Below are 57671 nucleotides of genomic sequence, written 5' to 3' on the forward strand. Positions count from 1 at the left end.
TCAAAAGTCACATCTGTTGTTGCTGCTTGGTCTAAACTAACAGTAAAGGTTGCAGTTTCTCCTTCCGTAACTGTTGCAGCATCAGCAATAGAAATGTTGGGAAGAGGTGCTTCATCATTATCCTGAATTGTACCTACGGCAGTGCCATCCGCAATAGTTGCTCCATTAGCATTAGAAAGGGTGACATTGAAGGTCTCGTCTGCTTCGGCAATTTCTGAATCATCAGTAGTTTCAACGGAGATTGTAGTTTGAGTTTCTCCTGCGGGAATTGTTGCTGTAGCTGAATTAGGAGTGTAATCTGCGTCTGCAGTTGCCTCCTCATCGCTGGTAGCAAATTCAAAAGTCACATCTGTTGTTGCTGCTTGGTCTAAACTAACAGTAAAGGTTGCAGTTTCTCCTTCCGTAACTGTTGCAGCATCAGCAATAGAAATGTTGGGAAGAGGTGCTTCATCATTATCCTGAATTGTACCTACGGCAGTGCCATCCGCAATAGTTGCTCCATTAGCATTAGAAAGGGTGACATTGAAGGTCTCGTCTGCTTCGGCAATTTCTGAATCATCAGTAGTTTCAACGGAGATTGTAGTTTGAGTTTCTCCTGCGGGAATTGTTGCTGTAGAAGAATTAGGAGTGTAATCTTCCTCCGCAGTTGCCTCCTCATCGCTGGTAGCAAATTCAAAAGTCACATCTTCTGTTGCAGGTTGGTCTAAACTAACAGTAAAGGTTGCAGTATTTCCTTCCGTAACAGTTGCAGCATCAGCAATAGAAATATTGGGAAGAGGTGCAGTATCATTGTCCTGAATTGTACCGACTCCAGTTCCGTCCCCAATAACTATATCAGAAGTAGGATTAGAAAGGGTGACATTAAAAGTTTCGTCCCCTTCAATCTCTGAATCATCAGTTGTTTGAACGGAAATTGTAGCTTGAGTCTCTCCTGCGGGAATAGTTGCAGTTCCAGAAATTGCCGTGTAATCCTCATCCTGGATTGCCGAGTTATCGCTAGTTGTGAAATCAACCGTAACATCGCTGTCAGTTGGAATATTCAGAGAAACAGTAAACTCTGCGGTTTGTCCTTCTGTAACTGTTACGTTATTAATAGAGAAGGTAGGGGTAAGTTCATCATCAACAATGGTTAACGTTACTGGACTACCACCTATAGTAGCTGTTCCAGGAGCAGTTGGGTTGCTGAGAGTGACAATTACCTGTTCGTTTGGTTCATCCACTTCATCGCCCAACACATCTAAGCTAACAGTAGCTTCACTTGCTCCAGGGGCAAAAGTAATCGTATTACCTGTAAGAGAAATACCCTCACCACTGAGGACTACATTATTAAAATCAGTACCTAATGTGGCATTACCAGAGGTAGCGAAATTTACACTTCCTGTAACTGAACTATCTCCGAATCGAGTGATGGTAAATTCAACTGGGGTAATTTCTGGGTTGCCGTCTTCATCTAGATCGCCTTCCGAGACGCTTCTGGACTGAGGAGCGATAACAAAATTTGTCACCGACTCACCCGCAACCACGATATCCCCTCCATTTTCCTCTAGAGGTATAAAGTTATCATCGGGAGTATCATTTATGCCAGGAAGCGAAATCGTGCTATTTTCACCATTAGCTATAGCATTGAGAGTGCCATCTAAAATTGTGGTGAAATTGACCAGGTTAAGTGTACCGTCGTTGAGAGCTTGGAATTGGTTATCGCCAATAGCAGTAGTTAAACCTGGTAAGTTAAGGTCGCTAGCGTCTACAGTAATATCGACTTCGGTAATATTAGTGAGGTTGCCAATATTAATAATACCTTCACCAGTTGATTCAATCAAAGAATCATCAAAAGCATCATCAATGAACTCATTGAGGTTCGACAAATTAACCAAACTATCACTGCCATTAGCTCGAATCTCAGTTGCTCCACTGGGAATAGAAGTTACTCCACTTAGGTCAACTTCTCCACCATTCAAAGAATTTATATTGCGATGAACAAAACTACTGCCACCAGGCAAACTTGTCAGGGATGATAGGTCAATTTTACTGCCTGTTCCATCCGCTTCAATAAATGTATCACTTTCATCTCCGCTCTGATAGTTAGTCAAACCAGGCAAACTAATTGACCCACCATTAGTCGCATACAAACTGCCTCCAATTATCTCAGTGATGTTGCCAAGATTAATCATACTTCCATCAACAGCGGACAAACTGCCGTTGGTAATATTAGTGAGGTTGCCAATATTAATAATACCTTCACCAGTTGATTCAATCAAAGAATCATCAAAAGCATCATCAATGAACTCATTGAGGTTCGACAAATTAACCAAACTATCACTGCCATTAGCTCGAATCTCAGTTGCTCCACTGGGAATAGAAGTTACTCCACTTAGGTCAACTTCTCCACCATTCAAAGAATTTATATTGCGATGAACAAAACTACTGCCACCAGGCAAACTTGTCAGGGATGATAGGTCAATTTTACTTCCTGTTCCATCCGCTTCAATAAATGTATCACTTTCATCTCCGCTCTGATAGTTAGTCAAACCAGGCAAACTAATTGACCCACCATTAGCAGCAAACAAACTTGCCCCATCAATATTACTCGCACCATTTACCAAAACTGACGCCGTAGCTCCATCCGCTGTCAAACTCACACCTGAACCTAAAGTCAAACCATTAGTAATATTCAGCGCACCGTCAATTACTCTCAAATTCTCGGAACTATTGATGCTATTAACATTAACTGAACCATCAACTTGAATCGTCCGGTTCCCTTCGACATTAATTACTACATCATCCGTAGAACCTGGAATTGTATTATTTTCCCAGTTGGTCTCGTCAAACCAGGAACTTCCGTCACCATTTCCTGTCCAGTTAATTACAGCCATTTCGTTTCCTCACAATTAACTTGATTGAAAAAAAATATTGCTTGTTGGTATGAAGAAAACTCAAAGCACGAGCGCTTTATTAAACGCCTAAAAAGCTATCAAAAAAGTATTGCAAACCGATTCGCCTAAAAATTTAATTCTCTGTCTCTTGGCTTTCCTTATCTTGACCCACCATTCCTAAAACTTTGGCCTTGAGAAATTTATAGTTTCTAGCTTCCACATATTAATTCCACATATTAAAACGATAATATTTCTCCTTTGATGAAGTAAATACTTTCTTTAGAATTAGAAGTTGTTTGTAAATAATTATAAAGTTTAAGGGGAATTTGATACTGAATTTAGCCCCCCAATTTTGGGGGATTTAGGGGGCTTGGATGTAGCAAATAGGACTTCTCAGACAACCTCTCAACTAAGCCAAAAAATTTGTCACTCTTTGTAAGTAATTTTCCCGGTCTTCTAACATAGGAAAATGAGCTGTATTTGGCATAATAGTTAACTCTATTTTTTCATTTAATTCTGCTGCTTGCTTACCCATTTCTGCGGGAATAATTTGGTCATATTCGCCAGCTACTAATAAAGTAGGTACTGTAAATTTTTTAAATTGTTCTGGCAACCATTCTGTGGCTTCTTTACTTACGGAAGTTAAAACTGTGCCATAGGCAGCATCAAAATCTGCTAATAAGAAGTCTTCTAAAAATGTACGACTAATACTATCTGGCAGAGACTTATATAAAAATCTTGCCATAAATATGCGGCTCATAAATGGAATTTGTACTAGCCATTTGGGGCGAAACATGACTACATAACGACTAAATTTATGAAAGGTTGTAAATGTTTTTTCATCATATTCAAAAATACCGCTACAAGTTAAGATTGCTTTTTCTATTCTCTCTGGATACATATTCAAAAATAAGGCAGCAATAGAACCTCCCATAGAATGAGCATTAATATAAACTTTCTCTAAATTTAAAGCATCAAGTAACATTGCTAAATCTTCTGCATAACCGACTAATTCATATTTTTCTGTAGGATTTTTTGATGATTTTAAAAGAGTTTTTTCCTCAGTAGTAGAAGGTTGAGGTAAACATGAACGTCCAAATCCTCGTAAGTCATAAATTAAACAATCAAACTGACTAGAAAGTTCCTTAGCAGTACTTTCCCAATATCTACCAGAACCTCCCCATCCATGGAGAAATACCATTACTGGTTTGGATTTTTCTGTGGAATTTGATGTCTTTATCCATTCATAGTAATGTTCAACGCCATTGATATTTATATAAGATGTTTTTTCTGTTGTTTTCACCCTAAATTGCTCCTATAAAAAATACTTTATTCTTATAAGCATTCAGCCGTCAGCTATCAGCCATCAGCTATTAACTTAATTGTCCTTGAGGGAGGAATCAGAGTTGAAAGATGTAACAGAATTAAAAGTACGAAATAAATTATCTACTTGCTCGCAACTCAATATTACTCGAATCCTCAAACTACTAATTCAGGAAAGCTGACCACTCATGTCTGAATGCTTACTTATTCTTTGCCTTGATTAGGCGATCGTTAAATACTTTACAGCAGTTTTCATTTCAGTAGACCACAGTAAGGGCGAATGGCCATTCGCCCCTACAGGTTTTTAATGATGAAAGAGATATCTATTATTTATTACTTGGAAAATTCTTGATACTGTTCCAAAATTTGACTAATAAATTCCTTAACTGTTGCTGGTGAAGCTGTTTCTAATTGGTCACTGTTTTGATGCAACCACCAACCTCTAGTAGTTTGGGGCGATCGCCAGATTTCCAAATGTTCTACAGATGGATGGGCATAAAAACTTTCATCCACAGTCCCCAAGAGTCCCCAACTCCAATGTGTAAAATAGTCGTGACTCACCTTATATATAGGAAAGTTTCCTTCTACAGGCATTCCCCACCCATCAATAGCAACAAAGGCTTTGACTTGTCCACCCCGCAGTTGCCAACCCCAAGCTGCTCCCACTGCTCCTACTACTCCGGCACTAAAGGCAATGAATATTAATGGCACATTTTTAGTTAATTGTTTTTTTATACATAAAAAGTTCAAAATGTCAATAGCAGAATAGGGAGAATAATCTTGAGTGGGACAAATTAACAACTCTCCAGATTGAGAGAGACTTTGCCAATGGATAAATAATCCCTCCAAGAATTGCTCAGTTAATTTTGGGTCGTGCATTCCAGGGCAAATTACTATAGTCATCTTGAAGAAGGAAGAAGGAAGAAGGAAGAATTGAAGAAGGAGACAGGAGACAGGAGACAGGAGACAGGAGACAGAAGGGAAATTATATGGGGATTCTAACCCCAAGTAATTTTGAACACCGCGGGTGACGGTGGGGTATTAAACCCATAAAGAAAACGATAAGAAGGTTCAAAAATAACTTCTGATATCATGTTCGGGCGGGTCAGTTATAAAAAAACATTACCCTTTTAACCTTTTCTTCCCTCCTGCCTCCTGCCTCCTGCCTCCTGCCTTCAAACCTCGCGCATTGTAAGTATTTAACCGGACATGATATGACTTCTGACTTCGTTAAATGTCCCAAGCAAACCTTCAATATTTTATATAATCTCAAGATTGTAGTACCCATCCCCCCGGAGGGGAGTGTTAAACTAACACCAGAGTGAAATTACTTACTACTACTGTTGCACAGAAACCAATAGTTGTAGGGGCGGGTTCGAGAAAAATGTTGGTTTTTTTCAATCATATTTCAATCAAACCTATTCTCAAAAAAAGGATTTTTATACTTGTTTTTTTGACAGGGTATAAACCAATAAATTGTTTCTGTTGTACATTCTTGTATCAAGTTAATTAATATTTCTAAAATCAAGGGAAAAAACGTGGTTACTACTCCAGAAAAAATTCAACAATCAACAGTTACTCCATCGGATAAAAAAGACAGAGTAGCAGTTTTATTAATGGGATATGGTGAAGTAGAAAGTTATGAAGATTTTGCTAATTATAATGAACAAGCTTTAAATTTACTTACTGCTAAATTTGCTCCTGTTCCTACCTGGATATACCCTCCCATTGCCAAATTATTAGCTATTTTTGACTTGCATGAATGGAGTCATCAACATGGCAATTTTATCTCTCCTCATAATGCTATTTTTGAAAGTCAAAGAGCTGGAATTGAAAAAAATCTCCAAGCAAAATGGGGCGATCGTATCAAAGTTTTCAAAGCTTTTAACTTCTGCGCTCCCCATTTACCAGGACAAGTATTAACACAAATTAAAGCTGAAGGATTTGATAAATTATTGATTTATCCTTTGCTGGTAGTTGATTCTATTTTTACCAGTGGAATTGCTGTTGAACAAGTTAATAAAGCCCTAGTAAAATTAGCAGATAAGACCGAACATTGGATTAAAGGTCAACGTTATATTCCTTCCTTTTATAACGAACCTGATTATATTGATTTAATGGCAAAAATGGTAGAAGAAGAAATTGCTAATGACTTAGCAGTTGCTCATTTACCATCTCAAATTGGCATTGTTTTAACTAATCATGGTTGTCCTCACGAAGCTAAAGGTTTTACTTCTGGAATTGATGAAAGTCAGGCACTTTATGAATTAGTGCGGGAACGTTTAATTAATCGTTTTCCTTTAATTTCTGTAGGTTGGTTAAACCACGATACTCCACTAATTGAATGGACTCAACCAGATGCGAAAACTGCTGCGAAAAACCTCATAGAATTAGGTGCAACAGCTATTATATTTATGCCTATTGGTTTTGCCACAGAAAATCACGAAACATTATTAGATGTTGAGCATATTATTGAAGCAATACGTCGCAAATATCCAGAAGTAACTTATCGTCAAATGCGTTGTGTCAATGATCGCCCAGAATTTTTGAAGATGGCTGCTGATTGGGCTAACCTTTATATTGAGGAGTTGTTGAGTGAAAATGCTTTAGCTGTTAATCCTTCTTTAGCAGTGGCACAAGCGAAGAAAACTCATAGTCATAGTCACGGTGGGGAACATGGACATTCCCACGGTCATCATCACCATCACGACCACGATCATGGTCACCATCATCATCATTAGGAAGAATTTTAGGAGTCAGAATTCAGGAGTCAGAATTCAACAGGAAAATTCTGTATGAGCTAAGATTAATAAATTGGTTTAATATCAATTACAAATTATCAGATTAGTTGATTTTCAATTAGTGGCAGGTTTGAACTTCTGACTTCTTCTTCAAATAATTAATTTTCTAATATTCAACTTTTTAAAACCTCTCTTTTTTAAAGGGGGGTTTGCTTTCTCTGCAAAACTTTCATTTCAAAACTTTTTAGACCATTCTTTAGCTTCAATCCTATTAAACAATTCTCCCACCTGTTTTAAATCCACATTTCCTCCACTAATAATTACTCCAACTCTCACACCAGAAACTTTAACAATACCTTCTAATAAAGCTGCTGCTGCCAATGTTCCAGTGGGTTCTATTACTAATTTCATTCTCTCCCATATCAAATACATTGTTCTTAAAATTTCTTCCTCTGAAACTGTCACCATATCATCAACATAATTCAAAATTAATGGGAAATTTAACTTGCCTAAATAAGGTGTTCTAGCACCATCAGCAATAGTATTAGGATTAGATACAGTTTGTAGAATTTTAGAATAAAAAGACCGAGTTGCATCATCCGCATTTTTCGGTTCCACGCCAATAACTCGACAGTTTTTTAAGAGATTTTTAGTGGCGATCGCGCAACCAGAAAGTAAACCACCTCCACCACAACATACTAATAGTAAATCTAAACTTCCTACTTCTTCAATTAATTCTAAAGCAGTTGTACCTTGTCCTGCAATAATATCACAATGATCATAAGGAGGAATAATTATAAAACCTTTTTCTTGAGCAATTTTTTGAGCTAGTTTTTCTCTATTTATTTCATTTACATCATAGAAAATTATCTCTGCTCCATAACCACGAGTAGCCGTTTTTTTTACTTGTGGAGCGTTGTCGGGCATAACTATAGTTGTGGGAATATTTAATAATTTTCCTGCTAAGGCGATCGCTTGAGCATGATTTCCTGAAGAGTAGGTTAAGACTCCCGATTGTTTTTGAGTTTCTGATAGTTGAGATAGAGCATTGTAAGCTCCTCTAAACTTAAATGAACCTGTACGTTGAAAATTTTCACACTTGAAAAATACTTGACAGTTAGTTAGTTGATTTACAGTTTTTGAAGTTATTACAGGCGTGCGATTAGCCACCGACAATAAACGATTAGCTGCGGCGGTAATATTATTGTAATTAACTACAAAATGATCGGCAGATTTTGAGGAATAAATAGACATATTTTCAGAAAATATTCAACAATTATAGCAGAATGAAGAATAAAGAAGGAAGAAGGAAAAATCTGGCGTTATCTAAGTTTTAAGCTTTTTATCTGTCAAATATAGTAATGGCAATTCCTATAACAATTATCATTCATAATTATATCATGTCCGGTTGAATAGTTATAAATAAAAATGGAGGAGTAATGAGTAATGAGTTATGAGTTATGAGTTATGAGTTATGAGTTATGAGTTATGAGTTATGAGGAGGGAATTTTAAGCTATAAATGAAGAGAAAGTTTTTTTATCACGCTCTTATCCGGACATGATATTACTTCTCCTTAAAATTAGAGGATTGACTAAAATGATTTTTTTATTCTTGATGCGTAGAAGCTTTCAAGCTTAATTATTTGGTAAAAAGAAAAAACAAACAAATAAATTTTAGGTTGGGGAGAGGAATAGGGGATTCTCACAAAGCCTATAATATCAAATTATTTAACCATTCATTACACTATAAACAATTCACTATCTCCAGACCTCAGAGCTGATTTATAAAGTAAATCTTGAGAGGATAAATGCTTTACAGTGTAAGGGTTTGACACTATCTAAGCCCCTAGGGCATAATTTTCCACAAACCCATGCTAGAAAGGAATTTCAACTCAGTCTATAAATCAGCTCTCATACCAAACTAATTAATCATAATTTGAAGTAATTTTATATTAAGAGTTTGAAGTTTTATTCTTCAACCAAACTTCAACAATTAAGATTATTTGGCAGTCCTGCAACGGTAATGATATTAGACATCTCCTCCACCCATAGGCAGTAGGCAGCTTTGCTGTAGGCAGTAGGGAACCCACCCCTCGCCCCTCCTGGGAGGGGGAGGGGGAAAGAATTGATAATTTATGTGTGAGAATTGATTTGATTTTCGATTTTTACCGAATTATTAATTATTAATTATTAATTATTAAATAATTCAGGTTTAAAGCCTCCCCTTTTAAGGGGAAAAAAGCGGTCGATCTTCGCAGCTTCCCGAAGGGTGGGATGGCGAGGTCTCCTCGCCATATCCAATCGACCAAGAGAAGAAATAATATCTCCTTATATTCAATCAAGAACGGTTTTAACCAGAGGTAATTATCAATTATCAATTATCCATTATCCATTAATGAACAGATGTCTATTGATAAAACTTGGGACAAATTACCTAATGATGTCAACTGTTATTACCTCAGTTCCAATTAAAAGAAAGCGGTTGATCTTCGGAGCTTCCCGTAGAGTGGGATGGCGAGGAGACTTCCCCATATCCAATCGACCAAGAGAGAGGATGTATTTCGGTTTCTTTCCTACTCACAGTTTTTTCCGCTCCCCATCTCCCCATCTCCCCATTTCCCCATCTCCCCATTTCCCCATCTCCCCATTTCCCCATCTCCCCATTTCCCTCTACCATGAGTATGCAGCACTACCCATTATTTTTGGTCTCCCAGACATTGAACTCGTGCTTGAGATAAAATGGGTCTAGGCTGAAATGACTCTAAACCACGGCCATCATAAATAGTTGCTCCATCAGGCATTTTTGCTCCTTCTAATATTACCCCTTCTGTTAAAGCACCCTCGAAAATAGCACCACTTAAATCAGTCTTGCTGAGGTCAGCACCTCTGAGGTCAACTCCACGGAGATTAGCATCTACTAAATTAGACCATTGGAGGTTAGTATTTTGCAGGTTAGCATCAGCTAAGTCAGCACAAGTAAAGTAAGAACCACTAAAATTGCTTTTGCTTAAGTCGGCATTTGTTAAGTTAGCTTGTCTAAGTTTTGCACCTCGTCGTCTGATATTACTAAGGTCAGCTCCACTAAGGTCACATCCTTGACAAACTGCTGATGGATTATCTAAAAATCTTCGGATATCATTGGCATTTTCTGCTAGAATTGGCGTAGTTAATCCGGCAATTGTTAAAAGGGTAATAGTAATAATTTTTGGCAGTTTCATAGTCTTTAATTTTTATCGATATTTATATCTATTATATATTATATAGTGATGTGGCATTGGCTCAGACCTTACTAATGCAAACTTTAAAAAAGCTTCTCTCAAAGAAGTAAATTTAGAAAGGGCAAATTTACAAGGAGCAAATTTGATCGGAGCTGACTTAGAAGGAGCTAATCTGATTAAAGCCAATTTATCTGGTGCTAAAACTTATGGGTGGAAAGTATAAAGATGCAGACTTTACTGATACCATAATGCCGAATGATGAAGAATTTACCAAAGCAGAAACACCAAGCGATAACCAACAAAAAATAGAAACAATAACACCTAACCTAGTAGAAAGGCAAAATAATCAAAACCGACAAAGCACCCGAAGCAGTTATATCATGTCCGGATAAGAGCGTGATAAAAAAACTTTCTCTTCAATTTATAGCTTAAAATTCCCTCCTCATAACTCATTACTCATAACTCATAACTCATTACTCATTACTCCTCCATTTTTATTTATAACTATTCAACCGGACATGATATTAGTCCATATAATCAAGCGATCGCTACCACAGGTCAAATGATTTTTGTATCAGGTCAAATAGCGATCGACACTAGAATCAATCAAATAGTCTATACCGACGATGTAAGTAAACAAACAGAACAAGTAATATCAAATCCGGTTAATTGGACATAAAAAAAATCTTCAATGTTTATCTTTGTAATTCTTTCTCCTCCTGACTCGGTCCTCCTGACTCGGTCCTCCTGACTCCTCCTAACTTAACCATTCTATGGCTGTTTAACCGGATTTGATATGACTGCTGAGAAAGGTCAAATGTAGGAGCTATATAGTATAAATACTTACCAAGTTACGGATTTTTCTACTACTTTTAATGTTACAAATTGAAGTGCGGAATGTGAGTTTTAATTAGGGTTTGCTGATTAAATATCAAAGTATTGACTGGTATTAGTTTGAGCAATTTTAGGTCTGGAGGGGGTGCGAGGTTTTAGGTGGTAATGGTTCAAAAATTCAGGATTTTGGTCAAGAGTTGGGCAGAACAATCTTGGGGCAAAACTTAGCTCCTACCTCCTCCAAATTCCCATTTCTCCTGTCTCCTGTCTCCTGTCTCCTGTCTCCTACCCTCACCCATAAGACTTATGAGCGCAAACCCTAATTAGCGATCAAAAACTTTCTTCTCGTCTTCCTTCTTGACTCCTGATATCATGTCCGGTAGCATAGTTTGTGTATAAAATTAAATCAAAATTGCCAGAAATCCTTCTGCCTTCCCTTCACCAAGGTGTAAGTATTCAAGCGGACATGATATTACTCCTGAGTGCAAACAACCTATCGCCAAACCCTAATACAACCATCACCGTCCCCACTCACCAAAAAATCTCCTTCAGGAGAAATTGCTACAGCTAAAACACCCAAAGCATGACCAGTCAAAGTACCCATTTCCAGACCCGTACTCAACTGCCATATTTTAATCATATTATCCGCACCCCCACTCAGCAAAGTATCATCTGGCGAAACTGCTAAACACCAAATACTTTTGGAATGCCCAGTCAAAGTAGCTACTTCCAGACCCGTACTCAACTGCCATAACTTAATAGTGTTGTCATCACTGCCACTCACCAATATTTCACCGTCAGTACTAAACGCAACTGCGCTCACATAACCAGAATGCCCCCTGAGAGTTTTAATTTCTTGCCCTGTAGCTAAATGCCAAATCTTAATAGTATTGTCACCACTGCCACTTGCCAACATCTGCCCATCATTGCTAAACGCCACAGACCAAACCCTCTGAGAATGACCAGTGAGAGTATGAAGTTCGTTACCCGTACTCACCTGCCACAACTTAATTTGGTTATCGTCGCCACCACTAGCTAATATCTGCCCATTGGGACTAAATGCTAAGGACTCAATATCATTGGAATGCCCGCGCAAAGTACGAATTTTTTTGCCTGTACTCAACTGCCATAGTTTGATAGTGCGGTCGTAACTGCCACTAGCTAATATTTTGCCATTAGAGTTAAATGCCACTGACTCCACATCGTCGGAATGTTCTGTAAAAGTAGAAATTTCTTCTCCAGTACTCAACTGCCACAACTTAACAGTATCATCATAACTACCACTAGCTAATATTTGCCCGTCTGGACTGATGGCAAGACAACTTACTCCTTCTGAATGTGCCTGAAATTCATTAGTTACAACAAAATTTTCTAGTTTATTTTCCCGTTGTTTTGGTGTTTGTTGAACAGGAGGAGATACTGGTTTTGTTTCTTCTTGTTTTTGGCGTTTTATTTCTGCAACAACTCCCTGGACAATGCCTAAATTTCGCCGAGCATCTTTACAGTCTGGTCGTAGTTTTAATGCTTGTTGATAGTCAGCGATCGCCTGTTCATATTGCCCTAATTGATTAAAGGCATCACCTCGTTTATTATAGGCATCTACCCAATTTTCATTTATCTGTAATGCCTGGGTAAAATCATTAATTGCTGCTTGTTCTTGACCGATTTCTGCATAAACAAAACCACGATTATAATAGGCTTCAACCCAATTTTTATTCAGTTTTATTGCTTGATCAAAATCACTAATAGCCCCTAAATAATCTTCATCTTTAAAATTACTTACTGCTCGTTTGTAGCAAATTTTCATTATATTTAACTGCCTAGTTTCACCAATGGCTGCTAAACATTGATTTAATTTATTTACATATTCCAAATCTTCTGCTTTTACTACAGATTCTATTGCCTCCAATAGCAAAATTAATTCTTCTGGAACTGACGACAAACCCCGTGACTTTAACCAATATTTCAAGGAATTTACAATCTGTGTCATTGCCCAAACTTTATTTTGTAAATTTGCCAAACTTTGAGCTAAATCTAAAGTCAATTCTGGTATCCAAGCAGAACGCTGAATTTCCAGAGCTTGATAAATTTTTTGATAATATAAAATCACCGATTCCATCATCTCATCAACTTCTGGAGATTCTGGTAAATTTTTAATTAAATCGGGTAATAATTCTGGCAAAATAGGAGGGAGATTATATTCAACTAAAAAATATTCATCTGCTACTAAACCTGCAAATATACAATGATAAATACTTAAAAATTTCCCTAGTTCCTCAAAATCTTTTTGATTGACAATGTAGTTCATATCTAACTCACTAATGTCAATTCCTGCCTTTCTAAATTTTTGCTCCCGCTGTAATTTTTTGATGTTGATTAAATTATTACCACCATAAAGTTCATCAATTTTTTTAGTTTTTTCTCCAGTAGCAATTAACTGAGCTCTAATAGCCAGCCATCGACGCGCTCGCAGTTTTGCAGATTCATATAAAATATCTTGATATGGCAATTTAGAAATAACTGGATCGTAACGATATTTCGACCAACCTAAACTCCAATAAGCAATTCTAAAGTTGAGATAATTGCCATTAACTTCTGATTCTAAAACTAAAGTTGGCTGAGATTTTAATACAGCAAATAAAGCTTTAATACTGGCTTCACTATGAAAAGATTTACTTACCCAAGCTCCTGCTAAAAAGTCTATTTCTCTGCCACGAGTTGTATAATTTCTGAAAAATTGTCGCAAACCTTCTCCTAAAGTTAATTCTAGGTCAGGGAAAAAATCAGAAGAATTATTCGCTGCTTCAAATTTATCAAATATCAGTTTTGGCGGAGCAAAAAAAACTCTTAGGGGCATAATTTTTTCCCCTGGATGAGAGTTGAGAATGTCAGTAGCAACTAACCAAATGGGAGAATTTTCTAATCTTTTTTGTTCTTCTACTACTTGTAGAAAAGTTTCCCGTTGATAGGTAACTAATTCTCGTTGGAGTTCATAGTTTTGTTTTAATAGTTCTATTTGAATTATTTTTTCTTGTTCTAATAGCCATCGTTGAAAATCTATATTGGTTTGGAGTTTGGCATTTTCGGCAAGTTGAATAAATGCTTGTAATTCTTGGGTATTAGCTTGACTAAGTTCTGGCCAATCAAAGTTATCTATATTTTGGATATATTGCAGTTTAAGTTGTTCTAGTTCAATATTTTTTTCTAGCTTTGCTATTGCTGAATTTTCTGTAGTAACTATAGTTGTAGATATGACATCTTTTTTGGCATGGGGAGTGACAAATTTAGCTGCCGCTGCCACGGCCTTACTGACTGTTGTTAAAAATTTTAATACCATTTTTTTTTCAGGGAATCGGGAATAGGGAATAGAAAAAAGTACTTATATTACTTATATCATATCTGGTTGAATACTGATAACTAAACGACGTAGGAGTCAGGAGGGAAAAAGAAGAAGAAAGAAAGAAGAAGGAAAAGGAGAAAGTTTTTTGATCACTAATTATCCGGACATAATATTATTTAGGAAGTAGGGAATAAAGATTCATTAATGGATAATTGATAATGTATAATTGATAATTACCTCTCCCTTTTAGGGAGAGGATTGACAAATAAGGAAAAAATTTATTCTCTTGGTTGATTGGATATGTCGCAGGAAACCTGCGCCATCCCACCCAACGGGGAAGCTGCGAAGATCGACCGCTTTTTTCCCCTTTAAAGGGGAGGCGGAATTAGCCGAATTGTTTAATTATTTAATTATTTAATTATTAATTATTCAGTAAAAAAAATACATCAATATTTGATAACAAACAAATCAATTTTACTGCTTCAATATAAACAATAATAAATGCGTTATTATATCAAATATGTTTAATTCGGTATAAAAAAAAATCATATTCACCCGTTAACAAATATTTCTAAATTCTCTTCCTTTCTGACTCCTGACTCCTGACTCCTAATTAACTATCTAATTATACCAATACTACTGGATTTGATATTATAGTCATATTTTCTAGGTAATTATTAGGGATATGGTTAAACAGAAATGGGCGATCGTGCATTGCCATTACTTTTGTTACGAGGACAGTGGGAGCATCTTGCTCTCGTGCCAGGTATTCCTTATAGAACCCATTTGGGATATATTTAAAAATATAGATTCAACAATTAATAATGAATAATGAATAATGAATAATGAATAATTACCTCTCCTTGAAAAGAAGAGGATTGACAAAGAGATGAAAATTTTTCTTCACAGGAGTCGATTGGATATAGCGAGGAGACCCGTTCTTGCAGACCCGCTCCGAATGGCGCCATCCCATCCTACGGAATGCTGCGCAAACGACCGCTTATTATCCCCTTAAAAGGCTTAAAAGGGGAGGCGCATACCCACAATTTTTCGGTAAGTGTGGGGACACACCCCTAATAACTCCCAGGAGGTTGGGGAGATGGGAAGATGGTGAATATGGAATCAAATTTTCAACTTTTTTCCTTATTCTATTTCTAGATATCCTGACTCCTTTGCCAAAACCCTCCAAATAGAATCTAAATATTTATACCAATTAATTGCTAAATCAATATCTGTAAACGGAACTTTAATCTTTTTAGACTCAGAAATAATAAACTCCAAAACTACTTTGCCCTGACTTACTGGGTATTCTATATCTATAGCTTTATTGTTAACTAATAATTGTAACGATCGCACATCCTGCAAAGAAAAAGTCTGCAAATTTATCGGTCCACTGCGCGTTGGTTTTCCCCAAGTTATATTATTAGTACCATCAAAACCCAACACAGCGTAAATATCATACTTAGCCTTCTCAAAAGATTCAGCCCAACTCCGGTAAGCTTCCAACTTTTGATACTCATTCCAACCTGCCCAAGCTAACCAAATAAACGCACCCAATAAGGGCAACCACAATAAACCTCTTTCCATATTAGCTTTTAGATTTTCTACTTATGTAATTTAATGTTGAACTACTATTATAGGGTAGATTAAAGGCAAATCCCTAGTTAATAAGTCAGTCTATAATGATTTGGCAAGTGCTCCTAAAAAAAATCGGCGTTGCTGAATTGAAGTATGAATGCGTGATTGTTTGGTTCTGTTCAAGCCCCCTAAATCCCCCAATTTTGGGGGACTGTTAGAGTTTTATTCCCCCCAAAGTTGGGGGGCTAGGGGGGCAAAATCATACCCAGAATCAGCAACACCAAAAAATCCTTGAAATTAAAATTTAGTAGATTTAGATGATAATTAATAAGATTCATCTCTGGCAAGAAGAAACACAAACGATAGATGGTTTTGCTAAATTAAGCATTACCCTTGAATACCCTAATAATAAACGTCAAGCTCTTTGGTATCGTCTTCCGAGCAAATATCAAGAATATTTGACAGATAGCTGCGATCCTTTTGTTATTGCAACAATTTTTCTAGCAATGAGTCGAGGACACGATTTAATCATTCATGGCCAAGTTTCCCCTTCTTTATTAGATAATTTAGAGGAATTTCAAGCTGTATGGTCTTCTTGGCGACCGAATATTTATAGAAGAATTAGCATCAATGCAAATATAGAAAAAGAACAAGAAAAAATTGTAGAAAAAGAAATTGCTATTTCGGCTTTTTCGGGAGGTGTAGATAGTTGTTTTACCGCTTATCGTCATGTAAAAGGAATTTGTGGCAGAAGAAAGCGTAATTTACAAGCAAGTCTAATGATCCATGGTTTTGATATTCCTATTCAGGAAGAAGATGTCTTTAAAAGAGCTTTTTTGAGAAGCAAAAAAATGACTTCCAGTTTGGATTTAGAATTAATTTCAGTAGCAACCAATTTTCGGCAAGCGATCGAACTTCCATGGGAAGATATTTTTGGTACAGGGATTGCATCTTGTCTTCATCTATTTACTAAACGTTATGCAATAGGACTTATTCCTGCTTCCTATACTTACCGGACTACGACTTTTCCTTATGGTTCTAATGCTATTACAGATCCACTATTATCAAGCGAAGCTTGCAAAATTTTCTATGATGGTGCTATTGCTAGTAGATTTGAAAAGATACAGCAACTTTTAGATTGGCCTGAAGCAGTTGAAAATCTTAGAGTTTGTTGGCAAGGAGAACAAAAAGATAGGAACTGTTGTCGTTGTGAAAAGTGTATTCGTAATATTCTGATTTTTAGAGCATTAGATTATGGATTACCTCCTTGTTTTCCAGAAGATGTTAGCGATCGACAAATTTTAAACCTTAGAGTAAAGGGAGGAGGATTAGATGCTTTAAAATCAGTAGCAAGAGCAGTAAAAATAGTTAATAAACAGGAGTCTTGGGTTAAAGTCTTAAATCAATCAATTCGTCGTAATCAAATTTTAGCTTTTTTAGAAAAGTTTGTTCCTCGTAGATGGAAAAAAATATTAGTTACTATGAAATGCTGGTTTTCTGGTCGATGACTGAGTAAGATTTTTGTGGTATCTTAACCGTTTCACGGAATTCAAAAGTAAAAAGTAAAAAGTAAAAAGTAAAAAGTAAGATTTTACAGGATCCAAACTTTGAGACTAAAGTAATTTGAGGAAATTATTTCAAATCTTAGATTTGAAACTATTTGTGACATCTCTAAAGTGAATTGGTATTATGTTCCAATGTTTCCCTAATTTTATGCTTTCTACATTACCGTTTCACGGAATTCAAAAGCGAGTGCGTAATTCTGAGGCCCCCTCAGAATGTAAGACGCACATCTGACAGTCAAAAGTCAAAAGTAAAAAGTAAGATTTTATAGGATCCAAACTTTGAGACTAAAGTAATTTGAGGAAATTATTTCAAATCTAAGATTTGAAACTATTTGTGACATCTCTAAAGTGAATTGGTATTATGTTCCAATGTTTCCCCTAATTTTATGCTTTCTACATTTAATTAATTTTAATGAAAATCTATGGATAAATTTGATAATCGTGCAGCCAAATATACAAGTACACGAGTAGGGTTATTCGATCTTGCTAGTACACAAATTCCTCAAGCTCGTTTTCTAGAAAGAGAATGTGCGATCGCCCGCTTAAAGTTAAAAGAAAATATCAAGTTTTGTGATATTTCGGCAGGTAGTGGTTATCTTGCAGATGGAGTTTTTGAAAGTTTAAATGGCAATGTAGATATAACCTGCATCGAGAATTCACAAGCATTTGTTGATATTCTCAAAAAAAAGTATTTTGTCATTAAAAGTTCCCTCTCTAATATTTTAGTTCCAAATCAAGAGTTTGATCGTGTTGGTTGTTTAGCAGGTATTCATCATCAACAAAATAAATTAGCTTTTTACAAAGAAGCTTTTCGTATTCTGAAATTTGGAGGGATTTTAGTTATTGGTGATGTTTTAGAAGAAAGTCCTCCGGCACAATTTTTAAATAATCCTGTTGATTACTACAGTGATATTGGTCACGATGGTATGTTTATCCGAGAAGATGAAGTTTCTCAACAATTAGAAGAAGTTGGATTTATTAACGTCACAGAAAAAGTTGAATACTATACATGGAATTTTCCCGATGAACCAAGCATGATTTCATATTGTAAAAACTTGTTTAGAATGACAAAAGCGACTTTAAATGAAGTTTATCAAGTGATTTTTGAATACTTACCAGTTACTCAAGATTCAGCAGGTGTTCATTTACATTGGCAGTTACTTTTTGTCACTGCTCAGAAATTATAATAAGTAGGTCGGCGTTAAAATTTATTGTGGTAGTAAGGCAGGAGACATAAGGCAGAATAAAATCAAACAAAAACACGAGCACTTGCAACAAGGGAAAGCAAGTATCAAAGTTGAATTTGAGGGGTGTTATGTCTTCTATGTTCCCACCCCTACTAGCCAAGCTACATCAAAGGAAACTAAGAGCCATGGGAATGACTCGTTTTGCTGCTTCTTTGCCAAATTCTATTGCCCCAGCTTCAGTGCTTTTTGTCAGGATAGACCGACTCCAGTTTTTGAGGTTGTTTCTGAGGGAAGGGTCTTTTTTTGCTCTGCTAGCTAGATCTTCTGCTGCTTTTTGTTCAGCTTCTGTTGCACTGTAGGTTTCTGAAAGTTGATCTAGAAGTTCTTGGATTTCTGTAGCAGCTTCTGCTAGTGATTGTTTTTGTTCTGGAGTGTAGTTATGTTGATTAGCTTTTTGACTAGCATTATCTTTGACTACGCTATCGTTGTTAGCAATGTTTACTCCTTCTTGGTGGGTATTAAATGTTTTAGTATTATCGTTAGTCATAGAATTTGCTCCTATATTGAGTGGTTGACTTGCTAATATATTAATACTTAACCTGTCTATAAGGTCATTGAGTGTTTTTGTTTGTGGATGCTTAGTCTGAAAAGTCTTGAGACTCTGACCATGACTTTGAGCTTCCTTTATGTCTAGCTTATAATGCTTCTTGACGTCTTCAAGTGCTAATTCGTACTTAGATCTAAACTGCTTTATGAATTTTTCTTTTTTTAAATGACTTTTATATAAACCCACCTGAAAAGATAGATCATTGTTGTCTTTGATACTGAGTTCATTATTAATGGCTAGAAGCACAACATCATGTTCAACTTGTACCATTTTAAAGGTGTAGATAAAAGCATTCCAGTCAAACTCGTCTTCCTCATCAAAAATTATTTCTGCTGTTTGAGCTTTTAAACGTAAATAACGAATTAACCAAATGAATGCAACTAAAACAGTTACAACTAAAATTATGGATAATACTTTGGAAGCTAATTCAACCGTCTCAAGATATCTAGTATCATTTTCTTCTCTTTCGATTAGGTTTGAGATGCTGTCGTACTTGTTTTCTAGTAGCTCTTCAATAATTCTTTCTGCTCCAGGAGTTTGAAGCACTCTATCGACGAAATCACGCCATTCTTTCTCACTATCATGAAACGCGAGTCCATAGGGTTCAATACTTAAAAAGTTATTTTCAGGATATAAATAGTAATTATCTGGGTTATCTAAATACTTTTTTCTTTCTAATTCTGCTTCCAAAATTAAGCTATCAGTAGCATATGCTATAACTGATTCTTTCTTCAAATATTCTATTCCGTTCTTTCTTGTAGGAGGATTAGGAGACTTCCGATTGGCTAGTCGATAGACATTTTTAAGGACTGAATATGTCGTTGTATTTTTTATAACACCAATAGGTTCCCCTTCAAAAAGAGGATTTTTATTAACTTTATCTAGCTGATCTTTTTTGATCAAAAGTCTTGTCCCTGTCACAAAAAAAGGCTCAGAAAAAATAATGTTTTGATACCTTGGATGAAAAAAATTATCGTCACTTACTTTTCCGGGAATACTATTTGGACCACATTCAATATCAATGTTTTTATTTCTTAAGATATCAAATCTTTCTTTTTCTATTTCTCTTGCGCTAATATCTTTATACACAATTTTTATCGAATTCTGATTAGGTTCAATTCCTTTTAATTTTCCCAATTCGTCTTTCAAAATCCCAGCCAACTCTACACAGAAGCCTCTCCAGCTATCATTCTCTTTATAACTAATAGGATAGGAGTCAGACCTAACTCCAAAAATCAGAGTATTCTTATCCCCTTTCTTAAATTGTTCTAAAATTGAATCTTTATTACTATCTCTGATATCAGGTGCAATTTCCTGTGATACAACAGGTAGATTTACACTCAGCATTGTTCCCAGGGCAATCCAACTGAGCCAAAATATTTGTCTCATAGTGACTTAGAAAACTTTAGGTTCTAACTGTTGGTATTAACTCCAAGTTTCTTTTTCTTAAAAAGTAGCCTGAATTAGCTCAGAAACTTGATTTTACTTATGCTCTATCGATTTAATTACTGTTTCCCCCATTTACAAGAGAAATCCGGACAAAGTTGGAAATAGCACCCTCAAGGGCAATATTTGTTAGTTAAAAATAATCTTGCTACACCTACCAAATCGCCCATTCCCAAAGCCAATATGGATTTCTTATGAATTCTGGCCAAAAAACGGGTAAATTTTACAAAACTTTACAAGGTGTGCGATTCGTTCTAAGTACTGGAGTTTAGACTATTAATTGATTTAGACTATTAATTGATTTTAAGATCAATGATCTCAATCCGTCCCCGGAATTGAATAATTATTCAAGCTTTAGTCTAAACTCCAATTCAAAACAACGAGGTAATAATTGATTATTAAAAATATTGTACGCAAGTGGCCTATAGATCAAGACTTATTATGGCTAGATGCTCTCAAACCTTTGTGGTTAGAACTGCAAGAAAAAAATCTTTATCCATTGAGATTTGCTATTGTTGCTACTACTGAAAATGACTGTATTTTAGAATTGACAGTTGTAGAGATTAATCCAGAAGAAAAATGGTTTTCACGACTCAATATTAATTCTTTATTGTATTCTACTCCCAGAACTCATACTCCTTTAGAAAAATTTGGAATTGTCCAAATTATTCCTACCGGAATTAATTGTAGTTTTGGTGGATATGCTGGTGATGCTACTCCTGTTACTAATCTTTTGTCAAGTTGCTGTGATTTTGTCCTCACTCATCCCAATGCTGTTAATGCATCTGAAATCAATGAATTAAGTAAAAATACTTTATATATTGAAGGGAAAACTTTAGACGATTTTATGTTAGGAGAAATCGGACTTGAACGCCATATTTCACCTAATCGCATAGGAACTATTATCGATCCTACAGGTAATCATTTATTAGATCAAGTGATTCATGTACTAAATGCGGGTATGGCGGTAGGTGGTTTTAATTGTGATACTTACACAATTCCTAGCATAGATTTTGGAGTAAAGATTGAGTGGACATCTACAGGTTGTGCCAGTGGTACAATTACTAATCCTGAAGTGCTACTGGAAACTGCCGAAGCTTTGCTAAACCAAAGAATAGATGCTCTCGGAGTGGTGTCTGTAATACATGGTGTAACGAAGGAAATGTGTGAAAAACATATTGCTGGTAACATTCCTAATCCATCAGGGGCAGTAGAAGCAATAATTACTCATTTATTGTCAAAAATCTTCAGAGTACCCACAGCTCATGCTCCTTTACCTTATTATCAAGATGTTAAATATCAGTCGGTTGAAAATCCGCGCTCTTCTGCAGAATTTATCTCCACTCCACACTATTTTTGTGTATTAAAGGGATTACACAATGCTCCTCTGATTGTTGACATCAAAGACGCACGTGCTGAAACTATTACTATCAATGATATTGGTGCTGTTGTTGTGCCAGCTTCGGCATTAGGTGGAATACCTGTATTAGCTGCACAATTACATAACATACCAGTTATTGCGGTCAAAGAAAACCGGACAATCTTAAATGTTAATCAAACAATAATGCAACTACCCAACCTGATTGAAGTGGAATCATATTTAGAAGCCGCAGGTTTAATTACTGCTATGCGTAATGGTATGAATCCTTTTTCTTTGAAACGTCCTATTTTTCCAGCAAAAGAAGTTAAATTCTACTCTCCACAGCTTAAAACTAATCTTTGATTTCGGGTAACACTTGGCATACGGCGTTGGTAAAGCGCATGTATGATATTAATCTTAATTACTTAGGAGTCAACCCACCCGCGCGCCCCTCCCAGGAGGGGAAGTTAGGAGTCAGGAGAGAAGAAAGAAGAAGCATAAGGAGAAAGTTTTTTCGTGGCGTAAAGGGAACGAAGTTCTATAGAACCCATTTGATAGCTATATAATTATGGTAGTCAAGTCTTTTCGCGCATCAATGAGTGAGGAAAAATCATATGAAGGAGTGTTGAATTTTTTGGTAGTCCTGCATGGTAATGGTGAAGATATATCTTTTTTAATTTCTCCCGCACTCCCCATCCCCCCATCTCCCCATCTCCCCATCTCCCCATCTCCCGCACTCCCCACACACTCTCTACCATTACTATGCACCACCACCAATTTTTTGTATGATCACGAACCCACATCTTCCCTCCTGTCTCCTGTCTCCTAGCTAAAAAAACTTGATATTTATGAAGATACGCTTAGGGGTTCTATAGCGCTTTTATCCGGACATGATATCATACCTCAAATTATCAACGCCGAAATTACCAGTGGGGGATTGTCCATACAAGTTTCATCCTGGGAATTGACCAATGCCACATTTCCGCCCAATACCTCCAATACTGCAAACTCTGAGCTATCGTAGTAAAAAAGCCTTCAATCTAGTGGATATCTCAAGCAATGAAAAAATTTCTGTTTGTCTGCTTATTTTTAATTGGGCTTGGTTGGGCCTTATCTAATTTCTCTGGTTTGGCCAATAAAGGAGTCTATGACTCAATTGTTCTAGACTTCCGTGAAGATATCGGAGTTACTAAAATTGTCGATGAAATTAAGACAATCTCCGAACAATACCAAGTCAGTCCTCGTCTAAATAGTGAATTTTCTATATCAGATAATGTATATATTGTCAAGGGCGATCGCCAACTGCTCAAAGAACTGAAAAGCTCTCTAAGCAAATATACTGAATACATAGAACCTAACTATGTTTATAGCGCTAATGCTATCATTTTTGAGGGCGCTAACGGCGTTCCCAACGACCCTATGTACGGGAAACAATGGAACCTCCGCAGCATAAATGTGGAGGAAGCATGGAATGAAACAAAAGGCGACGGCGTAACTGTAGCGGTGATCGATACAGGAGTCACCAGAGTTCCCGACCTGCAAAAAACTAAATTCGTTACTGGCTACGATTTTGTTAACGACCGGACTTTAGCCACCGACGATAATGGTCACGGCAGTCACGTTGCAGGGACTATTGCCCAATCCACCAATAACGAATATGGCGTAGCAGGTATCGCCTACGAAGCTAGCATTATGCCTTTAAAAGTATTATCTGCTAGTGGTGGCGGTACAGTTTCCGATATTGCCGAATCTATAAAATTTGCTGCTGACAATGGTGCAGATATCATCAATATGAGTCTTGGTGGTGGCGGTGAAAGCCAAATAATGAAGGAAGCTATCAACTATGCTCATAGTAAAGGCGTAGTCATTATTGCTGCTGCGGGCAACTCTGGGCAAAATTCAGCAAGTTATCCCGCTCGTTATCCCCATGTTATCGGTGTCTCTGCTACTGACTCAAGTGGAGAAAAAGCTTCCTATTCTAACTTTGGTGCAGGAGTTGATATTTCTGCTCCTGGTGGCTCAACTTCTGGCAAAAATGAAGCTGGTGGTATTTTGCAAGAAACCATTAACCCAGAAAATGGTAAGACTATATTTGCTTCCTTCCAAGGTACCAGCATGGCGTCTCCCCACGTTGCAGGTGTGGCAGCATTAATCAAAGCTAGTGGTATTGAAGACCCAGAGGAAATTGGCAACATTCTCAAAAAATCTGCCAGAGTTGTCAAGGAAGACCCACTAAATCATTTTGGTGCAGGTCAGTTAGATGCTGCTGCTGCAGTGAAGTTGGCAATAAAAGGTCAAATTACTTTCCGCGACTTCTTCCGGTGGTTGCATGATAATGGGTATCTCAGTCCTGGTTTTTGGCTTGATGGTGGTGCTGTGGCATTGTTACCGAAGTTGGCAATGGTCTTGGGGTCTTATATATTAGCTTGGTTTCTGCGGAATTATTTCCCTTTCAGTTGGAGTTTCCCTCTCCATACAGGATTAGTTGCTGGTAGCAGTGGGTTATTTTTCCTCCGTGGCTTCTATGTCTTCGACTTACCACAATGGCCGATGCGTGTGATGGGTAGCTCCCTACCTGAAGTCGGTGGAGCTATTCAAGGTAGTGGCATTTTGAATCCCATTTTTGCTAGTGTTTTGATTCCAGCATTATTAATTGTGTTGTTATTAGGAAATCAGCAATGGAAGTGGTTAGCGATCGGCACTACTATTGGTGTTACTAGTTGTTTGGCTGTGAGTGCAGTTGTAGATCCGGCAGTTTGGGGATTAGGTTCTGGTTTTGCTGCTCAAATTTTCCTAGTTGTGAATGCCTTTTTATGTTTAGGTTTAGCACGTTTGGCAATTAGAACAGAGGACAAATTAGCATGAGTAGTATTACGGTAACTGGTACTGTGGAAAAGAAAGGATTTGGTACTGGTACTTGGGCGTTAGTAACTGATGATGTGACTTATGAGTTGAAGGATGCTCCTCCTGAGCTATGTCAGTCTGACCTGAAGGTAAGCATTACAGGTGTGGTGCGAGATGATGTGATGACGATCGCAATGATTGGTCCAGTATTGGAAGTTCAATCTTTCGAGATATTGGAATAGCAAGTAGGGGCGAATGGCCATTTGCTAACGCTCGGATACCTTCATAAGCTAAACGTTCATATGCCCTTGACAAGCTAGGTACATTTTGTTATTATAAGGCACAACACAGGGGGAGGACATCACCTCTGTCTAAACAGCGGTCAGGGTTTCCCAGACTGAAGAATCCCGCGTTGTCCCGTAAGGGCAACGTCGGGAGTATGTCAAGATTTACAATAAGCCCGCAACATGGGCTTTTTTTTATTGTTTTATTTCTTGAGTAATCTCTACTCTTTTATCAAGAAAATAATCCTCATAAGGTTCTTTCACATTAACCCAAATAGTTGTTGGCATGAACCGGAATAAACGCCGCAGTCCTGAGTTAAGAAAATATTTTTTGTCTCTTTTTGGTTTGCCATTTTTTGTGTAGATAGTATCAATTGCTTTATTGAATATTTTGTCTTCTACTTCAATAACTTCAGCTATACCTTTGAAATAAACACCAAATCCCTCTCCACTCAATGCTGTTGAATCATAAACAACTGCAAAAACCTGCCCATTATTAATAATATTTTGAGAGTGCTGATTTTCTATCCATGATGACCAATAAAATGTGTAATCTTGATCAAAACCGTAATAGACAGGTGAGTTCCAAGGGTGTCCTGATTTATCTACTGTTGCTAAAGTGAGATAGGTAATTTCATTGAGTACCTGTTTTGCTTTTTCAGTGAGTTGATCGATGGGAGATGATATCTGCATTTTTTCAATTTCTCAAATTTGATAACTGTTTGCTACAAATAGTTAGGCTATTTCTTATATAGAATCCGGTTATATAGTATATGTTGATAATTCTATAATTACTTCAATATTTAATCGGACCCACTCCCCCACTCCCCCACTCCCAACAACTCTAATAACTATTCAACCGGATTTGATATTAGGAGTAAACCCACCCCTAACCACTGCCAGGAGGGGAACTCAGGAGGAATGAGTCAGAATGAATGGTTTTAATACCAGTTTTTAGGTCGGAAATTCTCTACACTTATTATTCGTAAGATTCTTTTTTAAAATTGGTATAAGTCCTATTAATAGGATATCAAATCAACTTGATTTGGTATAAAAAATGTTTCATCTTCAGAAATTAGCAAATCTTTCTTATTCTTTCTTCCCTCCTGACTCCTGACTTCCCCTCCACCGGAGGGGTTAGGGGTGGGTTGAATCCTGAATTCTAATATATATTTAATTGAGAGAATTTTGTTGAAAAATAGGTAGACCTTCTGGTGATAAAACAATATTACCTTGACTATCTCGTTCTACATCAAGAAATAGATAATTACCAGCATCATTTCTTTCTAAAACTAACTTTCCACCCTGCATTTTATAACTAGGAGGATGAAATTGAACCATACCTTGATGCTCAAATATTTCACCTTTATCATCCTTAAAAATTGGACTTACTACTAACTCTCCATTAGCATCAAATACCCAATCTTGAGTTTGTGGGTCTCGCAAGGGAGTAGGATAAATAGGTAGGTTTTTTGATGTTTTAATTAACTGCTCACTACTATCAGTAATGGGATAAATAAATACAGGTTTATCTTGATTATTATAAACCAATTCATTTGTTTTAGGGTCTCTTAAAGGAATTGCACCTGGTAATGGTGGTTCTGGTACATCTAATTCTGGATGAGGCGGATGTAAATTAGGTGAATTAGTATTAGGTAAAATTTCATAATGTTTGCTAAATTGAACTGCTGTAGGTGTAAAACCAGAACGTTTCAATAATGCTTGTATACCTTTTTGGTCGGCAGCAATTAATAAGTCAATATCACTTACTTCCATTTCTTGTGCTTTTTTAATTGCCGTATTTGCTAAGAGTTGAATATTTTCTGGTTGACGATGTTCTGGTTGAACGTACATTCCTAAAACTGAACCGATACGTCGAGGTAAAAAGGGATTTTCTAGTTCGTGTTCTTCTAAAAATTCTGCTGGTAAGGTAGGAGGAGGTGCTTCATCGTAGAAATAGATAAATATACAGCCAACTATTTGATTTAGATTGTTAGTTTGAGCTTCTAAAATATAACAATAAGATAGAGGTTTATTGAGTTGATTGCTGACATATTTTTCATAATCAAAGTTGGGTTTTAGTTTCATTGATGGGTCGATAGTAGCTCGCTCGGTAGCAAATTCTGCCCAGAGGGGTGCTATTGCTTGACTATCTTCTGGAGTTGCTAATCTATGAGTGTAAGTCATTTCAGTTATTAGTTATTAGTTATCAGTTATCAGCAGCTCTGGGTTTAGCCAGAGGATTGAAATACTAAAGTTTATTCTTTATCATACCTTTAAAAGGTAAGTTTTCAAACTTTATTTTTTTGTTATATTTTTCTGTTGAAATTTTGTTAATAATTTGTTGAATGTTTAGTTATGGAAAAGGAAGGCTAAAAGTTTTTTGTTTGTTCAGATTAGTATTTGGCAAATACCTGCAAACTATCATAAATTTATGTGTAAGCATTCACCTCTTAGCAGTCAGCGCTTCCCTGCGGGATGCTACCCAAACAGCAAATAATTAATAATATTATGTTCGGTTGAATACTGACACTTTGGAGGAAGGAAGGCAGAAGGCAGAAGGGAAAGAAAGGTTCAAGGCCAAAAGTTTTTTTTATAACTGATTATCCGAACATGATATAATTCCTTCTAAGGTTGAATGAGCGTACATTGGCAGTAACTTTTAATTCTCTCTCAATTTTTCAATTGCTTTTACTTCCTCCTCTAATCAATAGCTGATAGCTGAATGCTGATGGCTGTTAGCTCCGCATTCCGCAGGAAATGCTTACATTTATGTTGAATCTTCCATTTTAATAAAACTTTTCAGAATCCCGATAATCTGACCTAAATTTCCTAAAAAATATTCATTGATATCAATAGTAATAGTTTGACCTTCTAGCTCCATAAATTTCCAGAGACTACCCGTTGTAATAACTCCATAAATTTTTTTAACTTCATTTCCTTTTTGCTGATTAAATAACTGAGCAGCAATCATCTCTGCCATACATTGACCCAAACCTGTTTCTAGATTATCATTTTTTGCCTCCACTAAAGTAACAACTGGAGCTTCGATAATTAACTGTTCGGGGGATTTACTAATCATAAAGTCACAAAATCCATTTAAACCTCTCTGAGAATCGACAGTAAATTCTTTGCCAGAAAATAGACTGATTTGATTTGATAATTGTTTTTTTAGTTCAATTAGGATAGGCATAATTATCAGTTCAGAACGAGATTTTTCTGAATTAATTGACAGAGCTAATGGAATATTATAATCCAGAGTTTCTGATAAAAATTTGCTGTATTGTGATTCTGGAAGTTTAGCAAATATGCCGTTTTTTTCTGAGAGTAAAATGCCAAATTCTGATTTTATTTGTTCGATTGTAAATTGGCTGTAAGACATTGATAAATTAGTAAAAATTGACTCTTTAAGTAGCGATTGCTTAGTCTTTGTTTTTTTGTGGTTGGTTGTTTTTTGGGAATAGGGGAGGGGCGATATATCTTCAAATTAACTAACTGCAAATTCGGTTAATTCCCGTGTTTCTGGATGATAAAATCCTAAAACAATTTTTTCTTTTGGCACTCCTGCTGCTAATAATTCTCCTGCTATACCATCTTCAGTTCCGTCGCGATGAATCCAAATTTTATCGCCTTTGATTTCCAGATGAAGTATGCAACCATGAACCATTTTATGACCCTCTACTCCCAGAATCATTAATAGATAATGGTTCTGTTCTCGGTCAAAAACCGTTTTTCTTTCTACTTCGCTATAGGAATAGCGCAATTGACCATAGTCGCCGATTATTTTCTCGATTATTTGTTGATATTTACGGATGGTATCCATTCAATAATTACCTCCTCTGATTTATTGAAAACTAATAAATTTAAGCGTTGGTTTGCTAGCATTAATTCACCAATGGGTTCGCTGAATATCCCCTCATAAGGTTTTACATCTACTGCTAAGTAGAGAATTCTTTCTGGCTCTATTTTCTTGAGTACGTCATGGTAAACGATATATTGACCGACCGCATTTTCTAGATCGTTCATTGGGGAACGGCTTGTAAAACTTTTCAGTTCTACTGCTATTTTTACCTCTTCTTTTTCTGCTGCCAGAAGTAAAGAAGCACCCAAATCGACATACATATCCCTAGACCCCCACTTCATAATGTAAGGGTCGTCGGTTATGTTCCAGTTATCTTTGACCAGGGCGTTAATTAAGTTGGCATGGTAAGCGTCTCTAGCTGGCATGAGGGAATACTGAGAGTGGTTTTTGAATATTTTACCAGGGTGGGTATTAGTTATGCAAATTTCTGTTTGGGTTTTGAGTTTTTGGGAGCGATCGCTTATGGAGATGGAGGAGGAAGAGAGTCAATATTTGCTAAGGCAAAGTTAAGCATTTCTTCAGCACGATCTATTGTTTGTGATGAGTCTGTTTGTGTGATTTGTGCATTTACATCATAATCTGCTTTTAATCGAATGTTTTGAGCGTCAATTAGATAACGATGAAATTCTATAGGCACCCGCTTCGGTCTGGCAAAATTTTGACCAAAACTAGCAATAACTGCAGAGTGGCGAGAATAAGATAACTTTTCTCCTTCTAAAAATGCGGTTGCAATGTAAAACATCCCATAGTAACCACGAGAAGTAGCAGAATCAAAAAATCCTTGGTCTTTTAAAACTCGTGCTGCTTGCAACGTTTGGTCAGCTTTTTCCAGTAGTTTTTGCTGCTTGGGAGTCATACCGGGATTCCCTCTTGCCGAATATTGCGAAATAAACCGCCATCATATTCTTGATACTTTTGAAGTGTCGCAAATACACTGTTAATAACGACAGTATGTTCTAAGCAGATATCAGCAATCAAATAACTAATACGATCGCTTTCAGTGGAGTAGTCGAAGGGATTTTTGAGAACGATAAGAAGGTCTATATCTGAGTCTGGTCTGGCATCACCTCTTGCTTGGGAGCCAAAGAGAATAAGTCTATCCAATTGTTCGCCGTAAATATTTTCCAATCCCAAACGAGTTTTGGCAATTATTTCTTTTAGTTGAGGGTGGCACTCTAGTTTTCCTACTGTTCGACGAATTTCCTCCCAGTCTGCTGCAGTCATTGGTTCGGCAGGTCCTGATTCTATGCCTTCTATTAACATGGTTTCCAGTCGTTCTTTAGCTTGGCGTTCTCGCTCTTGCCGGACTAAGTTGCTAAAATACTCGCTGGCGTTACTATAACCGCCGAGTCGTATTTGTTCTTCTATATAGACTCGCTCAGAGTCTGGTAGAGTAATGATTATGCTTTCCATTAGCTGACTCCAGTTGAGAAGTTGTCAATATTTTATACCAAATTTGAGGATTGTGTCAAGGTTGTGGGTGGGGCAATGTAGCTACCCAAAGAGAACTATTCGCTGCTCCATAAAACCGATACAAACCGTCACATAGCGTAACAATTTGATGTTTACTTCCTGCTTCAACTGAGGCCGTCGGCGGTTACTCATCCACAAGCATTCACGACCGAGCCGACCGCATTTCTTAAATTAATACTGGCGTTTAAATCTCTATCTATAGATATGCCACAATCTGGGCAGTCATAAGTTCTCAGGTTCAATGGCATATCTTGAACGTGACCACAGTTTGAGCAAGTCTTTGACGATGGGAAAAACCTATCAACTACTACTAACTCCGAACCGTACCATTGGCACTTATATTCTAGCTGTCGCCTGAACTCATAAAATCCTTGGTCTGCTATAGACTTTGCTAGCTTATGATTGCGCAACATTCCCCTGACATTCAAATCTTCAATTGACACAATGCCGTGGTTTTTGGCTAAGTATGTTGTCAATTTATGAAGTGCGTCTTTGCGGATGTTAGCTACTTTTCTATGCAACCTGGCTATCTTCAGTTGTGCTTTTTTCCAATTAGCAGAGCCAATCTTTTTATGACGATGTAGATATTGCAGTCGAGATAATTTAGCTTCAAATCTCCGATACGATTTCACGCTCTCAAATATTTTCCCATCACTCAAAGTAGCTAATGTTTTTACTCCTAAATCTACTCCTATAACATCAGTTTTTTTGGGTGTAGTTGTTGCATTAAATTCATAGCTACAGCTAAGATACCAATCACCTGCAAGTCTACTAATGGTGATTTTTTTGGTTGTCGCCTCAATGGGTTCATAAGTCTTAACAATACCGATAAAAGGTAATTTATGATTCCATCCATTTAATTCTATTGGTTTTCCACAATTATCTATTGTGAATGAATCATGTTTACCCTTCTTTTTAAACTTTGGGTGTTTTCCTAATCCTTTAAAGAACCTTTTGAATGCTTCACCTAAATTTATGAAAGCATATTGGTAAACTTTAGATGACAAGTTTTTCATCCAAGGGTATAAAGGCTTTGTATGGTTGGTAAAAACCTCTCTTAGCTTACGGGCATTGGGCTTGTAACCATTTTTATAAGCAACATTCCACAAGCTTAAACCCCAGTTGTAACACCACCTACTGTAGCCTGCGTGTTGAGCCATCAGAGTTTTCTGCTTGTTATTAAGTTTGAGCTTGGTTCTAATGGATTTCATTTACTTGTGAACAAACTTAGTCTAATAGTATGCTTTATAACTTATTATATCGTTATTCTTTGATTAAGTCAATGCTCTAATTGTTGGCTGTAATTTTTTTCCAATTCCTGGCGAGTTTGGGCGATTATTTCTTTGAGTTGAGGGTTGGTGGTTGGAGTTGGGAATTTTTGCATATATTTGAGAATTGGCTGTTGTTTTTGATTGGTATTTTAGTATGGGTTAGTTAAGGGGGAGGGGGCGATCGCTCTTTTTTTTTGAAAGAGGCGATTTGGAAGAGGCTTTTTCCTAAATTTTACCCTGGTTTCCCCCTTCCCAATCTGCTAGCTCATACTGCATTCATTAGCTATTTTACCATTACTTTATCTGACAGATAGTAGGTTATCACTTAGAGGATTTTGCATCATCGGCATTCTTTTTTGGAAATAATTTTTTGTTAAGTGCATCTGCAGTAACCCCACCTAATTCGGAACCAGCAACGCCAGCAGCTATTCCTACAAGTGGATTAACTGTCCCCAAACCAGCACCAACACCTGCTACTACTCCGAAGACTGTTTGAAGCGATCCTTTAATTAAAGCTCTATAAGCTTGAGGTCTATCTTTATTCCAATTTTGTGCAACTTCTACACCTGTAGGAATAAATCCAATGAGAATTCCAGCAGGTCCTAGTGCTTTGGAAGCTCGAACCAATCTTGTACTAGCAGGATTTTTTAAGATGACAAACCCTTTGTTACCTGTTTGAGTAGCTTTGTAGGAAACTTTTTCCGCAAGCTTTACTGGAAGTTGATCTATTTGATTTAATTGTTTTACTCCTGGTAAATTATTAATTTTCTTTGGGAAACTAACGTTAGGTGCAACCTCATCCACAGCATTAATTATATTGCGACCATGTTGCACTGCTTCTGTACCATATTTAGTATATTCAAGGGTTGGATTTTTCGCCTTGTCAGGTTGTGTTGGCAGAGATGTTGTTTTTGTAGATTTCTCTTGATTAAGGTTACTATTACTGTCATTAATTTTGCTAGTATAGCCTTGTTGATTTGTGCTGCCATAATTATCATTAATTTCGCTACTATTGTTACTAGGAATGAAAATTTCTTGATTGATTTGTAAGTTAAATTGTTCTCCATCTTTGAATGGAACATAATCTTCTTGACCATCAGAAGTAGTAACTCTTTTATGAAGTTCTTGCCAACGATTACCATCACCAAGGCTTTTTTCTGCAATCCCCCAGAGTGTTTCTCCTTCCTCCCGAATTTCATACTCTAAAAATTGTGTAATCCCTAACTGTAAAGTAACTTCTGGATTACCCTCATCTAGACTACTTGAAGTCGTTACTCCTCCAATTCCTACGTCAGTTACAATATTAGGCTTTTCAGCAAAAGGATTATCGTCATAATTTTTAGCTATATATATGCTTTGCTCTTCTAACAGTTGTTCTTGTTGGTGATTTTTGAAATATTCTTCTATTTCTTCTATATCTTCAAGAGATAAGCTAATAAACAAAGTTTGTTCTTCGGATAAGAAGTGAGCAGCATTTTCGTGCAGTTCTCCCAAATCGGAATTTTCAGTGGTTTCATTTTCTGAACTCTGAGATTCTTGGGCATCTGAATTTTCATCCTTATCAGAATCATCTTCATTCTTTTGAACACAAACACACTCATCCTTACCCGTAATCTTATCCACAAACCCACTAATATCATCGCCCAAAATATTCAACAAACTTTCAACCCCAGACAAAGCACCTTCTAAAGTACCGCCCATAGCTGCACCAGTAACAGCTAAAGCAGAGTTACCCACTTTGCTCAAAGAGTCGAAAGCTTTAGACACGGTATCGCCAAAGAAACCACCGAAATTCTTCCCAAGGGTAGTAATGACATTGAAAACATTACTAATCGCACTAAACCAGTCCCCACTCTCAATAGCTTTCACGCCCTTATAAATCATTACTGGGACTTTTTGCAAGCTATTAACAACCTGATACATCGCTTGTTGCAATGGCGTAGTCAACTTATTAACTACATTACTCAAACCCGTGCTGACAAAACCAGCAACGCTGCCCAGAACTTGTAACGCACCCAATATACTCTCGCCAGACATCACAGAACGCGCTCCGGCAAACACGCCTCCTACCGCAGCTTGTATGCCTTGTACTGTCTGCATTGCTGTCTGACTAATTAAACCAGCACTGCCCAAACCACCAGTTAGACCGCTGACTGCTGCCATGACTACGTTGAAAATACCTCCCAACCAATCGCCATTCATCACTGCTTGGATACCGCTAATAACACCACTAACGGCAACCAAACCATAACCAAGAGGTGCTAGAGGAGTGAAACTGAGGATAGTACCGATGAGACTGGTAACAATGGAAACCATACCCAACATCTGATTCCAGAAGAATTTCTTCCTAGCCTTCCGTTCCTGAATCCGCTGGTCAATAATCTGCTCCAACATCTCCCGCGACTGCTTGGCTAAATCTTGGGAAATATCCACCGCCTGCTCTGCATAGGCAACCTTACTCAAAGTCTCAAGATACAGAGGATTAATAATGTCCCGTTCCTCAGATAAAACTTGCGATCGCTCCAGTTCCTCTACCAACTCCTGCGACGCACTTTGTAAATCCTGTTGCGCTTTGGCCAATAATTGAGTATCCCACTGTTCCTCTGACTCCAGTTGGGCAATTTCAGTCTGATAATGTTGAATCTGCCCCACTAACCCGGCAGTAGTTTTCAGCAAATTCTCCTGAATATTCTCTGCTTCCTTCCCTTGCAACGCTAGATGAATATCCCCTTGAGCATCAGCCAACAAAGCTTTCACATCATCAGGTAAATCAGGCTGTTGCTGCTCTAAATTCTGCAACTGCCCCAACAACGATGCCATCTGAGACTGCAACTGAGCCGAGTCACTACCACCAGCTACCTCATTCAAACCAACATCAACCCGCACCTGATTTACCGCTTGTCGTAAATCTTCCTCTGCTTGCAACTGTTCCAACTGTTCCAACTTTGCCCGCGCCTCTAAACGTTGACGTTCAATTTCGATTTGTTCCCGTTCGATGCGCCGTGCCACTTCCTCTTCAATTTCTGACTGCCGTTGGGCTGCAATTTGTTGTTCTAACTGAGCTTGAGCCAGGTTCAGTTGTTCTAAACTCACTAACTGCACGAAAGTTTGTTCTGTTTGTTGGCGGATACGACTAATACCATCTAACCGCGCTTGAGCAACTGCTACTTCCTGTTCTTTGGCTTCCCGCTGCTCTTGGGTTTTGGCAATCTTATTGTTAATATCCTGGAGTATCTGAGCAGCGGTTTCCTGTTGTCGGCTTAAAGCATCCATCTGTCCTTGAGCGGTATCTTTTATCCGCCGGAAATGATTGGCTTGAGCTTGCGCCCGGTGCTGCAACTGCCGATGGGTTAACATTTCCCGGTAGTAACGGTCTGCTAAAGCGCGGTCTTCCGGTCGCGCGATACCCCCCGCACAACTACCCCCTGTATCGCTGGCAATATCACTGTAATCGCGATAATAGATTTCGGCAGCACTAGCAACGTCGTTGTGAGTGGCAACTTCTAATAAATGTTTTGCCTCCTGGTTGCCCGCAGCAGTCACTTCTTGCAACCGTTGCAATATTTGGAACTCTAAGTCGTTGACTTGCTGCTGTTTCTGGGCTGCTTCTAAGGTGTAGTTGGCATTTAGTTCCGTTGCTTCTAACAAATCCTTGAGTATCTGCTGATGTTCCTTAGCAGCTTTTAAATGTTCGTCATTTTGTGCCAATAAGTCGTTTTGCACTTCCTGTAAAGGAGCCGTTAATGCCTGACTGCTGGCTTCTGCTTGTTCTGCCAACCGTTGGGCTTCGGCTAGGGCAGCGCGGGCATCTGCTAGCTGTTCCCGCAGTTGCTCTAAGTCGCTGTCGGGGGTTGTCAGGTAAGCATCTAATAACCCCTGTTCTGCTAGAATAACTTCGTTTTCTGCGGTCAGCAGGGTGCGTTTTTGACTAAAGGCAGTTTGCTGTTGTTGCAAGACGGTAGCTTTATTGTCTAGGAGTGCCAGAGCATCCTGGAGTTGTGCTTGTTTAGTCTGTAACTCCGTTAACTCGTTGCCCGTTGCCACAGCGATTTTTTCTGCCAATGCCTCCCCATCAGCTATCAACTGTTGACGCAAATTATCTACTTGCTCCGTTTCTACATCCAAAGCCACAGTTTGTTGTTCCACCCATTTTTCCGTATCTGCTAGTTGGTTTTGCAACTCCTGGGATTGTTTGTTGAGGTCGCCACGACGTTCTAATATGTCTTCAACAGTATTGAGATATTCTGTCGCATTTTCGTCATGCTCTTCCCACTCCGCTAATACTTTAGCATTGTAGTCGTCCGCTTCCTTCTGAGCTTCTGCCAGTTTTTGTTCAATTTCAGGCAAGAGGTCTTCCAGCAGTTGTAACTGTTCCTGAGCTGCGGGGATTTGTTCGCGGGCAGTTTCCAATACTTCCACCAGGTTGCGACTGGCAGTAATTGGTGCTTCGGCAGCGTTGGTGGCATTCTGTGCGTCTGCCCACTGTTCTGCTAGGGGTTGCAAGCGGTCTTGTTGTTGGGATTGGCTGTCGGTGACCACTAATTTACTGAATGCTTGTTGGCGGAGTTGTTGAGCGTATTTGGTGTAGGTATCCCAGATTATCCAATGGTGATCGACGTGGGTGACGAGTACCCAATGTTCTTTTTTCTTACCACGCCAATTGCGTTTCCAGGTTTGGCGCCATTCTTGCCAGGTTGGACCGTTTTTGCGACTGCGTAGCCAGTGGTAGGCGCCTTGTTTTTCGTACCAGGCAGCTTGGGATAGGGCAGCAGATGCTTGTGCATCGTTTTGGACTTCTTCTGCTTTTAAGGTTGCTATTCGGGAATCGTATTTGTTGCTTTCTTCTTGGGTTTCGGCTTGCAAGACCTTAATGGCACTACCGTTGTTAGTAACTTGACTTAAAAATGCCTCGCGGTAGGCATTTGCAGTCGGTAGCTGGTTTGCAGCATCGCGTCTTTTGGCTGCTGCATTAGCTGCTGCTTGCTCCCTGTCGCGGTTAATTTTTGCCAGTGGGTTAGGAAGTCTTCCTGCCTTACGGCCCCACTTTACATAGTGCTCCCAACCGCTGTCAAGCCATCCGAGCGATACATGAAGGCGAACATCAGGATTATTATGTAAGTATGTTTGTTCGTTAAACTGATAAATCTGACCGTTCCAGTAGTTAGCATTCTGTTGATGTTGATGGCGTTGTGCTTCGTTTTGTCTGGCTACACCGAGATCGTGTTGTAATTTAGCATTATATTGCTGCGGATACCTTGCCAACTGTTGAGACTCAGCACCATAACGTTCTGCAATAGGCGCAATTTCCGACCACAACTTAGCATCCTGCTCTATCCACTGTTTCAACTTCTCAATCTCTTGCTTCAGGGTAGTTTCCCCTGCTGCTAATTCATCGCGACGAGGCGCAACCACACCCAAGGTAGTAATGGCATCTCGCAAATCTGCCAAATTTCGGTCGCGTTCCCCATCCACATCTGCCAAATTATCCTCTATATACTCAATCAAATCATCAACTGACTCAGACAGATTTTGCTGACTTTCCCCAATTTCCTTAGTTTGCTGATGACCTTCTTGCAATTGACTCACCCATTGAGTTGCACTTGCCGTCAAATCTGCCCGTACTCGATCGTTCAGTTCAGCATAAGCTAACACCGTATCCTCACTAACCGCCTTTTCTGCTGCCGTCTCAGTTTCCAATTGACGGTTAAGCGCCTCTAACCGCTCATCATTACTATTGAGTTGTTCCCGAATTTCCAATTTCTGCTGTTGTCGCAGATTTTCTAGAGATGCTGTAGCTGCTGTCAGGCGATCGCTCAATTCCGTCACTATTTCCTGATTCTCCTGTTGACGTTCCAATAGATGATTCTGTTGGCCAATAGTTTTTGTAATCAAATCGGTTAAGGCTTGACGACTAACTTCATCTGTGGTATTATCTAACTCCTGTTGCCAGTCTCCTATCAAATTTCCTAGAGTATCAGCTTGGGAACCCAAGTCATTACTGCGGTCTTGCAACTGTTGAATAAATTCATTAACCTTTGGCTCCACCTGAGTCGCGAAGAAATCCACATCAGATTCCGTACCCAAAACCCCAAAGCTAATCAGATGATTCAAAGCTGCTGCTTGCTCTTTAGTGGTTTGAGCTAATTCTACCGATGCAGTTTCTGTTTGCCCAACAGCATTTTGGAAATCTGCTAATTTGGCGTTTTCTGCTTGTTGCATAGGTTCTATAGCAGTAACAAGAGGGGGGATTTGACTTTCGATTTCTGCTGCCTTGGCAGTTAAGTTAGTCACCTCTGGAGTAACTTTTGCCAACTCCTGCTCCTTACTAGCCACATTTGCCGTTTGAGTAGCGATCGCCTGGTTCAACTGGTAAATTTTCTTATGAGTTTCCTGTCTCTTATACCAATTCTCGTGGCGCTCCTGTGCCAACCGGGACGATTTCTGCAAGTTAGCGCGATATGCTGCTGCGTGGCCGTGGTGATATACAAACTGACCACCATTATAATACCACATCCGCTCCCGATGGTATTGCGCTTGGTTGTAGTAAGAAGCTTCAGCACTGTACAGGGATGGGTCTTGATCATTTAAACTTTGCAATTGCAAGTGCTGGTTGCGGAGTTGCACTTTAGTCAACTGTAAATCTTTTTTGGCAGTTTGTACCTCTGTTATGAGTTGCGCTTGTTGTTGTTGAGCAGTGGTAAGTTGAGTTTGAGTATCTGCTAGCTGAGATTGCAAGGATAGCAGTTGTTTTCGTTCGTCTTCCCCTGCTTTGCGAGTTGCTAAAAAGTCTTCAGTAGCAGCGATTTGATTATCTAAAGCATTTTGCCAGTTATCTTGTTGATTTTGATATTCAGTTTCCAGAGCATCTGCTTGGTTAATTAAGTCGAGGCGGTTTTCTAGGCGATCGACTTCAGCATTAACGTGGCGGGTGTATTTCTCTGTTAGTCTAATTTCCTCATATTTGTCTGAGATTTCTGCCTCTTTATCCGCAATACGTTGGTCTATTTCTGCTAAAGTATCCTGGAGATAGATTTTCTCTGAGCTTTCTTTCAGAAGTTGAGCGTCTAGGTCTTCTACTTTTTCCTCATTGGTGGCAATATCCGACTCAATGTTGCCGATATTTTGCTCAATTTGTCCTAGTTCAGATTGGAGATTTTGTAAATTTTGTTGTTGGTTGCTTAACTGAGTTTGCAGGTTTTGTTTCTCTGTTTCTAAGTTGTGCTTTTCCTCTTGCAGTCCCGCAATATCTTCTTGTTTGGCCTCTATTTGCGGTTGCAAGTTAGTGGCGAATTGTTGTGCTTGTTGGGCAGCCAAGTCACGCTGTTGAGTGGCACTGCTGGCTGCAGCGATGTGAGCATCCCGGTTAGCGTGCGCTTGGGGATTATATATCCAACCATAGACTGCTTCTTTCTTGCCAGACTTATCCTGGCGATAGCCAGTCACACCCCAAGTATGAATTTGACCGTTCCAATAATTCGCACTATTTTGATGAGACTGTCGCTGTTGCTCGAAATTATTAGTAACGGCGTTTGCTTGGTTTATTTGGTTGTGATAACCTTGCAACACCGACTGCTCTTGGTTAATTTCTACCTGTTTGGCGGTTATTTTATCTTCAGTAGTGGCAATGTCGGTTTGGGTTTGGGCGATCGCCCCCTCTTGTCCCACAATTTCTGTTTCTTTATCGGACTTAGCTTGCTTAGTGGCAGCCAAATCATTTTCGAGGGAATTAATCGTATCTTTGGTTTGACTAATTGCCGTTTTTGTGTTACTTAGTTGGGTCTCTTTGAGAGCGATCGCTTCCTCCAAAGTAGCGTTAGGTTGAATATTTTCGATATCTTTGAAAATTTGCTGCTGGCTTTCAATGGCAGCGATGGCTGCCTGAGTTTCATTGATACTTGGTTGCAAACTCCCCTGTAGCTGTTGCGCTTGTAGAGTAGCTGCATTCCGTTGTTGGGCATAATTATTAGCTGCTCCTTGTGCAGCATTGCGTTCAACCAAAGCTTGAGGATTGGCCAAACGTCCTTCGTAGCGTCCATATCGCCAATAATGATACCAAGCACTGGGCATCCCTCCATGACGCACCGCATGAGCAATATCCGGGTTATGTGCTAGATAGCTTGCTTCATTAAATACATTAATTTGACTGTTCCACCAATTCGCATAACCTTGATGCTGTTGTCGCAGTCGCTCAAAATTACTCGCCACAGCATGAGCATTGCTAATCTGCTGGCGATAGCCATTTATAATTTCTTGTTGCTCGTTAATATCCTCTTGGAAAGCTTGAATTTGAGTCGGCATCAACTTCTCAGCTTCAACATCCGCTTTTGCCAAACCTAAATCCAGATATTCGCCCTGAAGTCGCTGCAAAGTCTCATCCGCAGCAGTTTGTTGAGTTTGGGCAGCCGTCAAACGCTCTTCCAAGTCGTCAAACCCATTCAACAAATTATTATTGCGATTTTCTACCCCACGCAAAAAGTCAATATATTCCTGTAATGGTAACGTATTAGTTTCTGGCAAATTCTGTTGTCGTTTTGCCAACTCATCAATCAAATTACCAATAGCCAAACGTTGGGGAGAGTCAGGAGCAGAAAGATTTAGTTGTTCCTCTTGCACCTTTGCATAAGCCAACTGTTGCTCTATCTGCTCTAGATAATTTTTGGTCTGTGTGATAAAAGACGATCCCCCTAAATCCCCCTTACCAAGGGGGACTTCAAGAGATGATCCTTCACCACCAGCGGGGACTTCAAGAGAAGATTCCTCACCTCCGGTCCCCCCCTTCTCAAGGGGGGTTAGGGGGGATCGAATCTCAACCAGCAACTCCTGAGCCCTAACTTTCTCAGCCTCCAACTGTTGAATTTGTTTTTGCACTGCTGCCCGACGTTCCTGATATGGCAGTAAATAACCATAAGTTTCTAGGAAATTTTGCAAGTCTGTTTGAGTTTGACTGCGCTGATTTTGATTTTCCTCTACTTCCTCTTGAGCTTTCTTCAACCGTTCCTCAGTAGCATCGGCTTTTTGCTGCTGTTCTGGCAATTCCTCAGTTTCCAATTTTTGCAGTTCATCTGTGGTTTGATTAATCTTCAAATCTAGAGTTTCTAACTGTTGCTGTTGGACTGGAGTTTGCAATGCTAGTAAATCCTTCTCAGCTTGCAACTGCTGTTGTTTGGCATTAATTTCATATTCGATGCCCCGCTTCAGTTCTGGCCAATCTCCCACTCGTTGGGTTAAAGCTGTGGCCTGTTGGTTTAACGCATCTACCTCAGCTTGCGCCTGTCGTGCCCACTGTTCAAAAATGCGACGTTCTCCTTCAGCATTGTTAGCTTGTTGTTGGGCTTGGTTGCGAGGGGTGACGTGTTCTGGATAGTGACGCCACTGATATCGTCCAGAAATATTTTTTTCCCGCCTCCGATACATACTATTATGCCAATTAGCTGTATCCTGACTTTGCTTGCGTCGTTTTTCTGCTAAAGCTGCTTGCTGCCAATATTGTTCTGCCTGTTGTCTCTTTGCTGCTATTTGTGTTTGCAAGACTGCCAGGATTTGATGTGCGTCATCGAGGTCGCCAGTAAGAGTGGATAGTTTCTGGCTATTAGCTTCCAGCAACTTCTCATAATTTCTCAAAGCCTGAGTTTGTTGCCCCATTTGAACGATGAACTGTTCTAGTTGGCCGTGATTAACTTGGAACACATCACCTTGCCAGCTAACATGAGTAGCATTACGCGCTGCTTGGTTTGCTAAGTTTATATGATGGTTATATACAGGCGTATTTCGTTTTATAGGATACCTTTTCCCGCAGGAATTTCCCATTATCCAAGCGTTATTGGCAATATTAGTATGATGTTGCTGTTGTTGGCGATACTGGTTAGCTTGGGCATAATAACTATCTGCTTGTGCCTTCAAAGCAGCAGACTGCTGACGATAATCTGTAATCTTCCCTTCCAACTCAGCAATTTCAGCCTGCACCGTATCAGTCTGAGCAACTAAAGTATCCGGGTCCACAAGCTGATATTGCAACTTCTGACTAGCATCCTCTAATTCTTGTTCCGTCCGAGCGATCGCCTCCTCCAACACCCGTAACTGTTCCGCATTAGTAACAACCAACTCATCCCGTTCCCCAGTCAAAGCTACTAACCCATCCTGCAACTGCTGCTGACGACCTGCCAACTCCTGCAACCGCGCCAACTCAATCTGATAATGCTCCCTTGCCAAACCCAAAGCTGCCACCGACTCTTGATTTTTCACCAAACTTATCGCAGCAGCAGTATCAACATCCCGATAACTATCCAACACCTCCGACTTCCGAGAAGCAATCTCATTCTGTAACTCCTCCAAAGTCATATCAGCATTACCCAAATCTCTCAAAACCTGCCATTGCTCCAACAACTGATTCTGAGTATCCGTCAAATCCTGAATTGCAGCTTCAGTTTCCGGCGACGCAGCACGAACATCAACATTTACCCTACCCGCACCAGTAAATGCTGAAATATCCACATCCCCAAATCTAACCACCGCCTCCGGTGCCACCAAACCAGCCATCAACACCGCCTCAGTCACATCCAACAAACCAGCACCAGTCTCAGCATCCCAACCTTCCGGGCCAAAATCTTTAGCAGTCAGAGTCAACAACTCCTTCACTTGCTGATAACTCAAATCTGGATTAGCCGCCCAAACTAGAGACGCTGCTCCAGTCACATAAGAAGTTGCCCTGGAAGTACCCACAAAAGCATCCGGGTCATTTTCATACTGTCCTCCAGGAGCAACCAAAGTCAAAGTATCGCCCCGACTCGAATAGTCAGCAACCTCCTCCAACTTATTCACCGCTCCCACTGTAATAATATTGTCAAACTTTTCGGCAGCTTTCCCTAAAGCTGACATTTCTCCACCAGTATTACCAGAAGCAGCTACCAACAATACATTATTATCCCGTGCATATTGAATTGCTAATTGTTCCGCTTCAGTTAAGTCATAACGAGTTGTCACCCTTCCTTCGGAGTCCGCTTGACTCAAATCAAAACTGAGGTTGGCAATACCCCGGTCTTTTCCAGCAGCTTTCAAATTATCCACATACTGCACCAACTGTTCTGCCCAATTTCCATCATTAATAGATAAGCGTTCATATTCAGCATTGGGGTTCACCGACTCAAACACTTCCGTCACATTTTCCCCATGTCCATCCGCAAAATCTAAAAATGCCACAGAAGTTTGAGGCGCATCGGGTAAAAGGATAGAAGCAGCTTCCGTAGCATTAATTAAATAGTTATCCCAAATCCGAAAATCCTCCGAAACCAAAGCTGACTCCACCGAAGTCGGCAAACCTAAAGCTGCCCCTAACTCCTCACTTGCCAATAGTTTTTCCAAAGTAGCAACTGCTTCAGGAGACACTCCTGCTTTTGTCAGAGTTTCTGGTTGTTGGATAGCGTTGAAAAGATTATCAAAGTTGGATTCTAATTCAGTCGCTAATGTTTCCAAAGCTGTTTGTGCTTCTGGGTTATCCAAACTAGCTAATAAGTCATCGGGGTTAGCATCAATAGCTTTTTGTAACTCAGTTAAACCAGAATTAATAGTTGCCACAGACTCTGGTGGAACATAATTATTGAAAACCTTAAAAGTATGAGCTGCCACACCTCCAGCATTAGTAGTCGCCCGAATTGTAATTTGACTTTCCCCTGTTTTGGGTAGTGCTGCTATAGATAGTTGGTTATTTTCTAAATTGATATTCAGAAGTTCGTTGTTGTTGTTTATGACTTCATATTTCAGTTGTTCCCCATCTGGAGTAGCGAATACATCAGAAATATCTATGGTTTGAGAGGATATTTCTGGTGTCAGAGTAATGTCTGAAATAGCATTAACTAGAGTAGGTGGTTGAGGAGGAGTGATAACTGGGTCTTGACTACCACTACCGGGATTATTTCTAGGGGGGTCTACTGGTACTGTTACTGGAGGGGGTAAGGTATCTACTGCTCCACCAACATCTGGTATTTCTACACTCGGTTGCCCTGGGTTTATCAGCGCCTCCAATGTCGGCCAAGTAGACAAATCTTGATCATCAAAACTATTAACTTCACTGGGGTTTTCTTGAAAGTATTGGTCGATTTTTTCCCAATAATCTCGGACTAAAATTTCTGTGTCTATATCTGCAATATCTGGAGGAGCGTTAGTTCCTAAAATAGTAGTAATTAATTCTTGTTCTGTGAATAATCCAAAGATGGGATGATTAACTAGGGAGTCATCTATTGGTATGGGGCAATAAGCACCAGGACTAATAATTTCTTCTAAAATAAAGGTATTACTTCTAGTTTTTTTGGAAGATTTTTTAGGTTGTTTTTGTTTAGTCTTTTTATTCCAGAAAAATACCATAAATTGCACCTCTGATTATTGGTTTTTTTTTAAATAGTTTTTTCTAAATTATTTTTCCTCCTGTAGGGGCGAATGGCTATTCGCCCACGAATTTACAAACAAGAAACCGGGTTTATTACCTTGATTATTGTTTTTCAGGAAATTTCCTCTATCAACCTGGTTTCTGCGTAATTCCTACAGGTATTAATCTAATTTTTTTATTTTTGAGGAATTAATCCTCAGTATAAGTAGGAAAAATTGTTTTGGCTATCGCCAATATGAAAATTATTAATTGTTTAATAACAGTTAATTCCAGATAACCAATACTTCCGCTATAATTCCTTAATTTAATAATTATAAATTATAAATTCTACATTATTTTTAATTATTCAATAACAGTTAATTATAGATAACTAATACCTCAGTAAATGTACAGATAAATTGGCAATTTTAACCAGATAAATAAGGTCTTAAATTTGTTCATCCCTGGATTTACTGAGAACCTTTAGGGTTAGCAAATCCTTCCAAAGCAAAGCTCCTAATCAGGAGGCCAACTAATAAATAAAGTTACTAATTACTTAATAACCAAACATAACATAGGTAAGGAAAAAAATTGTCGATTTGCAACAAAATTGTCGATGATCGACAAAATTAATTTAATTTTTTAAACACGTTGCTGCTGAAAGTTACATCTCACAAACCATTCCCATAAAATCTAGTTAAATTCTACAGAAATATTTTTGATATTTTGTCTATTTTCGACAACAAGTACAAAAAACTATGCCATAATAGACAAAAATTTTTATATCTCTCTAGAATCAAATTAATTGTTCACAAATACATCAGTATATTCACAGTTTTTCAGTCTGAAAATTGCTTAAGTATTTTCTCGATTTGATAAATTTATGCGACTAAAATCAGAGGTGCATTGGATTCAACATCCAGATGGTTATTGGATATTACGCAATCCTGAATATCCAACGTTTCTCCAAGTAGATAATATTGATAAAAATGTCATTTGTCTGTTAGAAAAAATTCCAATACCTGCCATTGCTAATAAATACGATCTAACTATCCAAGACATTCAACAACTCTTACAAAAATTGGCAGCAACAGGTATGTTGTCAGGTACGGAACCTCCGCCGAAAAAGTTCTCTTTGGCGCAAATATTATTTTTCAAAATTCCTCTGTTTAAGCCTGATGAATGGTTAACAGAAAGTATAGATAAACTTCGTTGGATTTGGACGGCTGGTTTTGGATTTTTTCTCTGTTTTTTCCTCGGTCAAACAGTTTTTTTGTGGTTAGCTTATGCCACAGATATTGTTTCTGCTCATCAACAAGTTTGGGGAGATTTTACTACAGCTCCTACTAATTTATTAAAGTTAGGTTTTGCCACTATGTTAGTAATTTTTCTCCATGAGTTAGGTCATGCTTTTACTCTGAAACATTTCGGTGGAGTTGTGCCGGAGATTGGTCTATTGTTTATGTGTTTTATGCCAGGAATGTATACCAATACTTCTGACCAATATTCTTTGGTTAAACGGAAACAAAGAGTTTTAGTTGTAGCTGCGGGGGTAATAGTTCAAATAGTTATTTGGGCGTTAGCTTTGTGGTTATTATTAGCATCTCCTCCCCAGAGTTTGATGCAGCAAAATAGTTATTTATTGATGAGCGCTGCTTTGGTAACGGTGGTGTTAAATCTCAATCCATTAAATGCTTTTGATGGTTATTATTTGTTGGTGGCAATGACAGGAATTAATAATTTGAGGAAGCGATCGATCTTATTTTATTTTGATTTATTGCGCCGTCAACCTTCGCCTGAAAAGACTTCTGACCAAGCCATTTTAGCTATTTATGCACCTCTTAGTATTATTTATACGGTGTTGGTTTTGGGTTATATGTTGTGGTTAGTTGGGAATTGGATTGGGGAATTTTTACCAGCAATTTCGTCTTTTTCTTACTTTTTACTTTGAGGGCGAATGCCATTCGCCCCTACGATTTTTGACTTTCTTTGGAGTATCAATAAATGAAAATTAATCAATTTTTACAAGTAGTTGTGGTTAGCTTAATTTTGAATGTAGGATTTTCTGCTAGGTTACCTGTAGGAGCTTTTGTGATAAATTCTGACGATAATAATAGTAATTTAACTACCAATAGCAATTCTTCTGGGAGTTATAGTTTATCGCAATTTTTAACTCAAACATCTGAAGATTCTCAAAATTCTACTATCGACTGTAACCTCATAGATAAAGTTAAAGATTATGCAGGAACACCAGAACCTGCTGTAATTAGCGGGTTATTTTTTGTGGTAGGATTAGGTCTGTGGAGTAGAAGTAGGGGATTCAACAATTAATAATTAATAATTAATAATTAATAATTAACAATTACCTCTCCTTGAAAACGGATAGGATTAACGTGGTAGGGAAAATTTTTTCTTCTCTTGGTCGATTGGATATGGTTAGGTTACCTCAGCATCCCACCCTTCGGGAAGCTCCGAAGATCGACCACTTGTTTCTCCTTTAAAGGAGAGGATTGTTATCTTAATTATTCGGTAAGGGAGTAGGGGAGTAGGGGAGTGGAAAAAACTGTCATGTCTGGATAATTAGTGATGAAAAAAAACCAGAACTGTCAGTTGCATGGCTAATATTTTTGTAAGCATTTCCTGCGGACTGCTGCGCAAACAGCTATTAGCTGTCAGCTATCAGCTCAATTCTACTTTAACTATTTTTGTTTACGTTTACCCAAAAGTTGAGCTGCGAATATCCCACCCAAAAAACCAAACAAGTGTGCTTCCCAAGAGACATCAGGATCGGAAGGCAAAATACCCCAGATTAAACCACTATAAAGGAAACCAGCAGTTAAGGCGAATATTACTGATAAAACACTGAAGTCAAATAAACTTCGGAGTAGCAAAAACCCAAAATAACCAAAAATTAATCCACTTGCACCAATATGAATAGAATTAGGCGCACCGAAACACCAAATACCTAAACCACTAACTATTATAGTAATGATACTCACAAAGAAAAAATCACCAACTCCCCGTAACATGATTAACCAACCGAGAATAATTAATGGGGCAATATTAGCCATTAAGTGAGCATAACTACCATGCAGAAATGGAGCAAAAAAAATACCACTAAGTCCTATAGAACTTTGAGGATGAATTCCACCATAATAGTTCAATTTTCCTGCTAAAAATTCAGAATTAATAATTTGTACAATCCAAAGAATAGCAATAATACTTCCTAAAATCGTTACTTGGGTATTTATTTTTTCAAATAATTTATTCATTGGTTTCTGATGATAGTTGACTTATTCTTAACTATTTTAAACTATAGCGCTACGCGCAAGGAAACAGCTCCGGAAAGCAATAGGCAACGGGGGAATACAAAAGGGTTTGCTGCTTCTATTCATGTCATATCAAATCCGGTAGCATCGGTATAATTAGATGGTGAGTAGAGGAGTAGGGGAGTAGGGGAGTTAGGGAGATAGGGAGATGGGGAGATGGGGAGATGGGGAGTGAGAGAAATATTTGGTAATGGTTGAAGATGGAACATTTTTTACCGAAAAATTGTGGGTATGCGCCTCCCCTTTTAAGGGGATAATAAGCGGTCGTTTGCGCAGCATTCCGTAGGATGGGATGGCGAGGTCTCGGAGCCATATCCAATCGACCAAGAGAATAAAAATTTTCATGATTAGTCAATCCTATCCGTTTCCAAGGAGAGGTAATTATTAATTATTCATTATTAATTATTCATTATTGAAGTGCCGAATTAAACGGATTTGATATCAAACACCTTAATGGGTAGCGCTATATCAGACATCTGGTAGAAATTACACATATAGATAGATAGATGATTTTTTGTGTCTTTTTTGAGAAATTTCTTCCCTGTTCCCTGTTCCCTGTTCCCTGTTCCCTGTTCCCTGTTCCCTGTTCCCTGTTCCCTGTTCCCTGTTCCCTACTTCTACAAAAAGTCTATTCTTTTTCGGAGATGTCTATAAAACATCTTCAGTCAATAGCTTATTTATTCCTGATTTATAGCGCTACAAGAATTGGTTAGGAAATTTTTCAATCCTGTTGGCGGAGTGTTTCCGCACCGAAAGTCCTTTTACCGTTCCCTATTCCCTGTTCCCTAGCGCTACGCGCTATAGTTGTTTTTTTTCTTTCCCGCTTCCGAGTAGCATCAGCAGATTTTAATATTTTTAAGCGATAAGGGTCAACATTAGTGCGCCAATAAACACGATGACCTTTAATTTCTGTACAATTTTCTTCTAAACATTTGAGCCAACTAATTCGGTTTTGAATATTTTTCAAGTCATTTAAGAGTCCTCTATCTTCTTCTTGTTGTGTGAGTTTAGCAAATTTTTCATAGTCTGGATAATCTGGTGTTACTAAAGCATCTTTTCTGTGTAAAATTGGCGGATTATATTCATTTGTATAGCTCTGATAACTGACACTTAAATCTCGTAAATCAATGTTCATACTTGTGTGCAAAACTGGATGAGCTTCTGTATCAAAATCGGGATAAAACAAATAAGATATTATCGGTAGTTTTGTATTAAATTTAATGATAGTTGCCTCATTTAATCTACCAATTGTACGATTGGCACAACCTTCATAAAGCCGTAATAATGGATCGAGTTTTGCTACAGCAGAAACATGAACTAACAGAGAATTAGAAATTTTATAACCAATAGAACTATTTTGACAACATTTATTAATTAGTTCAGAATTACCCAAACTAAATAACATTAGATCAGCTAATGTACAGGCTTGCTTATAACTACCAAATAAAGCTTTAATATCATTTTTAACTACTGCTGCTAATTGGGATAATTTAGGACGGTTGCCAAATTTAGTCAAGGCTAAATATACTAATAAATCTTGGCGACGTTTATCAGTTATCTGCTCCCATTCTACAGAATCTGTAGCTTGCAAAATTACTCGAAATGCACGACGAAAACTACCAAATTCTGCAATTAAATCTGCCTCTTCAGCAATTTCTCCTCTGACCGGAAGACGACCGCGATCGCTCATAAAATTCATCAAAGGTATAAGCTGTTCTTCATAATCTACAAATTGCTGATTTTTGCAGTTAATTCTAGGTGTAGATAAACGAGTTTTTAATCGAGATGCTCGGAAGTTTTGCCCCTGTTTTTCATCTTTAAATACCAAGAAAATACCCAAATCTATAGGGATAGAATCTACATTTAAAACTTGGTCAATATAAGATTTTAATTCTTCTTGTTCATAATATTTCTGAAAAGTATTACGAGATGTAATTATGCCATCTCCATAAGCAAGTTTATTCTTGGTTTTCTCGTCATTAATTAATACCATAGCGGAAACAATTAAAACCTGTTTTGTCAATCCCCAAGCTTTAATCAAAGCTTCCCTACGTTCTGCTAAAGATTCAATTACATTAATTACATAACCAAGATTGACAACATCAGCAGATATACAAGTATTATTGGGCGAATAATAGGGGTCCCATCCTGCACTTTGATAACCTTTTTGGGCAATATGTTTAATATCCCCACCGTGACCACAACCATAATCAAAAAAGGTTGTACCTTCTGTAAAGAGATTTGCTTCTAAACCCAAACGTACTGGTTTAGAAATTTTTTTACGAACGATCGCTGCTTTGTGGCGTTCTATTTTGGGAATTGGTATTTCAATAGTATGTTGAATTACATGATGGTCTTTAATTTCAATTCCATGATTTTTTAGGTGTGTGAACCATCCTTGGCGAGTGCCAATTAAACGAGTATTATCTAACAGTCCTAATTTCACTTCAGCACTGGTCAGTTGAGCAAATTTTTTGTAGTGGGGATAGTCAGTATTCACAAAGGTTTCTTTGCGATGCAGCACAGGGGGGTTTTTACTATTTTGGTAGTTTCTATACTCAACTTTTCCACTATTCATGTTGATGGAAATGCTAGTTTTTAAAGCTGGATGAGGGTCGGTATCGAAATCTGGATAGTGGAGATAAGAAATTGTGGGTTTATCAAAGTTAAATTTAATTAATGTGGTGGTTTTTGCATCAGCTTTCTGCTGAGAAGTTGCTTTGAGATATAAACGATGAGCTAAATTTTCGTAGAGTTGTAGTAAAGGATGAAGTTGTGCTAAGGCTGAGATATGAATATAAAAAGCGGTTGGTAATTTTTTGCCTATTTTGCTTTGTTGACAGTATTTTTTTATTGCACCAGATTGGTAAATTTCTAGGAATATCTGGTTAGCATATTCACAGGCAGATTGATAAGTCAAAAAATACTTTCTTATCCCATCTATAATTGTCTGAGGTAGGTCTGTTTCTAATTTTATTTTGGGTAATATTTGGAAGTCTTCTATATTTAAAGCCAAATATAGTAAAAGTTCAGAGCAACGTTTTTCTTGAAAATTATCTTCATCTTCCATTGCTAAAATATCTCTAATGCTATTTGGATAAATATTTGCTAGAAATCTCTCTTTCCTGTTTTATATCAAAATTAGGTATTATATCATGTTCGCTAGAACAGTTATCATTAGGCTCGTAGTTGGGCTTGAGCAATTATAGTAAGATTTTCTGGGCTAAAGCCCTACTACAAACAAAAATTTTATTATAAGTAATTATCCGAACATGATATTAGGTGTTAGGTATTAGGTATTATACCAACCGTGGAAAAAGAATGTTACAAATAATAAGGACAGTTAAAAGACACATGCAAGAGATGTCCCTTGGAATAAAAAGATAAATTATGACCTAATAAATGGTATTAAAGCTATTCATTCTGACTCCTGAGCACTGAGGACTGACTCCTTAAGAAATAACCTAGTTATTTGTAGCAAATATTTATCAAATTGGTATTATACCAATTTTATGTGAGGTGGCACAGAATTATTTTTTCCTTCTGCCTTCTGCCTTCTGCCTTCTTCCTTCTTCCTTCTTCCTTCTTCAATAACTTATCTATCTCGATCTACAGTCAACCTCGATATATTGTTCTATGCAACTTCTGATGAATTTGGTATTAAACTACAAAAAATTTGTTTTCTACTCCCTATTTCTTATTCCCTGTTCCTTACTCCAGAAAAAAAATTATATCTTTTTCACGCCTATGTCTATTAGAAATCACCAATAATAAAAAATAAAATCCATTATCGCACTCTTATTTATCAATTCTTTCCCCCTACTCCCTACTCCCTACTCCCTACTCCCTCTTTTCTGGAAATGTCTATTAGAAATCACCAATAATAAAAAATAAAATCCATTATCGCACTCTTATTTATCAATTCTTTCCCCTTACTCCCTACTCCCTTTTTATTAAAAAAATAGCTTTAATATTAACTCCACATTCCTACATTCTGTGGCTGTTCATCAGAAGTTAGTATGGAGTAAGCTGAGGATTGAGAAATAGGATCGACAGCTTCATATAACTCTTCTTCAGTTTCTGTAAAAAATTCTAAACGAAATTTTACTTTTCCTTTTCTCCAATAATCACCAGGTCTTAATAATTGACATTCTAGCCCATCATCAAATAAATTTTCCGACTCCAACCTAGCCAAAATCATCGTTATATATTCACTGACTTGAAATGTACATTGAAACATCAAAAGACTAGCACTTGTAGACAAAACATCATCATTATTTAGTAAAGTCACTTCAGTTTCCATATTTAATTATCCTAGATTTATTTTTAACGAAGAAAGGAAGTTAATTTAAAAAGTGATTTAAAAAACGAGAATAAGAAATCTTATTACCTACATTCCGCACTTCAAAGCCTAGTATAAAAGGCAATTAGTCAGTAGTAATTATTCATCAATCATTAGTCAGTAGGGTAATGATGCTGGCTAATTATCTGGCTCCATCAAGTATTTATGCTTAATTTATTCCTCATATAGCAATGTGCGCTGGCATATTTACAAATTACAGGAGGTGTCCAATAGCTAAAAGTCTTACATTATAAGCTTTTTATCCCCCCAGATGAGCTGTTGCCTATTGCCTGTTGCCTGCACACAGCGCTATAATTTTGCTCCCGTCTCAGTTAAATTATGAGGACTTATAGAGTATAAATACTGAGCAACCCACTGATGTTTGTGGTACTTTTTATGTGACAAACTGACCTGTAGAATCTGAGTAATAATAACTGCTTCCTACTCCCGACTCTTTACTTTCCTCCTTTCTCTTTATTCTTCCTTTCTTACTGAATGCTGCGCCTTCATTTCTCGTAGCTAAACGAGTAAAGCAATTTAAAAAAACCATCCATAGGAATGTAAACCTTTACCCAAAAGATTTACTCCTAAATAACATACCCAGACTACAACAAATCCGGTAGCAGCCAAAATAGCAGGTCGTCGTCCTTGCCATCCTCTAGTAATACGGGCATGGAGATAGGCCGCAAATACCAACCAAGTAATCAAAGCCCAAGTTTCCTTCGGGTCCCAACTCCAATAAGAACCCCAAGCTTCATTTGCCCAAACTGCTCCAGCAATAATCCCAATAGTCAGCAAAGGAAATCCTAAGCCAATAATACGATAACTAATATTATCTAAAGTTTGGGCAATACTCAAACGTTGAGGAGAAAGAGTTACTTCTGTCTCAACTGCTTGAGTAGGTCTAGCCATTTCTAAGACAGCAGTTTGCCTGTGGCCATTTGTTGTAGATAGAGGAGAAGATTGATGGTTGTCCTCAATTTGATTCAGACTAGCTCCCTCTGTTTGAAGTGGCAAATTTTTTGATAGCTTCACAGAATGATTGTTTCTATAAGAACGAGTGCCAAAGGAACTACCAGTAAGTTCTACTTTTTGGCCACTGGTAACAATGAGAAAAGCGATCGCCAGTAAAGACCCCACCATCAAAGTTGCATAGCTCAACATCATGACACTGACGTGCATCATCAACCAATTAGATTTTAGAGCAGGCACAAGAGGTTCTGATAACTGCATACCGGAGGGCAAAGTTAGGGCCGCAAAAGCAGTAATACCCATTGCCAAGGGAGATGTAAAAACTCCCACCAGGCGACTTCCACTCATATTTTCGGCTATGAGGTGAATAGTAGTAAGTCCCCAAGTCAGGAAAAATAGAGATTCGTACAAGTTGCTAATGGGAAAATAGCCAGCTTCTAGCCAACGTGCCCCCAATAGGGTTGCAATACAAAGATTAGCGATTGCTATTCCGGTAGAACCCAAGACCGAAAGATAGGGGATACGAGGAAAAGCGGCACCCACCCAATAAATTAGCATTGTGGCAAACAAGATGGCAAACGAGATATTGTCCAATGAATTTTGGAGTCTGACTAGATCCATTTATTTTTCTCCGATGATGTATTTCGGTTTATTTATATTCTCGATCCTAACGACTATTGGCAAGGCGCACGAAAATATCAAGTATTTTAGTATAGCTATCTATATATCGAGACTGAATATTAATCTAAAATAATAATCACCCAATTGGATGAACCAGTTGAAGGATGTGGTTTTTCAGGAGTTAGGAGATGATGAAGTTGTAGATAACTAAGGGTCTTGAATCATGTCTTATCTCAACTTCAGCCAAGTCAACACTAGAAACCAAGAAGTTTATTCTCAGCTTTCAGAAGCAATTTATTTATTAGATATAGCAAAGCAAGCATCAGAAGATGCCACAGCTCTTCATTCAATTCAAACAACTATTGAACAATTAATTAATTTACGAAATCGTGTTGGTTCAGGAGAGCTTTGAATCGATAAAATACCTATAAAAAAAATTTTATTACACCAATTCAATTTTGGTGGAGTAAGGCAGATAATAATATGATTATACAACAAGTGCCAAATTATTCCTGCCTTTCCCCGTTTTAATCTTTTATAATTATTGATAATTTCAGGTTTAAATCACTTATTAAACTGACAAAAGATCGTCTTTATTCTGAATCGCAAACCACACATTTTTTACGATCTAATATAGCTAAACAATGCCTTAATAACTATTTTCTATTTCTACTTTACCTATGAAAAATTGACTCACAATCTGGTGTAGTATTAGGAAGAAACTTGAGACTGAAAACTTGACTTCAAGATATTCATTTAGACACTCATCATCAAATATACAAATTAATTAATTTTGCGTCACTACTTAAACATCTACTCCCTAAACACAAGGTCAACTCATACATTTACTTTTTTACTGATTCAATGTAAAATTCTATATTATTTTAGTTGAACGGAAAATCAAGAGCGATCGCCGATTATGAAATCTCAAATTTTAACTATAAAAAAAAAAGGCACAACAATTCAAAATATTCAAGTTACAAAAGTAGTTGATGGTGACACAATCAAAGTTTTATTAAACGATCAGCGAGAATTTATCAGAATGGATTATGTTGATGCTGAAGAAAGCTATTCTGAATATTCTAAACCAGTTACAGACATGGGTAAAGCTGCATCAGAAATGGCAATAAAATATTTCATATTACCTGACGGTGAACTTGCTCAAGTCGATCTTGAATTTGATACAGACGACCCTGTCGAAAATTGTTTAGAAAAATATCGCGACCATCAAGGTCGTTTAATAGCTTATGTAAATAAAAATGGAGAAAACTTTAATATTAAACTAATTAGAGAAGGCTGGAGTCCCTATTTTATTAAATATGGGAATTCTAGACTTTATCATCAAGAAATGATAGCTGCAGAAATAGAAGCTCAAGCTAATAATCTTGGTGTTTGGAATCCTCAAGTAAATCGAGGTAAACGTAAAAGAAATTATAATTTGCTAGTACCTTGGTGGTCATTAAGAGCTTCCATTGTAGATAATTATCGTACCTATGGAATTGCTTCTGGAGTTCTAGAAGTTAGATTAGATTTTCCCAAGATTTTAGCAGCAGCAAAGGCTGAAGAAGATGTAACAGTTTTCTATGATTTACAGGGAGGAGTTTCTAAGTGGTTAGATAATGGTGCTTTAATTTATGATGGAACTAAAGACCATCGTTTAAAATTATGGATTCCAAATACTAATACTGAAGAAATGAAGCCATTATTACAACTATTAAAAAATCGTTACTTTGGTTTAGGTAGAGGATATGTTTATATCACTGGGCAACTACATATGTATAGAGATAAACCAGAAATTATTCTTTCTGGAATAAACCAATTATCAGATTTTCCACCTACAGTATGAGGGGGTTAACGAAGTCAGAAGTCAGAAGCGGTGCGACCCCGCGACGACGCCAGCTCGCTTGCGGAACGCGCACTCCTGTGAGTCAGAAGTTATTTTTGTAACGGGGATTTGAGCAACTCTCCAAAAATATTTGGCCTTAAAAGGCGGGGTTGCGCGACCCATATTATTTTGATAAAAACTATGATTTTAAGCATTCAGCTATTAGTTGATGGTCATTTCAGTTATCAGTTATCAGTTAATAGTTAACAGTACCTCCTATTGTTTGCGCAGCATTCCGTAGGAAAGCAGAAGGCTTGAAATACTTAATTTTCTTTTCTCTTGGTCAAGTAAGATGCTTGAATATTATCTTTTACTTATTCACATTGAGGCACTTTTAAAATTTTAGGACTACTAATTTATTTGACTGGGTATAGAAGTTTAATAAATAAGGGCGTATTCATTAGACATCTCCGAAAAAGATATAGGTTTTTTGCAGGAGTAGGCAACAGCTCATCTGGCAACAGGCAACAGGTAAGATATTTTTACGAAAAAGGTACGAAAAAAGATTTTTTAGGGTGAATTTTTTGTATCCTTAGCCTGCTCTAATTAAAAGATTTATTTTCTGGAGATGTCTATTAAAAAAAGTAGTAAAATTGACCGTTAATACCATGTTCGGTAGAACAGTTATAATTGCTCATAGTTGGGATTTAGCCCTAATACTTAAGTATTGCAGAGGCTAAAGCCCAACTACAAACAAAAACTTTATTATAAGTAATTATCCGCAATTCGCAGCTCTCTTATAAGGGGCTAGGGTAGCTCCCCCGGAGGGGCACATGATATAATATCTGAATGATTAACATATTCTTCAACTTTTATTAACCATTCAGCAAACTTTTTATCTGATAATTATTATTTATCTTAGCTTTCATATTGAGTTAATATTTCTACCCCTGTTTCAGTAACAGCAACAGTATGCTCAAATTGTGCAGATAATTTACCATCCTTAGTAATAGCAGTCCAACCGTCGTCAAGTACCTTTGCTTCCCAAGTACCTTCATTAATCATCGGTTCAATAGTAAATACCATTCCAGCTCGCAACTTTTTCCCTTTTCCTCTGGTACCATAATGAGGAATCTGTGGTGCAGTGTGGAAAATATTGCTCACACCATGACCAACAAAATCTCTAACTACAGAAAAACCTTCTGCTTCAGCATATTCTTGAATAGCAGCTCCAATATCCCCAATTTTATTTCCAGGTTTAACTTCAGCAATGCCTAAATACATAGATTTTTCTGTAACTTCAACTAATTTTTTAGCCAATGGAGAAGGTTCACCTACGAAAAAAGTTTTAGAAGTATCCCCATGATAACCATCAAGAATTGGAGTCACATCAATATTAATAATATCTCCCTCTTTTAAGATTTGTTTTTTGTTCGGAATACCGTGACAAACTACCTCATTAATACTGGTACAGATAGACTTAGGAAAACCGTGATAACCAAGGGGAGCGCTACGAGCGCCATGAGCTTGCGTCCAACGTTCTGCTTCTTCATCTAATTCTAGAGTGCTTACCCCAGGCTTGACAAAAGGTTCAAGATAATGTAATAATTCTGCAGCCAAACGTCCTGCCCGACGCATTTTTTCTATTTCTCTTTTTGATAATAAAACGATAGTTTCAGTTGCCATTGGTTATTTAATTCGTCCTGCAAGCTATATGGTTGATAGACATAGCTTACTTTAGCACATAAATAATGACGGAGGAGTCAGGAGGACGGAGTCAGGAGTCAGTAGGAAAAAAGAAGAAAGTTTTTTCTCTTTTTATTTTGGGTTTAATATAGAATCCGGTTATACAGTATATGTTTATAATTCTATCCACACTTTCGGAGCCTTCAATCTCTCGACCTCCCCTTCTCCCCACACTCCCCACCCTCCCCACACTTCCCACCCCCAAACATAAGATAAGTATTCAACCGGATTTTATATAATACCCCACCGTCTACACGGTGTTGACAATTGGTTAGGGTTTGAGTCCCCATCCATTTTTTCTTCCTTCTTCCTTCTTTCTTCTTCCTTCTTCAAGGCTAATTAAGCGAACATGATATAATCATTAAAAATCAAAAATTAGAACATAACGTTGAACCTATCCCACTATTTTTAACAGGCTTATTTGTTGAAGTAAAATATACTTTAAAAGCTTAATTTTTCGTTTTTAACTCTCAAAATATTTAGAGTTTTTAGCAAAAATATTATTACTAGGATAGGTTCAATTGTTTGGGGTGATCAGACACGGGTGTGGCAGGTCATTGACTATCCTCATGCAATTGACCTTCTGCCTTCTGCCTTCTTCAAGGTGTTTCATTTGTTGCTGGAAAATCATCTGATGTCTCATCATCATAAAAGCGATAAAACAGAGGCTCA

At 37.9% G+C, this 57671-nt stretch carries 38 protein-coding genes (1 of these 38 only partly in view); 13 read left to right on the forward strand and 25 right to left on the reverse strand.

All coding sequences use genetic code 11. The features are described 5' to 3' along the window. From F6K23_RS06180 to F6K23_RS06190, 3 genes are all read right to left on the reverse strand, one after another. Positions 1-2873, reverse strand: a 2873-nt coding sequence (locus F6K23_RS06180; protein WP_293152090.1) for a Calx-beta domain-containing protein, incomplete at its 3' end; no start/stop codon positions are given. A 409-nt stretch (positions 2874-3282) separates the two neighbouring features. After that, entirely contained in the window at positions 3283-4176 is an 894-nt protein-coding gene (locus tag F6K23_RS06185; protein ID WP_293152093.1) for an alpha/beta fold hydrolase, read from the reverse strand. A 353-nt stretch (positions 4177-4529) separates the two neighbouring features. Continuing rightward, positions 4530-5099, reverse strand: coding sequence for a hypothetical protein (locus F6K23_RS06190; RefSeq protein ID WP_293152096.1), 570 nt, complete (start codon positions 5097-5099; stop codon positions 4530-4532). Between the two features lie 635 nt (positions 5100-5734). On the opposite strand from F6K23_RS06190, the gene F6K23_RS06195 reads away from it, so the two are divergent. Further along, the gene (locus F6K23_RS06195) at positions 5735-6937 is read left to right on the forward strand and encodes a ferrochelatase (RefSeq protein ID WP_293152099.1); all 1203 of its coding nucleotides are present in this window, start codon (positions 5735-5737) and stop codon (positions 6935-6937) included. Between the two features lie 234 nt (positions 6938-7171). Here the strand turns inward: F6K23_RS06195 and F6K23_RS06200 are convergent, their stop codons facing one another. The 3 genes from F6K23_RS06200 to F6K23_RS06210 all read right to left on the reverse strand — a co-directional run bounded on the left by F6K23_RS06200 (position 7172) and on the right by F6K23_RS06210 (position 10155). After that, positions 7172-8191: a threo-3-hydroxy-L-aspartate ammonia-lyase gene (locus F6K23_RS06200; RefSeq protein ID WP_293152102.1), complete on the reverse strand. Its 1020-nt coding sequence runs from the start codon at positions 8189-8191 to the stop codon at positions 7172-7174. Positions 8192-9395: 1204 nt separating this feature from the next. After that, positions 9396-9593 (reverse strand): isopentenyl pyrophosphate isomerase, encoded by a 198-nt coding sequence (locus tag F6K23_RS06205; protein WP_293152105.1) that lies wholly within the window; start codon positions 9591-9593, stop codon positions 9396-9398. Between the two features lie 40 nt (positions 9594-9633). Continuing rightward, positions 9634-10155 (reverse strand): pentapeptide repeat-containing protein, encoded by a 522-nt coding sequence (locus tag F6K23_RS06210; protein WP_124147832.1) that lies wholly within the window; start codon positions 10153-10155, stop codon positions 9634-9636. A 55-nt stretch (positions 10156-10210) separates the two neighbouring features. On the opposite strand from F6K23_RS06210, the gene F6K23_RS06215 reads away from it, so the two are divergent. The 3 genes from F6K23_RS06215 (at position 10211) to F6K23_RS06225 (ending at position 10834) form a co-directional block, all read left to right on the forward strand. Beyond that, entirely contained in the window at positions 10211-10378 is a 168-nt protein-coding gene (locus F6K23_RS06215; protein ID WP_293152237.1) for a pentapeptide repeat-containing protein, read from the forward strand. Continuing rightward, positions 10362-10547, forward strand: coding sequence for a hypothetical protein (locus tag F6K23_RS06220; protein ID WP_293152112.1), 186 nt, complete (start codon positions 10362-10364; stop codon positions 10545-10547). The genes F6K23_RS06215 and F6K23_RS06220 overlap by 17 nt, the downstream gene beginning before the upstream one ends. 131 nt (positions 10548-10678) lie before the next feature. Further along, complete coding sequence (locus F6K23_RS06225; RefSeq protein ID WP_293152240.1) at positions 10679-10834, forward strand: Rid family hydrolase; 156 nt, start codon at positions 10679-10681, stop codon at positions 10832-10834. Positions 10835-11482: 648 nt separating this feature from the next. Here the strand turns inward: F6K23_RS06225 and F6K23_RS06230 are convergent. Next, positions 11483-14326, reverse strand: coding sequence for a tetratricopeptide repeat protein (locus F6K23_RS06230; protein ID WP_293152115.1), 2844 nt, complete (start codon positions 14324-14326; stop codon positions 11483-11485). Between the two features lie 1146 nt (positions 14327-15472). Then, on the reverse strand, positions 15473-15916 hold the full coding sequence (locus tag F6K23_RS06235; protein WP_293152118.1) for a hypothetical protein: 444 nt from the start codon (positions 15914-15916) through the stop codon (positions 15473-15475). A gap of 308 nt (positions 15917-16224) precedes the next feature. Here F6K23_RS06235 and F6K23_RS06240 point away from each other — a divergent pair, with 308 nt between their 5' ends. Then, positions 16225-17415: a hypothetical protein gene (locus F6K23_RS06240; RefSeq protein ID WP_293152121.1), complete on the forward strand. Its 1191-nt coding sequence runs from the start codon at positions 16225-16227 to the stop codon at positions 17413-17415. Positions 17416-17894: 479 nt separating this feature from the next. Continuing rightward, positions 17895-18659, forward strand: coding sequence for a class I SAM-dependent methyltransferase (locus tag F6K23_RS06245; RefSeq protein WP_293152124.1), 765 nt, complete (start codon positions 17895-17897; stop codon positions 18657-18659). Positions 18660-18825: 166 nt separating this feature from the next. Here the strand turns inward: F6K23_RS06245 and F6K23_RS06250 are convergent, their stop codons facing one another. Then, positions 18826-20655: a transporter substrate-binding domain-containing protein gene (locus F6K23_RS06250; RefSeq protein ID WP_293152126.1), complete on the reverse strand. Its 1830-nt coding sequence runs from the start codon at positions 20653-20655 to the stop codon at positions 18826-18828. A gap of 448 nt (positions 20656-21103) precedes the next feature. Between F6K23_RS06250 and F6K23_RS06255 the strand changes: the two genes are divergently transcribed. Then, a complete protein-coding gene (locus F6K23_RS06255; RefSeq protein WP_293152128.1) occupies positions 21104-22435 on the forward strand; it encodes a DUF3326 domain-containing protein in 1332 nt (443 codons plus the stop codon). Between the two features lie 212 nt (positions 22436-22647). Here F6K23_RS06255 and F6K23_RS06260 read toward each other — a convergent pair whose 3' ends face one another. Further along, complete coding sequence (locus F6K23_RS06260) at positions 22648-22875, reverse strand: hypothetical protein (protein WP_293152130.1); 228 nt, start codon at positions 22873-22875, stop codon at positions 22648-22650. 256 nt (positions 22876-23131) lie between these two features. On the opposite strand from F6K23_RS06260, the gene F6K23_RS06265 reads away from it, so the two are divergent. Together F6K23_RS06265 and F6K23_RS06270 are read left to right on the forward strand one after the other, a co-directional pair. Further along, a complete protein-coding gene (locus F6K23_RS06265) occupies positions 23132-24937 on the forward strand; it encodes a S8 family peptidase (protein ID WP_293152132.1) in 1806 nt (601 codons plus the stop codon). Then, on the forward strand, positions 24934-25158 hold the full coding sequence (locus F6K23_RS06270) for a hypothetical protein (RefSeq protein ID WP_293152135.1): 225 nt from the start codon (positions 24934-24936) through the stop codon (positions 25156-25158). Before F6K23_RS06265 ends, F6K23_RS06270 begins: the two co-directional genes overlap by 4 nt. A 237-nt stretch (positions 25159-25395) precedes the next feature. Here the strand turns inward: F6K23_RS06270 and F6K23_RS06275 are convergent, their stop codons facing one another. The 9 genes from F6K23_RS06275 to F6K23_RS06315 form a co-directional block, all read right to left on the reverse strand. Continuing rightward, positions 25396-25893 carry a pyridoxamine 5'-phosphate oxidase family protein gene (locus tag F6K23_RS06275; RefSeq protein WP_293152138.1) on the reverse strand — a complete coding sequence of 166 codons (498 nt, stop codon included), beginning with the start codon at positions 25891-25893 and terminating at the stop codon, positions 25396-25398. A 480-nt stretch (positions 25894-26373) separates the two neighbouring features. Then, positions 26374-27387, reverse strand: coding sequence for a hypothetical protein (locus F6K23_RS06280; protein WP_293152141.1), 1014 nt, complete (start codon positions 27385-27387; stop codon positions 26374-26376). Between the two features lie 583 nt (positions 27388-27970). Beyond that, the gene (locus F6K23_RS06285; RefSeq protein WP_293152144.1) at positions 27971-28582 is read right to left on the reverse strand and encodes a hypothetical protein; all 612 of its coding nucleotides are present in this window, start codon (positions 28580-28582) and stop codon (positions 27971-27973) included. A 105-nt stretch (positions 28583-28687) separates the two neighbouring features. Then, the gene (locus tag F6K23_RS06290; protein ID WP_293152147.1) at positions 28688-29023 is read right to left on the reverse strand and encodes a XisI protein; all 336 of its coding nucleotides are present in this window, start codon (positions 29021-29023) and stop codon (positions 28688-28690) included. Further along, on the reverse strand, positions 28993-29427 hold the full coding sequence (locus tag F6K23_RS06295) for an element excision factor XisH family protein (RefSeq protein WP_293152150.1): 435 nt from the start codon (positions 29425-29427) through the stop codon (positions 28993-28995). Before F6K23_RS06295 ends, F6K23_RS06290 begins: the two co-directional genes overlap by 31 nt. Before the next feature lie 95 nt (positions 29428-29522). Further along, positions 29523-29918: a HEPN domain-containing protein gene (locus F6K23_RS06300; RefSeq protein ID WP_293152153.1), complete on the reverse strand. Its 396-nt coding sequence runs from the start codon at positions 29916-29918 to the stop codon at positions 29523-29525. Next, entirely contained in the window at positions 29915-30475 is a 561-nt protein-coding gene (locus F6K23_RS06305) for a nucleotidyltransferase domain-containing protein (RefSeq protein WP_293152156.1), read from the reverse strand. Before F6K23_RS06305 ends, F6K23_RS06300 begins: the two co-directional genes overlap by 4 nt. Positions 30476-30663: 188 nt before the next feature. Beyond that, on the reverse strand, positions 30664-31746 hold the full coding sequence (locus F6K23_RS06310; RefSeq protein ID WP_293152159.1) for an RNA-guided endonuclease TnpB family protein: 1083 nt from the start codon (positions 31744-31746) through the stop codon (positions 30664-30666). Positions 31747-32127: 381 nt separating this feature from the next. Then, positions 32128-44163 carry a S8 family serine peptidase gene (locus tag F6K23_RS06315; protein WP_293152162.1) on the reverse strand — a complete coding sequence of 4012 codons (12036 nt, stop codon included), beginning with the start codon at positions 44161-44163 and terminating at the stop codon, positions 32128-32130. Positions 44164-45047: 884 nt separating this feature from the next. Here F6K23_RS06315 and F6K23_RS06320 point away from each other — a divergent pair. Both F6K23_RS06320 and F6K23_RS06325 read left to right on the forward strand, forming a co-directional pair. After that, a complete protein-coding gene (locus tag F6K23_RS06320) occupies positions 45048-46115 on the forward strand; it encodes a site-2 protease family protein (protein ID WP_293152165.1) in 1068 nt (355 codons plus the stop codon). A 53-nt stretch (positions 46116-46168) separates the two neighbouring features. Beyond that, positions 46169-46495, forward strand: coding sequence for a hypothetical protein (locus F6K23_RS06325; RefSeq protein WP_293152168.1), 327 nt, complete (start codon positions 46169-46171; stop codon positions 46493-46495). 368 nt (positions 46496-46863) lie between these two features. On the opposite strand, the gene F6K23_RS06330 is transcribed toward F6K23_RS06325, so the two are convergent. The 4 genes from F6K23_RS06330 to ccsB all read right to left on the reverse strand — a co-directional run bounded on the left by F6K23_RS06330 (position 46864) and on the right by ccsB (position 53428). Continuing rightward, entirely contained in the window at positions 46864-47436 is a 573-nt protein-coding gene (locus tag F6K23_RS06330; RefSeq protein ID WP_293152171.1) for a rhomboid family intramembrane serine protease, read from the reverse strand. A gap of 778 nt (positions 47437-48214) precedes the next feature. Further along, positions 48215-50581 carry a DNA phosphorothioation-associated putative methyltransferase gene (locus F6K23_RS06335; RefSeq protein ID WP_293152243.1) on the reverse strand — a complete coding sequence of 789 codons (2367 nt, stop codon included), beginning with the start codon at positions 50579-50581 and terminating at the stop codon, positions 48215-48217. Positions 50582-51466: 885 nt separating this feature from the next. Then, positions 51467-51796 (reverse strand): KGK domain-containing protein, encoded by a 330-nt coding sequence (locus F6K23_RS06340; protein ID WP_293152174.1) that lies wholly within the window; start codon positions 51794-51796, stop codon positions 51467-51469. Between the two features lie 576 nt (positions 51797-52372). Then, positions 52373-53428, reverse strand: a complete 1056-nt coding sequence (gene ccsB / locus F6K23_RS06345; protein ID WP_293152177.1) for a c-type cytochrome biogenesis protein CcsB — start codon at positions 53426-53428, stop codon at positions 52373-52375. Between the two features lie 223 nt (positions 53429-53651). On the opposite strand from ccsB, the gene F6K23_RS06350 reads away from it, so the two are divergent. Together F6K23_RS06350 and F6K23_RS06355 are read left to right on the forward strand one after the other, a co-directional pair. Next, entirely contained in the window at positions 53652-53840 is a 189-nt protein-coding gene (locus tag F6K23_RS06350) for a hypothetical protein (RefSeq protein WP_293152180.1), read from the forward strand. Between the two features lie 507 nt (positions 53841-54347). After that, a complete protein-coding gene (locus F6K23_RS06355) occupies positions 54348-55274 on the forward strand; it encodes a thermonuclease family protein (protein WP_293152183.1) in 927 nt (308 codons plus the stop codon). A gap of 897 nt (positions 55275-56171) precedes the next feature. On the opposite strand, the gene map is transcribed toward F6K23_RS06355, so the two are convergent. Together map and F6K23_RS06365 are read right to left on the reverse strand one after the other, a co-directional pair. After that, on the reverse strand, positions 56172-56939 hold the full coding sequence (gene map, locus F6K23_RS06360) for a type I methionyl aminopeptidase (RefSeq protein ID WP_293152186.1): 768 nt from the start codon (positions 56937-56939) through the stop codon (positions 56172-56174). A gap of 659 nt (positions 56940-57598) precedes the next feature. Next, on the reverse strand, positions 57599-57671 hold the 3' end of the coding sequence (locus F6K23_RS06365; protein ID WP_293152189.1) for a mechanosensitive ion channel domain-containing protein. 1820 nt of this gene lie beyond the right edge of the window; only the last 73 of its 1893 coding nucleotides appear in the window; its start codon lies beyond the right edge, outside the window — the gene reads right to left on this strand; the stop codon is at positions 57599-57601.

This window comes from Okeania sp. SIO2C9 (assembly GCF_010672455.1).
Taxonomy (GTDB): domain Bacteria; phylum Cyanobacteriota; class Cyanobacteriia; order Cyanobacteriales; family Microcoleaceae; genus Okeania.

Bases quoted from the DNA above. Each gene is read 5' to 3' on its own strand.
- F6K23_RS06240 (WP_293152121.1), top strand. From the start codon at position 16,225: ATGATAATTAATAAGATTCATCTCTGGCAAGAAGAAACACAAACGATA.
- F6K23_RS06245 (WP_293152124.1), top strand. From the start codon at position 17,895: ATGGATAAATTTGATAATCGTGCAGCCAAATATACAAGTACACGAGTA.
- F6K23_RS06210 (WP_124147832.1), bottom strand. From the start codon at position 10,155: ATGAAACTGCCAAAAATTATTACTATTACCCTTTTAACAATTGCCGGA.
- F6K23_RS06265 (WP_293152132.1), top strand. From the start codon at position 23,132: ATGAAAAAATTTCTGTTTGTCTGCTTATTTTTAATTGGGCTTGGTTGG.
- F6K23_RS06270 (WP_293152135.1), top strand. From the start codon at position 24,934: ATGAGTAGTATTACGGTAACTGGTACTGTGGAAAAGAAAGGATTTGGT.
- F6K23_RS06350 (WP_293152180.1), top strand. From the start codon at position 53,652: ATGTCTTATCTCAACTTCAGCCAAGTCAACACTAGAAACCAAGAAGTT.
- map (WP_293152186.1), bottom strand. From the start codon at position 56,939: ATGGCAACTGAAACTATCGTTTTATTATCAAAAAGAGAAATAGAAAAA.
- F6K23_RS06315 (WP_293152162.1), bottom strand. From the start codon at position 44,163: ATGGTATTTTTCTGGAATAAAAAGACTAAACAAAAACAACCTAAAAAA.
- F6K23_RS06250 (WP_293152126.1), bottom strand. From the start codon at position 20,655: ATGAGACAAATATTTTGGCTCAGTTGGATTGCCCTGGGAACAATGCTG.
- F6K23_RS06200 (WP_293152102.1), bottom strand. From the start codon at position 8,191: ATGTCTATTTATTCCTCAAAATCTGCCGATCATTTTGTAGTTAATTAC.
- F6K23_RS06300 (WP_293152153.1), bottom strand. From the start codon at position 29,918: ATGACTCCCAAGCAGCAAAAACTACTGGAAAAAGCTGACCAAACGTTG.
- F6K23_RS06290 (WP_293152147.1), bottom strand. From the start codon at position 29,023: ATGGATACCATCCGTAAATATCAACAAATAATCGAGAAAATAATCGGC.
- F6K23_RS06235 (WP_293152118.1), bottom strand. From the start codon at position 15,916: ATGGAAAGAGGTTTATTGTGGTTGCCCTTATTGGGTGCGTTTATTTGG.
- F6K23_RS06220 (WP_293152112.1), top strand. From the start codon at position 10,362: ATGGGTGGAAAGTATAAAGATGCAGACTTTACTGATACCATAATGCCG.
- F6K23_RS06260 (WP_293152130.1), bottom strand. From the start codon at position 22,875: ATGTGGGTTCGTGATCATACAAAAAATTGGTGGTGGTGCATAGTAATG.
- F6K23_RS06355 (WP_293152183.1), top strand. From the start codon at position 54,348: ATGAAATCTCAAATTTTAACTATAAAAAAAAAAGGCACAACAATTCAA.
- F6K23_RS06230 (WP_293152115.1), bottom strand. From the start codon at position 14,326: ATGGTATTAAAATTTTTAACAACAGTCAGTAAGGCCGTGGCAGCGGCA.
- F6K23_RS06340 (WP_293152174.1), bottom strand. From the start codon at position 51,796: ATGGAAACTGAAGTGACTTTACTAAATAATGATGATGTTTTGTCTACA.
- F6K23_RS06295 (WP_293152150.1), bottom strand. From the start codon at position 29,427: ATGCCAGCTAGAGACGCTTACCATGCCAACTTAATTAACGCCCTGGTC.
- ccsB (WP_293152177.1), bottom strand. From the start codon at position 53,428: ATGGATCTAGTCAGACTCCAAAATTCATTGGACAATATCTCGTTTGCC.
- F6K23_RS06305 (WP_293152156.1), bottom strand. From the start codon at position 30,475: ATGGAAAGCATAATCATTACTCTACCAGACTCTGAGCGAGTCTATATA.
- F6K23_RS06330 (WP_293152171.1), bottom strand. From the start codon at position 47,436: ATGAATAAATTATTTGAAAAAATAAATACCCAAGTAACGATTTTAGGA.
- F6K23_RS06310 (WP_293152159.1), bottom strand. From the start codon at position 31,746: ATGAAATCCATTAGAACCAAGCTCAAACTTAATAACAAGCAGAAAACT.
- F6K23_RS06325 (WP_293152168.1), top strand. From the start codon at position 46,169: ATGAAAATTAATCAATTTTTACAAGTAGTTGTGGTTAGCTTAATTTTG.
- F6K23_RS06205 (WP_293152105.1), bottom strand. From the start codon at position 9,593: ATGGGGAAATGGGGAGATGGGGAAATGGGGAGATGGGGAAATGGGGAG.
- F6K23_RS06320 (WP_293152165.1), top strand. From the start codon at position 45,048: ATGCGACTAAAATCAGAGGTGCATTGGATTCAACATCCAGATGGTTAT.
- F6K23_RS06190 (WP_293152096.1), bottom strand. From the start codon at position 5,099: ATGACTATAGTAATTTGCCCTGGAATGCACGACCCAAAATTAACTGAG.
- F6K23_RS06285 (WP_293152144.1), bottom strand. From the start codon at position 28,582: ATGTCTTACAGCCAATTTACAATCGAACAAATAAAATCAGAATTTGGC.
- F6K23_RS06275 (WP_293152138.1), bottom strand. From the start codon at position 25,893: ATGCAGATATCATCTCCCATCGATCAACTCACTGAAAAAGCAAAACAG.
- F6K23_RS06280 (WP_293152141.1), bottom strand. From the start codon at position 27,387: ATGACTTACACTCATAGATTAGCAACTCCAGAAGATAGTCAAGCAATA.